Origin of the sequence: Sutcliffiella rhizosphaerae (assembly GCF_917563925.1) — a bacterium.
GTDB lineage: Bacteria > Bacillota > Bacilli > Bacillales > Bacillaceae_I > Sutcliffiella_A > Sutcliffiella_A rhizosphaerae.
On record NZ_CAKJTJ010000013.1, the window covers coordinates 57,672 to 98,246 of the forward strand.

Genomic DNA, 40,575 nt, shown 5'->3' on the forward strand with positions numbered 1-40,575 from the left:
TATATTTTATTTCATACACATCCCTGCGGCGGTCTTTAAGCTGACGTACCGTTCCTGATTGACGTTGGCGGCGGAGGATTTCCAGATCTACGTCACCAATAATCACCATTTCGATATTTGGGTTACATTCCCCTACAATCCCGTCTCTGGCAAATTCAAAGTCAGACGGGGCAAATATTGCCGATTGTGCGTATTGAATATCCATGTTTTCTACTTGTGACAGGTTCCCACACGTACCTGCAATGACAGTATAAATTTGGTTTTCTACAGCGCGTGCCTGAGCACAGTAGCGGACACGTAAGTAGCCTTGTCGATCTTCAGTATTGAATGGGCAGAAGATAATGTTTGCTCCTTTTTCGGTTGCTATTCGCGCTAACTCAGGGAATTCAATGTCATAACATATTTGAATTGCTATTTTTCCACAATCTGTATCGAAGACTCTTACACTTTCTCCTCTACTAATCCCCCACCATTTCCGTTCATTTGGTGTGATATGAATTTTATATTGTTTCTCAATCGTCCCATCACGGCGGAATAAATATGCAATATTAAAGACTTTTTCATCTTCCTCTACAAAATGTGATCCACCAATGATATTGACATTGTATTTTACTGCAAGATCTGTAAACAATTGAATATACTGTTCGGTAAATTCGGTTAATCGTTGAACTGCTTTGCTAGGTACTTTTTCATGTAGGAAACTCATCAATTGTGTTGTGAATATCTCTGGGAATACCGCAAAGTCTGCCCCTGCATCTGAGGCAACATCCGTATAATACTCCACCTGGTTTGCAAACTCATCAAAAGAGTTGATTGATTTCATCATGTATTGAACAACACAAATTCGAACTGGGAACGACGTTTTAAAATGGCGCTTTGTCTGTGGAATGTATTCAACATTATTCCATTCCATTAACGTTGCATATTTATTGGAAGCAACATCATCCGGCAAATAACCTGGATTAATACGCATTAGTGTAAATTCATTCAGTAATTGAAAGGAAAGAACTGGATCATAAATCTTATGCCGCATAACATGACGAACATATTCACGCGGGGACATTTCATCTGCATATTTATGATAAAATGGGATCCTTCCCCCAATAATAATACTCTTTAAATTCAGTCTTCTTGCTAAGTCTTTTCGCGCCTCATACAAACGATGGCCAACCTTCATTCTGCGGTATTCAGGATGCACCATTACTTCAATTCCATATAAATTATAGCCATCTGGATTATGGTTTGTAATATATCCCTCATCGGTAATATCGTCCCATGTATGGCGATCATCATACTCATCAAAATTAATAAGTAAGCTTGAGCAAGAGCCGATAATTTGCCCATCATACTCCGCACATAATTGACCGTCAGGGAACATATTCAAATGACTTTCCAAATGTTCTCTTTTCCATGGTTCCATCCCAGGAAAACACAAATGTTGAAGAGCTATGATATCATCTATATCTTTCATTTCTATATTTCGGATAATCATTCTTTTTTCAAATTTAGATAAATCAATCTTTGACATGCCCTCAACTCCTGAACTTATGTAGACTTTCTAGTGTAACTGATCAGTTTAATGATTAGTCCAATATTACTTATTCCCCAATATTATCATACCAAAACTTGTGACTTTTCATGATTGAAGTAAGCATTGAAAGACAAAAAATGTTCACAATATCTATAAAGGAATAACTTTGCAAAGCAAGTAAGTTAGGACTATAATTTTAAGGAAAGTATCTTGAATTCAAGAGAGGTGAATATGAGTGGATAATTCCAAAAAAGTCGAGAATCTTTTACTGTTAGCGACAATAGTTGCACTTGTCGCCACACTTGGAAGCCTATTTTTCTCTGAAGTTATGCTGTTTATACCATGTAATTTATGCTGGTATCAACGAATATTAATGTATCCGCTTGTAGTGATACTTGGAATTGCAGCCATCAAGAAAGATGCATCTATTTCCACGTACGTATTGCCTCTTTCCATTATCGGTGGAACGATTTCTTTTTACCATTATCTCGTACAAAAGGTTAACTTTTTTGGAGAAGCATCCATAGGTTGTGGAGTTGTTCCATGTAATGGCCAATATATTAATTGGCTAGGGTTTATTACCATCCCGTTTTTAGCACTTATTGCCTTTACTCTAATCACTATCATTATGTTTTATGTAAGAAAAATTGAAAAGAAAGCAGGGAAATAACGATGAAAAAGCTCTTAGTCATAGTCGGAGTCATTACAGCAATCTTTATTGCATTAGTTGTCGTCACAAATATACAACAAACACAAAATGCTGAAGGTAATCCTTTCGGCAAAAGCAAACTTCATCCTGAAACAGTAAAGCAACTAGAAGACCCTCTATATCAAAACGTTATTACTCCTGACCAATTAGAAGAAGAACTGGATGCAGGAGAAACAAAAACCATTTATTTCTACAGCTCTACATGTCCAGCATGTAAACAAACGAGTCCAGTAGTTGTACCAATGGCAGAAGATATGGGAATTGATCTTCAAATGTACAACCTGCAAGAGTTTCAAGAGGGCTGGGATGTCTATAATATTGAATCGACACCTACCTTCATCCATTTCGAAAATGGACAGGAAGTGGATCGTTTAGTAAATTACCATAAAGACCATACAGTTTTTTCTGACTGGTTTGAAAGTGTAAATGAATAACTAGGTTCTTTAGACTTTTAGCAGTGTATGGCGATTTTCTTAAATAAGCTAAGCCTATTGCGGAGATAAACAGCGTCGTTTTATTAAGGAATCTTCCGAAAAATAAAAGGGACTGCCAGATGAAAGTATTCACTTTCTGGTCAGACCCTTTTTTTGTTACACTAGGTATTGATTAGAAGCACGCATAAACTTACTAAAAAAGCTTCCAGTCATGTCTCTTTGCTTAAATTGATTCAGTGCATATGGAAAGGTAAATCCAAAGTCTATTAACATGTTTACATTACGCTTAAATAACTCAATATGCTTATTTCTAATTTCTTCTTTTTGTACCGTTTCAATGACAGCTATAATTGTCTGCAAGCTAGAAATAATTTGAAATGCTTCTTTTAACGTTCCATTATAGTTGGAAAAGATATCATATACAGTGCCTGTGTGAAGGGTAACTTCTATCTCTTGATCTGTGAAATGAAATGGTAAAATATTTGTCAGGAGGTGCTGTATCAGTTCACAGATATGATCCTCCTGTTCTGGAGTTGATGCATGTACTACTTTCACGTATGAAACCCACCTTTTTATCTTCAATATATGAAAAGAGTAACATAAATAGCCCTATGATGGCGGAGGTAGTTAATGGAATCCTTAGACTAAATCCGACATAAAAAACCTTAAAAAATTTCTACATAAATAGGAGAAAAATATGACAAGTCAATCTATAGATATTACCGTTTCTGGAAATCACTTACCTACTCTCCAAGACTACTTGAGACAGGATATTCTAGTGTCCAAAAAGCTACTGCATGAAATTCGCATGTCAAAATTAGTTACAGTAAATAAAGAAATCCCTGTATGGACGCAACCACTTCAACAAGGAGACCTCATTTCTATTCCAATTTTTCCAGAGAATATCGAACCATCAGCCTCCAATCTCGCAATTCAGGTTTTATTTGAAAATGAGCATCTATTAATAATCAATAAATCTGCTGGAGTAGAAACCCACCCAAGTTCTGTAGAAGTACAGGAATCCCTTGCAAATGGAGTAGCTTACTATTTTAAAGAAAAAGGCATTCATGCAAAGGTACGCCACACGCATCGTCTAGATAAAGATACAAGCGGTGCCATCCTTTTTGCTAAGCATGCCATCAGCGGTGCCATACTGGATAAATTATTAGAAGAACGGAAGATAAAACGGACGTATATAGCCCTAGTGGAAGGTGTTATGAAGAAAAAAGAAGGAACGATAGATACTCCGATTGGAAAGGATCGACACCATGCCACAAGAAGAAGAGTATCTCCATCAGGTCAAAAAGCTTTGACACATTATAAAGTATTGAAGGAGTTCCCAAACGAAAAATGTTCTCTTTTGAAAATAACTCTTGATACTGGGAGAACTCATCAAATTCGGGTACATATGAGCAGTATTGGTCATCCACTTTTTGGAGACAAATTATATGGTGCCACAAGTAATCATCACCGCCATAGCCTCCATGCTTGGGAGCTAAGTGTCCCGCATCCATTTACGAATTCTATCATTACTACGGTTGCTCCCTTACCCGTAGATTTTGGCCCAAAGTTTGTACAATTAACAGACTATTATTAATTTGCATTCCAAACGCAATACTAAATAGGCTTTGTGGGGAAATCGCATTTCCATAGTAAACGTGCTCTTTACTTCCATTTTAAGAGCACGTTCTGTTTAAAGTAATTCTAAAAAAGAGACTGACAAAAAGTCATTAAGCATGACTTTTTTATCAGTCCCTTCTACTATTGAACAAGGCTTTTGCGAAAAACGTAACTTGCCTTCTCATAATTCATTTTCTCTTCATAGAAACGGTGTGCGTGAACTCGGACCAACCCTGACGATAAGGTCACTTTTTCACACCCTTGTTCTCTACCTAGCTCTTCTACGTATTGCAACAGCTTTTCCCCGTAACCTTTTGACCTACCCGTATTTTTTGTCACAAGATCATAAACATAAATATGTCTTCCATCATAAAAATTGGTGAGGGTAATAATACCTGTCACTGCCACTATTTCCTCACCATCGTAGTACGCATGAAGTTCATAGCCCTCTTCGGACATCTTTTCATACGTTTGAAAGAAAAAATCATTTGTAAGATGTGGCCTTAATTCTCTTAATACTTCTAGTCCTTGCAATAGCTCTTCACGAGTTTGAAGTCTTTTCATCATTCTTCTCCACTCCTTTTATGTATAGGCTTCCACTTTTATGGCTATTACCAATATTGTACTATTTTTGTTCACAGGATTGATCTTTTTTCAAAAAATTTCAGTAAGGATTCTAGTTATAATATAATCATTGATTGGAAGGAGTGTTTTGGTTGAAAAAGATAGGTCTTTTATTAAGTATGTTTTCATTTATGCTATTAGCAGCTTGTGGAAATGCTGATAATAAAGAGAACACAAATGGAACGAATAATGCTATACCGACTATGGTTGAGGTAGAAATCAAGCTTCCTGAAAATGTAGAGCTTAATAAAGAAGTAAAGATAGAAGCGTTAGTTACTCAAGGTGACGATAATGTAGATGACGCCAATGAAGTACTTTTTGAAATTTGGAGACAAGGTCATGAAGAAGACCATGAAAAAATAGAAGCAACGAATGATGGAGAAGGAGTCTACTCCATTTCGAAAACATTTGAAGAAGACGGATTTTATTATGTGGTTGCCCATACCACTGCAAGAGACATGCATGTAATGCCACGTGTAGAATTGACGGTCGGAAACCCGGAGCCAACAGAACATGATCATGATGATCATGAAGAAACAGAACACCATGATCATCATAGTCATGGAAGTGAGCATGACAATTCTTTATCCTTAACATTCTTGCCTGAGACTTCTGTAGTCGTAAACAAGGAGACTACATTACAGACTGAGCTATCTTTAGAAGATGTTGCATTTACAGGTGCTGATGTGCGTTTTGAGATATGGCATAAAGACTCAGAAAATCATACTTTCATAGATGCTGAAGAAGTAAATGATGGAATATACGAGGCAAAAACAACCTTTGATCAAAACGGCCTGCATTATGTACAGATTCATGTGGAAAAAGATGATTTACATGAACACCAAATAGAAGAATTAGAAGTACAATAAATTTTTTGAGGTTAAATCGGTTGCTTTCATAGAGGGATTAGGGGGATTGAGAAAGATACATCGACGAAACCGTACCACTTATCGACGGTTTTTCGATTTTATCGACGAAACGACTATGTTCACTAATTTCTGCACCGTGCATCAACACAATATATAAGGTGCTACTCTCCAAAAAGAGTGGCACCTTTTTTTAGTAATAGTATGAGGTCAAAACTAATCTAGAAGATTAAAACAACCTTCACGATGACTTCTTCTTTTGCTTAACGGAGATAAACATGGCAATTCCGATTATTAGAAGTTAAAATTATCAGGATCAGAACCAACACGCTTGTTTTCATTCAAGGAATTGATTTTTTCCATCTCTTCCGCAGATAGCTCAAAATTAAAGATGTCCGCATTTTCCTTGATTCGGTGTTCTTTAACTGATTTAGGAATGGTTACTACTCCGTTTTGAAGATCCCAACGAAGAATGACTTGTGCAACCGACTTTTGATGAGCATCAGCAATTTCTTGCAACACTTCATTATCCAGAAGCTGTCCTTGCATTAATGGGGACCAAGCTTCAAATTGGATTTCGTTTTCTTTACAGAATTTCACAAGCTCCACTTGAGACAATTTAGGATGATATTCCACCTGGTTGACCATCGGCTTCACTTCAGCTATTTCAAAAATATCTTTTAGATGGTGGATATGGAAATTACTAACCCCTATCGCACGTACCTTTCCGTCTTTATAAAGCTTCTCCAACGCTTTCCAAGTGTCTACATATTTTCCTTTTACAGGCCAATGGATCAGGTAAAGATCAAGATAATCCAGACCAAGTTTTTGCATACTCTCATCAAACGCTTTTAATGTGGATTCGTATCCCTGCTCAGAGTTCCATACTTTTGATGTAATAAAAAGCTCTTCACGTGGAACATCTGATTCTTTTATTGCTTTTCCCACACCTTCTTCATTTCTGTAAACTGCTGCAGTGTCAATGCTTTTGTAACCCGCATTGATTGCCATTCGAACAGAGTTCTCCACCTGTTCTCCTTCTTCTACTTTAAATACCCCTAAACCGAACCATGGCATCTTTACTCCATTATGTAAGGTTGTGGTTGATGCTAAATTTTCCACTTTTCTCACCATCCTAATTCTAGAATACTTTTATTATGCGTTAAATAAGAGAATATGCAAATATTTTAACTCGCCAATCACCTTTTCTATTGTCCTTCTATATAAATAAAAAAAGGCTGCTTTCTAAACCTATGAGAAAGTTAGCCAAATAAAGGAGTTATATAATGGAGATATACGATTACATGATGCTGCTAAATGTATTGGCTATTATTGCCTCGGTAATGGTTGGTTATTTATATGTCTCCCTAATGGTAATGAGAAAAGGTGCTTTTTTATTTCACGCCATCATCAGCCTTTCCTTTATTGTCTTTACCTGGTTTACGACCACTAGCATTTGGTATTTTATGACCATTCAAGTAGACAGTCTCCTTTATACTAGTGGAATGTTGTTTAATATGATTACTACCATTTTTTGCACCACAGTTTATCTTGCTTACTTATCTGTGCAACGATCATATATGATAAATAAGTTCAGTAAAAAACACCAACCCCGCTAACGAGTTTACTCGGGTGGGTGTTTTTCTCTCATTATTGAAGGCTGTTTTTTATGGCAGATGCAACCTGAAGGGTTCTTTTTGTTTGATGTTTTACAGCTGATGAAACATCCTCTTTCCAATTCCCCTCCTGATCTACCGTAACACTCGTCCCATAAGGATTACCACCAGCCTCGAAAAGCGACGAATCCGTATATCCTGGAGCTGCTACTATTACCCCCCAATGGTAAAGCGTCGTATAGAGATTTAATATTGTCTGTTCTTGCCCCCCATGAGGATTACTTGCGGAAGTCATGGCACTCGCTACTTTATTAACAAGCTTACCTTCCGCCCATAACCCACCTGTTGTATCAAGAAATTGCCTCATTTGAGCAGGTACTGCCCCATATCTTGTCGGCATACTGAAAATATAGGCATCCGCCCATAATAAATCCTCTAAGTCTACTTCTGGAATATCCTTTGTTTCTTCATAGTGCTTCTTCCATTCAGGATTCGAATTAATTGCTTCTTCTGGAGCAAGCTCTTTTACTTTGAGAAGTTTTACTTCTGATCCAGCTTCTTTCGCTGCTTCTTCCGCTTTTTTCGCAAGTTTATAGTTTGTACCAGTAGAGCTGTAATAAATGATTGCCACTTTAACATCTTTAGACATAATATTTATCTCTCCTCTTTGTAAGTTTTTGAAATCGAAAGCCTTTAAAATGCATGAAGTATAATTAGCAAACATTCTCCTCATACCCTTATATGTATTCAGATACCCATTTACTTTGAAATCAAACTATCTCTATCACTTTTCACATGACGTTGGATGAGATGATTATCCTCAGATTTTGTTAAATGTGATTGCTAAAAAAAGAACCCACCAGATAACTGATGGGTAAAAAATCTACTATTCTGTTAGTTAATCGTCAATACCTGGATGTTCATCCTTATCGGGTGAGAATACCTCTCCATAATGTTTAGAAGCTTCAGCCTTCTTTACTTCACTATCACCGCCATACAAAAACAGTACAACAAACGACACGAGAACTAATAACTTTTTCATCTAACCCATCTCCTCACCTAAGAAATGTTTGTTTTTTTATTTCTCTATAGCATATTGAATAATACTGGCTGGCTTTTTTATACTTGAAAGTTTTCTCAAAGTATTGAGCCAATCTTTCTGCATAAAGGATTAAAGGCTCTTGATGCTCTTTTTCAAGAAAATAAGGCATTGCTTGCTCCTGAAAAATCTCATCGAACCTTTCAAAATCACCAGCCAATATGGATTCATGCATGGAAAAATAATATTGGTATTCGAGAGCACCTTGATGATGTTCTAAAATCTGTTTTCCTACTTGAAGCCATTTTTTACATTGTGCAACTTCACCTAATTTATCGTATTCTAAAAGGATACAATATATGGAATTTAATTTTCTTAACGGCTTATTTTCATCTTTCAATTCATAACTGTTTTTGAATTGAATGATAGCCTCCGTGTGCAGACCTTGTATGGAATAAAGCTTTCCTAAATTATGATGAATCAGTGATTTTAAATAGGTATTATTTAAAGACTCTGAAACCTTTTGGGCCAATAGGTAGCTTTCTTCTGAACGATCATATTCTCCAATCCTTCTGTAGGAAATCCCAAGAAGAATTTGGCATTCTGCACTTCTTTTAAATTCATAGGTTGCTTGAAATTCATGTAATGCTTTCGTTGTATATGTAATACTTAGAGGTACAATCATTAATTGGCTGTATGTAAGGCCAAACATGTAGTACAGATCTGCTTCCTCCGACTTTTCGAAATTGGAGTTGCGTTGTAAAAGCTTTTCAGCAGTTTTCAAATGCTTTAAGGCTTGAACAAAGTTAGTTAAACGATACTCATAGATCGAATAGAATTTTTGAAAATAATAATGCATTTGAATATCAAAGATGTCCATGAATTGCTCAAGCTTTTCAATGAGTACTTTTGCCTGATTTGTATTACGAAAATACAAGTGATAACGTAATTCAAACAAGACAAAATACATATATGTTTTCGTATTTGCTGATTGGATCCTTTTAGAAAGCTCCTCATATTTGTATTCAATTTCTTCTTTCTTATTCGAAACCATCAATTTGTACCAATCCATTATTTCTTGAAAAATAAGGTCATCCTGCTGCTCAATTAAACTAACATCTAAGCGCTCACATAATAACTTTAATACTTCCTCACTAGGAGAGGTTTGGTTATTTTCTATTTTTGATAAATAGGAGACCGATATAATTCCCTTTGCAAGCTCATCTTGTTTGAGATTTTTTTGGATGCGAAAAAATTTGATTTTACTACCGATATCCATGTTTGTTGTCTTCGCAGATGGCTGATCTAAATTTAGCATATGGACCATTCCTTCGCCGTATTCTATTTTAAAAATTCAGATTACTACAAATAGATATATTAGTCAAAAGGACTATTACTCTCGTACTCCTATTATAAAAGCTTTATCTTCCTTTGGTAACCCTTATTAGTAGTTATCTAGGCATATTTAATTAGTATTATATTCCTTTTTTTTCATTTCTACAGGAGGATTTGTTTAAACATCACTAGTTTTGACGAACGATAACTAGTTTTGTCTTTCATGAAGGGATTATTATAAGAATGTTTAATTACATTAAGAAAAGGAGGGATATGGAATGCTATTAAAAACACATGAAGTTGCAAAAGAGTTGGGTATGGCTCCTAGAACCGTCCGGAAGTGGGTCAAGGAACACGATATTCCTTGTACAAAAAATGATTATGGTCATTATGTTTATAACGCTGAAGCGATTGCCCTTCTTGAAACCTTAAAAGGAAATACCGAGACAGCGGGAACTTTAGATTTATTTGCGAATGGAAGTATGGAAAAAAACAGAGAAGTATCCTCCCCCTATAACCAACAGGATAAAAAAATAAAGATATTAACAGAAAGAATTATGAGAACGGAACAACTACTACAACAAAAAGCAGATGAAGTAGTATCCTACCAGCTCCTACAGCAGCGAAAAGAGATTGAAGAGTTGACTCAAAAAGTAGAGATTTTAGAAGAGATGCTAAATGATGTTCAAGTAAAACCAACTACCAAACAAGAAACCTCTCATTTTTTCAATCAAGAGCCTCCATTTAAAAACAAACGCAAAAATGTGTTCCGAGCTATTTTTGGATTATAAGAAAAGCTCAAGCTCCTCTTTCAAATACGACAAGCTATTGCGAGGAAGCGAGAAGGAGGGTTTCTTTTCTTTTTTGCGTATTAGCTTATGACCAATGCATAACACCAATATTAGCAAAGCTGACCATTATTCGTACTGGTCAGCTTTCTTTTTTTAATAGATCTAGGACCATTGTATATTCATTTATTAACAGGATTTGATCCTTTTCGCTTAGAGAGGAAAGGAGAATTCGTTTAATAGCCAGTATATATTTTTCATGAGGCTGTTTTCTAATGCGAGGATGTGTCATTTCATCCTTTAATTCCTTTTGGATTGCCATCTGAAGGACATCTGTACCCACACTGTCTTCATTTAATGATCGATTGTTCCAGAGCTGCTTATATAAGGTGGTTAAATGGTCTTGCATCAAAGAACCTCCCATTTACTGTATTTTTTCAAATTTTGTAGAATTTTCTTTTTATTTGTGATAATTTGTTAATATCAACCAAATATTTCACATCATGATAAGGGGTCAAGTAATGAACGTGCTGAAAGATATTTTACTTCAATTATTCTTTTTCATCGTCCCTTCCATACTATACTATATAATAGTTCATAAGCATCATTCCACACATTCATTATTTAAACGCCAAATCCTAGCTTTTTTGTTTTGTACAACATCTGCTATTTTCAGTATTCATTTTCCAATAGTAACTCCAGACGGATATTCTATACATTTCGCCTTCATTCCCCTCATAATAGCATTTATTTATAGTGGCTATTTAGCAGGTTTATTGACAATTGGTGCATTTTTTATGTATCCATTTTTTCTATCTGAACCTGTCAATATTCTTCATACATATGTATTAACTCCTTTGATGATAGTAGTTCCACTTTACATTCACTCCACATGGAAGTATCTTTCATCCAGACAAAAGTACACTGTTGCTTTTGTTATTTCTTGTATCATTTACTCCCTTCACACTATTGAATATCTCATTTTTAATGTGAACAGAAGTAATACAATTGGTGATACTCTTTTTCAAATACTATGGACATGTACCATTATCGTTTGCTTTACCATGCTTATTATATATTTAGTAGAATTTTTATGTGGCTTTGAAGAAATGCAGATTCAGTTAAAGAAACTGAGAAAGCTATCCCACCTAAATGAACTCGCAAATGAGGTAACACTAGAGGTAAATAAACCATTAACGATTGTAAAAGGGTTTGCGCAGTTACTAGGTATTCAACCCAATCAAGTAAATAAAGAGTATGTTCCTATTATTTTGACTGAATTGAGCCGTGCAGAAAGGATTTTCAATTCTTATTTGAAACTTGCCCAGGTAGAAGCACCTCCTTCTGGATACATATCCTCGAGTAAATTGTTGGAGAATGTAATCGATGAATTATATATTTATGCCAAGAATAATAATGTAACGATACATGTAAACAGTAAGCGAAGTTGGGGTGTTAAGGGGAATATGCAGATACTATCTGAATCAATTATTACAATACTTAAATATTGTATTGATTTCCATTCCGGAGAAATGAGAAATTTATCTATTAACCATTACCTTTATCATAACGAAGTAACATACGAAGTAAACTTTCCTAAAGGAGTTAAGATGAAAGAGAATTTTCTAACCCTACGTCACTTATCTACTTTAATAGGCAGTAAAACAGATCAATCTCTATATTCTGCTTACACTTTAGTGTTAGCACATGGAGGAGATGTCACACTCAAAAGAAAAATATGGAGAAAATCCATGATAATTTCACTGCCTGCACATAGTTTGAAATCGTAATTTACTGCATGGCAACCTGTCAACTTGAACTAACATGAAGCTCGTGACAATCTCTTTATCAACATTAGGTTTTCAACCAATATGTTAGTTCAAAGTTCAGAATCCGGCTTTTTAACGGTTTAATAGCAACAATCTTTTGGTAATAAGCCGTAATAGTAAAGGAACAACTTAGATTACGTAATAAAAGAAAATTATACGCTTAGTAAATAGCCTAAATAAAATCCCAAAATAGAACCGGCAATGCTTAAAACAATATAGAATGATGCAATTTTGTATTGTTTGTCCAACATTAATTGAACTGCTTCAACACTGAAAGTAGAGAAAGTCGTAAATGCACCCAACATGCCAATCCCAAAGATTTTATAAGTTGGATTTTGATACAAACTAGTTTCTTGTGGCAAAATTGCTATAAGAAAACCTAAAAGAAAAGAACCGATAATATTAACAAATAAAATGGCTATTGGAAGAGTTTGATTCGGGAATTTTTTCATAATAACGAGTCCAATCAGATATCTAAAGCATGAACCAAAGCCACCCCCAATCGCCAATAATAGGGTCATATACATTAGTCACTCTCCATACGCCGTATCATATTACTAGTGCATAAAAGCAAATTTCCTTCCAATTATGACACCAACTACCGCACATAATATCCCACTAGCAATTGAACTAATAATATAGATAAACCCACTAAGTTTACTACTACCAAATAAATGGAATGATTCGAAAGCAAATGTAGACATTGTAGTGAAGCCTCCACAAAACCCCACCCCTAGCCCTGTTTTGAGCCAATGTATTGGTTTTTTTAGAAGAGCCCAACCTGTAAGTACACCTAGTAAAAAACTGCCTATTATATTTACAAGTAAGGTCCCAACTGGATAGCTATAACCACTTATCATTAAGTTGATACCGTAACGGAAAAGTGTTCCAATTGTCCCACCAACAAAAACCGCAAAAATGTTACCCCACATAAAACCACCTACCTGTTCATCCAAGCATGTTAAAGTAACTATAACATTGTCATACCCATTACTAAAAAAAGAGTGGATTCTAAAATGAATCCACTCCCAGTGTGTAGACAAAGGTACATTTTTATTTAAATCCATGCAATTCCCTTGTTGATCGTAGTGGAAGACGCGCAGACTCCTGCGGGAGGAAGGGACATGGGAAACCCCACAGGGCGCAGCCCGAGGAGGTTCCCGGACCGCCCGCGGAAAGCGAAGCGTCTGCAACGAAGATCAACAGTTATATACAAATCTAAAAATAATTTGGGTTTGTCAACAGTCTGAGAGTGGATTCTAAAATGAATCCACTCCTCTTTATGCGTGTAAAGCCTCTTTCTTTTGAAGAAAATATGCTCGAACAATAATTTCCACTATTTCATTCGTCATGTTTAAGTGAGCAATTGGACTGCCAGCAAGAAGCGCTTGTGTATTATTGTCTTCAAAATTGATACTTCTATCCAAGTAAGGACCGAAAACATCTATCATCCTGTTTAATTGTTCTTCCACTGGACTTAGAGTAAAACTAGTCCCTTTTTCATAGATTCCCAATGAATCAAAACCAAGATGCTGTTTTATAGTCTCCAATACCTCTCTGTTAGTAGGTGGTGAAGGATTAGTAATATTATAGATTCTATTTCTTTCCGCTTTCTTTGCTGCTAGTGTTAAAATATCTGCCACATAGTCAACAGGAACAAGGTTAGATGTTCCCTCTTTTGAACCAACCAGATGAACTTTGTCTTGATATTTCTTTCTGTCTAACCTTTTTTTAAACAATTCGAGCCCTCTCATGAAACCATATAAAGTAAAACTCGAGTCCGCTTCTCCAGTTTTGGAATCCCCAACAATAATTGCTGGCCTAAAAATAGAAATATCCATGGATTCATTAAATTTCATGACTTCATGCTCTGCAAACGCTTTGCTTTCTTCGTAAGGATTATTAAATGCTTGATTTAAATCATACAGTTTTTCCTTACCTTCATTTGAAACACCAACTGTATATGCAGTGCTTATATGAAGAAACTTTGGTACTTTAATAGTATTTGCAAAATTAATGGCATTTTTCGTTCCTTCATAATTTAATGACATTAAAGTGTCTTTAAGATCTTGATCAAATTTAACAAGTGCTGCTAAATGATAAAAAATATCAATTTTATTTGTAAGCTCTTCCATTAAATCATGTGACAGACCAAGATTAGGTTTAACAATATCCCCTTTTAGTATATGGACATTTTTTCTAAAGACTTGTGGTAAGGATGCCTTTAAAGCTTCTGCTTTGTCCAAGTTTCTTGCTAATATATAGACGGCATGCTCTTGCTCTAAGAGGTTGCAAATTAATCTTCCTCCTAGAAAACCAGTAGCACCAGTTAAAAATATATTCATTTGGGTCCTCCATTGTTGTACAGGTTTTATCATTCTACTCTGTTACAATCTTAATATAGAAATGGGTATAAATCAAAGCATGGAAGATGTGGAATCTTTTCCATGCACAAGCGAATTTACTGTTCTATACCCCAAAAGAGATGAATTACATCAAAAAACCAGCACCATTTTTTCAAAAATTGGCACTGGTTTTAGTTAGGAACCTTTTAACGCCTTTGACTTTACTGTGCAGGCTTCCATTGCCATCATAACTGCTGAACGCAAGCCATGCTTTTCAAGTATAGTTACTGCTTCAATGGTTGCCCCACCGGGAGTGCACACATTATCTTTTAATACACCTGGATGCATACCCGTTTCGAGTACCATTTTAGCTGCACCAAGAACAGCCTGTGCGGCCAGGATGTATGCCTGATCTCGGTTCATACCCTGCTTAACTGCACCATCTGCCAATGCCTCAATAAACATGTATACATACGCAGGAGAAGAACCACTTACTGCTGGAATAGTATCCATTAATTTTTCTGGGAACACTTCTGCTTTTCCAAAGCTTTCAAAAAGAACCTTAACTTCGTTCAATTCTTCTTCTTTTACGCTTTCATTGGCACAAATAGCGCTCATTCCTTCCCCAACAAGAGAAGGTGTATTTGGCATTACTCGTATTGCTTTTATTTTTTTACCAAATGCTTGTTCTAGATAATCTAAGGTAATCCCTGCAGCAATCGTAATAATGACAGTATCGATTTTTATACTATTACTCACTTCTTCAATAACCGTTTGATGCAGATCAGGCTTTACTGCCAAAATTAATATATCCGCATTCGCTGCTACTTCAACATTATTGGTAGTAGCATTAATATGAAACATATCCATTACTTTATTAACAGTTGCATCTGATTTTGCACTGGCAAATAGCTCCTCTTTTGCAACAAGACCTGATTGAATTAGTCCCCCAATAATAGCCTGGGCCATCTTTCCACAACCGATAAAACCAATTTTTTTATTTATCATCTTTGTATCACTTCCTATTCGTTCTTGTTTGATTATATAAAAAGTGTACTGGCAACGCCACTATTTGTAATACGCTCACTTTTAAAGTAATTGTGTTCACACTTTTTTATACAACCGAAAAGCCCCAATTAGTTCGAAATGAACCGATTGGGGCTTCTATCATTATGCTGAATAGACCATATCAATATTTTTTTCTATCAGCACTTTTTGAATACGATGCTTTTTCACTTCTTCAATATGAATAATGAAGCTTTCGCACTCGACCCTTTCTCCTTTTTCCGGTAAATATCCAATCATTTCGGAGATCCAACCACTTAACGTATTAGCTGTAGTTTCACCTACTGGCAGCTTTAAAAGTTCTAAAAATTCTATAACAGACAGCCTGCCATCCAACCTGAATTTTTGTTCATCTATTATTTCCACTAAATTTTCATTTTTATCATGTTCATCCCATATTTCACCAACAATTTCCTCAATGATATCTTCTATTGTAATAATCCCAGCAGTTCCACCATACTCATCTAACACGATTGCCAAATGGTTTTGTGATGTTTGCAGTTCCTTTAATAAATTGGATACCTTGGCGGAACCGTAAACAAAAAATGGATTTCTGGCAATGTCTATTGGAGAAAAATGGGGACTAATGACATATTGAGCAAAAAAGTTCCGATATGAAATAACACCAGTAATATTATCTATGGACTCTTCATATAAAGGCAATCTTGAAAATTGCTCTTTTATAAATATCTCTTTGATTTCTTCTATAGGCGTTTCCTTAGAAATCGCCACGACATCAGTTCTAGGCGTCAGTATATCTTTTACGACGATATCATCAAACGCTATGGCATTATGCAACAATTCTTTTTCCTGAGTGAGAAAAGTCCCTTCTTCTTCCCCGATCTCCACCAATGCCATTACATCTTCTTCCGTAACAGTTGGTTCCACTTTTTTAGTGACGAATAACCAAGTAATCGGATAAAAAAGTTTCATGACTGCCTTTAAAGAAGCAGAGTTTATAAATAGATACTTTTCTGCATTTTTATTTGCTATTGCTTTTGGCAAGAATTCTCCAAAGACAAGGGTCAATACAGTAATAATAGTAGCAGTTATTGCAATGGTACTGGAATTAGCCCCATATACCTGAATGGCCATGCTTGTAGCAATGGTCGCGAAAGCTATTTTGGCAATATTATTACCAATAATAATGGTGGAAACACTATGATCTAAATTTTCCGCCATATTCAACGACATCCTCGCTTTTGCATTGTTAGTTGCCAAACTACGCAACCGTACTTTATTAACGCTTGTAATAGCTGCTTCTGATGCTGAAAAATATGCTGTTAATATAAACAACGCCCCCAATAAAATAATCGAGTCATAGGGTATACTATCCAATTTCTCATCACTCTCCTACATATTTATACTATTAATATATTTTGTAATATGTAATTTAGCAATAAAAAAGACAGAAATAGTTGAGAATTTTTTCACTTTTCAAAAAAATGACTGTTATTGAATATTTTCCTTTTACGTGATATAATTATCTCGAATTCAAGATATTTTTTCGGATTCAACCCCATGGCCATAACTGGGAAGCACAAGCAATCTGCGTGAAGTTGGTTTATTCTCATTCAGAAATTACACTTGGCTCTGGAAAACTTAATCTTTAAAAAGGAGCGATGCCATCATGAAACTATTAGGTTTGCACCACGTCTCACTATTAACTGGGAAAGCAGAAACGAATTTCTATTTCTTCACGAATATTCTTGGCATGCGCTTAGTAAAAAAGACAGTTAATCAAGATAATACTTCTTCATATCACTTATTTTATGGAGATGCAAATGGTAGCCCTGGAACAGAAATTACTTTTTTTGATATACCAGGACTAGGCAGGAACTATGAGGGCTCTTCCAGTATTTCATCAACCTCGCTTCGGGTACCAACTACTGAGTCCCTTCATTTTTGGAAAGAACGTTTTGAAAAATATGAAATTAAACACGGAACTATCGAAAAAAGAGGAAATAGAGATTCTATAGCATTTGAAGACTTTGAAGGAACTAAGTTGGTTCTTTTTGCTGAGAACAATGAAAAAGGTGTTACAGCAGGGGTCCCATGGGATAAGCCTGATATTCCTATCGAAAATGCCATAGTCGGTCTCGGTCCAGTTACGTTAACTGTTAAATCTTCATTGCCGACTACCAGCATATTAACTAATGTTCTTGGTTTTCATTATGTTGAGTCCTACCCTTCTCTTAAAGATGATTTTCCTGAAATTGAAGTGTATGCAACAGGTGAGGGAGGTTTAGGTGCTGAGGTTCATATAGAAACTAGACCAGACCTTCCAAAGGAAAAATTGGGACGTGGTGGTGTACATCATGTGGCATTCCGAATCCCTGATCAGGAAGAGTTCAAACATTGGGTAAAGAGAGTGAAAGAAACACGCTTACCAAACTCAGGTGAGGTGGAAAGATACTATTTTAAGGCTTTGTACTTTAGAGAGCCAAATGGTATTTTATTCGAATTATCTACTGATACACCGGGATTCAGTGCAGATGAACCTTTGGAAGAGTTAGGAGAACGACTAGCATTACCACCATTTTTAGAACCAAAAAGAGCTGAAATAGAAGCAAGTTTGAGACCTCTTAATATGGATGAAGAATAGCCTGCTGTTGTTTAGCAGGCTATTTTACTATTTTCAACAATTGTATTGAAAGCGCAAACAAAAATGTGCTAATACACATATAATAATTAAAAGGGAAAGGAGGGTGTCACATGGAAAGAATTTTATTATTCTTAGCAGCGATGTTAGCCGGTTTCGGACTTCTTAGAGTGCCTATGACAGGAACTTTTGCAGCTTTGGAACCGATCACAAACATTGTTGGCGTTATTTCCGTATTAATATTCTCACTTGCCTTAATTTATCTTGGGTTAAAAAATATTATTAAGAGATAAAGTATTTATGTTATAATTGTTAATTATCTGTAAATTCCGGGTAAGCATACTACCCGGTTTTTGTTTGGAGGTCAGAACATGATACAGCAAACTATTAAAAAACCATCAAGAGATACCATTAACATGGTGGCTGAATTTATTGCCATAAAAAATAATATGGCAGAACAGCATATTGGATTTTGTGGAAAAAACCATGAAGAAATTGCTGCTACATTAAAAGAGAACTTAACAGACATACCCTATGAGCAATCTTTTTTATTGGCATTACATGATAATAAACTTATAGGTGTTATTGGCTTTGACGCTGATTTACATAATAACTCTGCTGAAATTATCGGCCCTTTTATGGAAGAAGCGATTTCTCCAGAGGCCCTTTATACTGAGTTAACAAAATTATTACCAGAAAATATAGTCAGTGTCGCTATGTTTCCTGATAAGAATAATAAAAAAGTGAAGGATTTAGCTTCTTTATTAAACTTTGAAAAAAAGAGTGAACAAGCTATTTTAAGTATGAATTCGAAAACAACTAAAATGGAAAAATTCAGTCTAACAGAGTTGACTCCACCACTGTATGATGAAATGAAGTCTCTCCATGACAGTTCATTTCCGAATACTTACTACAGTGGGCAAGAAATTATAGATCGAATGAATGATAATCGGAAGGTATTTATTTTTGAAAAGGATCAGAAACTCGCAGGATATATCTATGCAGAAACAGAACCTGCATTTGGAGAAGCTAGCATTGAATTCTTTGCTGTTAATCCCTCATTTCAAAATAAGGGGATTGGAGCGACCCTTTTAAAAGGGGCTGTCCAATGGATTTTTTCCTTCCCTTCCATTGATTCTTTACAATTATGTGTGAACGCATCTAATAAGAAAGCACTGAAACTTTATCAAAAAATTGGATTTTCTTTGGATCATGAACTCGATTACTATATAAAAAATAAGAATCCAGAATAGCTCACTTCTCTATGGGAGTCGTTGGGAAGTATTGCTACAACATCCTGCAGGAAAAACATAGATTGTAAATGTTGGAATGGCAATGAGCTGGAACCAGAAATGGAATTCCAGCTTTATTCTTGCACCTTTTCACGATCAAATGCTTGTGGGGGTTGTTTCATCCACCCTCTTTTTAGGATAAGGAATTTTCGGTGGTCTATCATAAACTCCTTTTGAAAGCATTAACTGTAACGCATGACGATATTGCTTAGAAGAGGAATTTAACCATTCACTAAAATTTTTTACAACATCACTGCGCGCTATTTTAGTTAAGACTGTCGCATAATAAGGCACTGTCATCTGCCCTACTCGATAAGCAAAGCTAAGTGCAAATAAATCAGTAAATAGCGCTGGAGCAGATAGATTTACATCTTTATCAGAATAACCATCAGAAATTGGTAAACCCTCACTATTGAAAAGCTTTTTTATTTCCTCATTAATGCCCTGTTTTAATAATAGTGCTCCCCTTACTATTTTCTCAATTTCTTTATCTTTCATATTCTGAAGAAAGTGTTTGTAAAAACAAATTGTTGCACTGTTTTGTATGTAAGTCATCCAGAGAGCTGCAATTTCCGGTGTTGTCAGCTGTATGTTATGTTCTTCTTCATATATAACTCCCATCAGACTATTATTTCTTATTAAATTGTGTAATTACAATAGATATTTTGCAAAGAAAGTTATGACGGTCATATATGGATGGTCGTTTTTGGGGAGGTAATATCTTCAACACTATTGTAATTTTGAAAGTGGAGTATCACTGCCAAAGTGAACGATTTTCTTCTTTCGTTCGTGTTGGCAAAATTATAAAAGAAAAGAAAGTTGTTTTTATCAAAAAAAACAGACTTCATGAAGAAGTCCCAGACTGTTGACATACCCAAATTATTTGTAGACTTGCATTTAACTGTTGATCTTCGTTTCAGACGCTTCGCTTTCCGCGGGCGGTCCGGGAACCTCCTCGGGCTGCGCCCCGTGGGGTTCCCATGTCCCTTCCTCCCGCAGGAGTCTTCGCGTCTTTCACTACGATCAACATAGGAATCGCGTTAACATAAGAAAGTACCTTTGTCTACACACTGAGACTTCATGAAGAAGTCCTAGACTGTTGACATACCCAAATTATTTTTAGATTTACATTTAACTGTTGATCTTCGTTTCAGACGCTTCGCTTTCCGCGGGCGGTCCGGGAACCTCCTCGGGCTGCGCCCCGTGGGGTTCCCATGTCCCTTCCTCCCGCAAGACAAGGAAGGCTTCGACAGCAATTCATCGCACGAAGAAAATGTGGTAGCATTTTCGAGGAGTCTGCGCGTCTTCCACTACAATCAACAAGGGAATTGCATTTATTTAATTAAAAATGTACCTTTGTTTACACACTGAGACTTCATGAAGAAGTCCGTTTCTATACTAACTTAAGTCTATTACCTGACGGATCTTGCGTAAAATAAGCTTCATTTATTTTCTCTAAAGGTGCATGATGAGCTTGCAAAGCTTCAACTGCTGCAATTCTCTTTTTATCTGTTGGATATACTAAGGTATACCACTCTAACCCTACAGAATTTGGAGCTGGTATAGGCGCTCCTATCCCATTCCAAGTATTTAACCCAATATGATGATGATAACGCTCAGTAGAAATAAATAATGCTTGCCCTCCATAGCGTGTGACGACATCAAATCCAAGTACTTTAGTATAAAACTCTTCTGCCTCTTTTAAATCAGAGACATGAAGATGAATATGCCCCATTTTTGTATCGTTCGGTAGTTTAGTCCACTGTTTCCCGGCTGCCTCTTCTAAGATAGATTCAGCATCCAGAGCAACTGAAGCCATTTCCACTTCTGTTCCATGCCACTTCCAATCCGATGCAGAGCGGTCGCTGTATATTTCAATTCCATTGCCGTCTGGATCTGCAAGATATAGAGCTTCACTTACAAGATGATCAGAAGCACCCTGTAATCTTACTTTTTTATCGATGAAATGCTTGAGTATACTTCCCAAGTCTGCCCTCGATGGGAGTAAAAGTGCAAAATGATATAAGCCGGTTGCACGTACTTGCTTTGGAGCTACATCATTTGGTTGTTGTACCGTAAGAATTGGCGTTTTCCCATCTACAGTAAAGGAAGCTTTATAAGCAGTTTGCTCCAAGACTTGAAACCCTATTACTTCTTTATAAAAATCAACGGAGCGAGGCAAATTTTGTACATTTAATAATACTTCCCCAACATAAGTCGCTGGGGCTTTATGAAAATTAGTCATAATAAAATCCTCCATTACCTATTTAAAAATATCTTGAATTAAAGATATATTAACACAAACTATCTATTATTCCTACAAAAACATAATAAACCACCCTCAACTATAAGCTGAGAGTGGTTTTTGAATTAATAATTCATTTTTAGTTGAGAAAAGTCTACTTCTCCGTCTTCTACTAAATGACACGCAGATTGTTGGTTTTTCCCTGGAATAGCATGAAGCTGTGGCTCTTCCGTTCTGCAACGATCAAATGCAAATGGACAGCGCGTATGGAAGCGGCAACCTTGTGGCGGATCAATTGGAGAAGGAACATCTCCTTTAAGAATGATTCGTTCTTTTTTCTGCTCTAGGTTTGTGCTCGGAATCGCTGATAGCAATGCTTTCGTATAAGGATGTTGAGGGTTTGCAAAAAGAGCATCTTTATCTGCTATCTCAACAATTTTTCCTAAATACATAACAATAATTCTATCTGAAATATGGCGAACAACTCCCAAGTCATGGGAAATAAAGAGATACGTTAATTTAAACTCACGTTGAAGCTTTTTCAATAAGTTTAAAACCTGTGCCTGGATGGACACATCAAGGGCAGATACCGCTTCATCACATACGATTAATTTAGGATCTACAGACAACGCACGAGCAATACCGATACGCTGGCGTTGACCTCCACTAAATTCATGTGGATGGCGGTCTATTTGATGGGCACCAATTCCAACTGTTTCTAAAAGCTCTACAATTTTTTTACGTCGATCCTTACGAGGAACAACATTTTGAATCTCCAATGCTTCCTCTAAGATCTGACTAACGGTTTGACGAGGGTTAAGAGATGCATACGGATCTTGGAAAATAATTTGCAAATCTTTACGCTTTTTTCTCATTTGAGATTTGTTTAATGAAAGTAAATCTTCTCCCTGGAATGTTACTTCGCCTGAATAAGGATTATCTAAACGAAGGATTGCACGTCCAGTTGTTGATTTTCCACAGCCGGACTCACCAACTATACTAACCGTTTCCCCTTCCTTTACTGTGAAACTGATATCATCCACAGCTTTTACATGGTTAACGGTTCTCCCAAAAAATCCACCTTTAATAGGAAAGTATTGTTTTAAATTTTTAACTTCTAACAATGTTTCATTACTCATGGCTTGCAGCAACCTCCTCATCTTCCCACTTGTCAGAGTAAATCCAGCAACGTACTTGGTCGCCATCTTCCGCTTCTATTAAATCAGGTAGATTGTTGCGGCAAATGTCCTTCGCATGTGGACAACGTGGTGCAAAACGGCACCCTGTTGGAAGGTTAAAAGGACTAGGAACAGAACCATGTATTACAGATAATTCACCTTCTACATCTTCATCATGCTTTGGTACTGAGTTTAATAGACCAACTGTATATGGGTGCTTAGGATCGGAGAAAATAGTCTTAACGTCTGCATACTCCACTACTTTTCCACAATACATAACCGCTACCTTATCACACATTTCGGCAACTACACCGAGGTCATGGGTAATTAGCATCAACGAAGTTCCTAGCTCCTCTTGTAGATTTTTCATTAAATCTAGTATTTGAGCTTGAATCGTTACATCTAGTGCGGTAGTAGGTTCATCGGCAATTAATAGCTCTGGATTACATGCAAGTGCAATTGCAATCATGACACGCTGGCGCATTCCTCCAGATAGTTCAAAAGGATATTGCTTTGCACGCTTTTCTGGTGAAGGAATACCTACAAGTCGTAGCATATCTACTGCTTTTACCCATGCTGCATTCTTTCCTAACTTTTGGTGAATGCGAACTGACTCTGCAATTTGCTCCCCACAAGTCAATGTTGGATTCAAAGAGGTCATCGGTTCTTGGAAAATCATTGAAATGTTATTTCCACGAAGATTCCTCATTTCCTTTTTCGTTTTATCAATGAGATTTTCACCTTTGAAAATAATTTCTCCACCAACTATTTTTCCAACTCCATCTTGAAGAAGTCGCATAATAGAAAGGGATGTAATACTTTTTCCCGACCCAGATTCACCTACGATTCCAAGGGTCTTCCCCTTCTCAATAGAAAAATCCACGCCATCAACTGCCTTTACTTCTCCACTATCTGTGAAAAAGGAAGTTTTTAGGCCTTTCACTTCTAATATTTTATCGCTTTTAGCTGTAGTCATTTTTTTCACCGTCCTTTAGTTAAGGTCTATACGTTTGTTAATTAAACGGTATGAGATATCCACTAGGAAGTTTACTAATACGAACATCAGCGTACATACAAGAATTGTTCCTTGTACCATAGGGAAGTCACGCATAGTAATCGACTGTATGATAAGACGTCCTAATCCATTAATCGCAAAAACCGTTTCTGTAATTACTGCACCGCCTAGCAAACCACCAAATTGTATACCTACAACTGTCACTACTGGAATAAGTGCATTACGTAAGGCATGCTTATATATTACTAATTTATCACTAACACCTTTAGCATACGCTGTTCTGATATAGTCCTGATCAATAACATCCAGCATACTGGAACGAGTCATACGAGCAATAATTGCTGCCCCACCAGTACCTAACGTAATGATAGGAAGAATCATCTGTTTCCAATCATTTCCCCATCCCGCAACAGGAAGCCATCCAAGATTTACCGAGAATAGATAAATCAACATAATTCCTAACCAAAAGTTTGGCATGGATACTCCAAACAAAGCTACGATCATAAGGGAAGTATCTGCAAATGTGTATTTTCTTGTCGCAGAAATAATACCGGCAATTAGACCCATAAACACGGATAGGACTGTCCCCCATAAAGCAAGTTCTACTGTAATCCAAAACCTACTGCTAAAGATTTCTGAAGTAACATCACGATTAGTACGAACCGAAGTACCTAAGTCACCTTGGATCGCATTACCTATATAACTAAAATACTGAACATGTAAAGGTTCATTTAATCCGAGTTTTTCACGCATTGCTTCAATCTGTTCAGGGTTTGCTTGTTCCCCTGCCATAATCTGAGCTGCATCCCCAGGTATCAGATGCACCATCATAAATACTGCTAGTGTAACTCCAAACAGAACTGGAATCGTTTGGAAAAGTCTTCGTATGATAAAAATAAGCATATTAATTCACCTTCTTTTCCATTATTTTCTCGATTTTGGATCTAACGCGTCACGCAGTCCATCACCCATTAAGTTAAATCCAATAACGACCAGCAAGATAACAAGTCCAGGGAATAAAGTGATATGTGGTGCCTGTGCTAAATAAGCACGACCTTGACTCAGCATTGCACCCCACTCAGCAGTCGGCGGTCTTGTTCCCATTCCCAGGAAAGATAAGGCACTTGCTGTAATAATGGCAGAAGCAATATATAATGTTGCTTGTACAATAATTGGAGACATAATATTCGGTAAAATGTGACGGAAGATAATTCTCCCATCTCTAGAGCCCATAGCTCTTATTGCATCTACATATTCAAGTTTTTTCACGCTAAGAGTTGATCCACGTACAATCCTCGCAAAAGATGGAATCGCATAAAACGCAACTGCAATAATTACGTTTCTTGTGCTTGCACCTAATACACTTACAATTGCCAAAGCAAGTAGAATACCTGGGAAAGCAAGTAAAATATCACAAATTCGCATTATCAAACTATCTACCCATCTCCCATAATAACCAGCAACGATTCCTAACGTTACTCCTACTATAGCACCTAATAATGTAGAGACAAATCCAATCCCTAATGAGACTCTAGTCCCAAATAGAAGACGACTGAAAATATCCCTTCCCATTTCATCTGTACCTAAATAGTGTTCTGCAGACGGGCCTTGAAGCTTATTCATGACATTTGGAGTATTTGGGTCATGAGTAGCAAGCAATGGGGCAAATATCCCCAAGATAATGACTAATATAATAATAAAGGTCCCCGCAAGGGCTGCTTTATTTTTAGCCAGTCTTTTGTAGAAAGTCCGCCAACGGAGCGCCTTTGTATTATCAAATGTAACCGGAACTCCTGTTGTCGTTTGTGGTTGTGGTTGACTCATAGGTTCTTCTCATCCCTTCATCTCTTTGTAACAAAGTTAATAATTCTAAATTTTCCACATAACTAGTTCTATAATATCTACTATTTTGTAATATTACAATAGTTTTAAAGAGTCATAGGATACATAATTTTTAGAAACCTTATTTCTACATATAAATTAACCTTCATTATATACAAGAAAAAATTAATAAAAACGTAATATTTTGGAAAAAATAGGACTTTATTATTACAAAAATAATAAATTTGTTAAAATTCTTGTAAAAGAACTCTTGTGAATTTTCAGTTTTTAGATTATTATAAATATCAATCGTGGCAAAACCACTGATTACATTTTCGTAAAAAACAATTTCTTCAAGGGGGTAATTTTACATGAAAGCGAAAAAGAATGTATTTATCTTGCTTCTTCTTTCACTTATGCTAGTACTTTCAGCATGTAGTGGTGGAAATGGCAGCAGCACACCTACTAACGGAAACGGCAATGGTAATAGCGGTTCCGAAGATGGTGAAGAAGTAGTAGGCCAAGAAGGCGGAGAGTTAGTATATGTAGTGTCTTCTGACGCACCAACACTTGATCCACACGGAATGAACGATACTGCAACAACAAACGTAACAACCCAAATTTTTGATCGTTTAACTGAATATGCAGAAGACGGAAGCGTTATTCCATCTTTAGCAGAATCTTTTGAGCCTATCGACGAGTTAACTTGGGAGTTCAAATTACGTGAAGGCGTTAAATTCCACGATGGCACTGATTTCAATGCTGATGCAGTAAAAATGTCCATTGAGCGTATTATTGATCCTGAATTTGCTTCTCCACGTGCAGTTGTACTTAACATGATTACAGAAGTAATTGCAGTAGATGAGCACACTGTTCAATTCAAAACAGAAAAGCCATTTGCTCCACTTCCAGCTCACTTAGCACATAACGCTGGATCTATCATTGCTCCATCTGCAATCGAAGCAGAAAACAATGAAGAGTCTACTGTTGATGAAAACCCAATCGGAACTGGTCCATTCGCATTCGAATCTTGGAACCGTGGTTCTGAAATCGTATTAAAGAAAAATGCAGATTACTGGAATGGTGCTCCAAGTCTTGAAACAATTAAATTTGTAAACGTACCAGAACAAGCAACTCGTGTATCTATGCTTGAAACTGGTGAAGCTCAAGTAATGCAAGTTGGTTCTTCTGACGTTGATCGTGTAGAAGGAATGGCTGATATCGAACTGCTAACGATTCGTGGTACTCGTATGGATTATGTAGGATTCAATATGAACAAAGAGCCATTTAACATTAAAGAAGTTCGTCAAGCAATCTCTATGGCAATCAACAAAACAGATATCGTTGACGGTATCTTAGACGGTCAAGGTGTACCTGCAGTAGGTCCTCTTGCACCTACAGTAGTTGGTAACTACCAAGATCTTAAACCACTTGATTACGATATAGAAGCTGCTAAAGCACTACTTGCTGAAGCTGGTTTCGATAATGGTTTTGAAACAACACTTTATGTAAACACAGGTTCTGCTGAGCGTGAGCAAATTGCAACACTTGTTCAAGCACAGTTGAAAGAAATCGGAATCACTGTTAATATTGAACCAATCGAGTGGGGTGCTTTCCTTGACGCAACAGGAAATGGGGAGCACGAAATGTTCATCCTTGGTTGGACTACTGTAACTGGTGATGCTGATTACGGTTTATATGCTTTATTCCACTCTTCTCAGTTCGGTACGCCTGGTAACCGTTCATTCTACAAGAACGATCGTGTAGATGAATTACTTGATGCAGCTCGTTCTGAAACAGATCAAGCTCAACGTGATGTAGCTTACAAAGAAATCTCTGAAATCCTTGTTGATGAAGCACCAATGGTTTACTTACAGCACCCAGACTTTGTTTATGGTACTAACAAAGCATCTGGATTATTTGTAAACTTCAGTGGAACTCCTTACTTCCACGGTGTGAAGCTTCAATAATTTCCAAAAGGAAACCCCTGACCATAAAAGTCAGGGGTTTTTATATGTTTAATTCTTTTTGTTTCGGAAGTTTAATAAAGAAAGTTGTACCTTTTCCATTCTCACTTTTAACATCAATTTTACCTTGAAGCAATTCTATTATTTGATAGGTTATCGTCAGTCCGATTCCAGTACCTTTATCTTTTGTTGAATAAAATGGAGTTCCTAAACGTTCGAGTTGTTCACTGGACATGCCTATTCCATCATCTACTATCTCTATTAAAACGTCATCTTCTTTACTAGTAAGGTAAATTGCTATATTTCCGCCATTTTCCACTGCTTCGACGCCATTTTTTATTAAATTAATTAATACCTGTTTGATTTCATCCTTATTTGCCTTTATGTACAAATCTTGTTCAACACTAGTATAAATTTTTATGTTTTTAATACTCGTATAGCTGGACATGAGCTGTATTACATTTTCTACTTGTTGTGACAAATTAATAATACTAATTCCCTGTTTATTAGGTTTTGCAAGTGACAGATAATCTTGAATAATTACCTGTGCACGGTCTAATTCTTCAATGGATATGTCCATAAACCTTCGTTGTGCAGCATTTAAATTTTCATCCTCCTTCATTAACTGCAAAAATCCTCTTGTGGCAGTCATTGGATTCCTAACCTCATGCGCAACTGAAGCAGCAAGTTCACTCACTACTTTTAGCTTTTCTGCTCTTTGTACTTCATACTGTAAAATAGTTTGCGTTTTTAGGTTTTCAATAATTAAAATTGCTGTACATAATGACACCCAGGTTATGCTAGAAACGATCAGTGTAACCAACATATCAGAGTGACCCCCGATAAAGGATTGCCTAATTAATCTTGTAACCGTAACGATTAAAAAGATAGATGAAATGATTACTATTTTTTTCCTCACTGGAATTGCTGAATAAATTCCTTTAGCTATCCCTAGTAACACTCCAACTACTAAATAATTCACTATCGTATATAAAAATAGGTTGCTCGAATAAAAGAAGAGGTACAGAAACATAGTGACAACTACAACGTACCCAGAAAGCCATCCACCATATAAAAATGCTAAAATGACAGGGATTAATTTTTGATCATAAAAAGTCCCTTCTGTTACTTCAATCGGAAAGGACATAGTACAATACAACATGACTAGTAGCGTTACGAGAAAACGGAAATTTACTTCCGTATCTTTCCCATCAGCTTTCTTGTTTAAAAACTGATAATAAAAAAGGATTGGAAATAGGATAATTAATACATGGTATAAAACAAATTTAATATCTTCAAACATTCCAATCTCCTCTACAATTTTTTCAATCTATTCATTGATTTCGACTAACTACTTCCAAACTCCTTTATTAATTTAATTGCAGTAGTGTATTCAACTTGCACGGAAAAATGAAAAAACGCATGAAATCAAGAGAGTTACTTTCTTGGTTTCATGCATTTATTCATATCAAAAGGGCTTTGCTATGCAAATTTCTTCCTCTCTTCCTTTTTAAAAAATTCTTTCATTGCGTGAAATACATCTGGTTTTTGTTTTAGTATATAGTGACGAAATTTTTCATCGTTTACATTTTTATAGGCCGACATTAAGGTGGAGTGACGATTATATTGATTTACTTCTCCATATCCAAACATATTGGATACTTTCATTAATTCACCGACTAGTTTGACACATCGTTGGTTATCCGATGTGAGATTATCTCCATCTGAAAAATGAAAAGGATAAATATTGAATCTTGCCGGATTATATTTATTTTCAATCAATTCCAATGCTTTACGGTATGCTGAAGAGCAGATAGTACCCCCACTCTCTCCTTTTGAGAAGAAATCTTCTTCACTAACGACTCTTGCCTCTGTATGATGCGCAATAAATTCAATATCCACTGTTTCATATTTCGTTCTCAAGAACCTGGTCATCCAAAAATAGAAGCTTCTAGCCATATATTTTTCCCACATTCCCATTGATCCGCTCGTATCCATCATCATCAAAACGACCGCTTTCGAATCTGGCTTAACGACTTCGTTCCATGTTTTGAATTTCAAATCCTCTTTAAATATTGGATGAAAACTAGCTTTGCCTTTCATTGCATTCCGTTTGTAAGCAGACATCATTGTCCTTTTTTTATCTATATTTCCCATAAGACCTGTTCGCCTAATATCGTTAAATTCATAATGTTCAATGATATTCTCAGCTCGTTCTTTCTGCTTTAGGTTTGGAAGTTCCAATTGATTAAAAAGAGCTGTTTCAAGATCCATTAACGAAACCTCTGCTTCGTAATAATCCTCCCCAGCTTGATCTCCCGCTCCTTCTCCCTTACCTGGACCTTTTTGCTGACCTGACCCGTCTCTGGCAACAACATCACCGACTTGACTGTCTCCATCTCCCTGGCCAACATGCTTGTTTTTGTCATAATTATAACGAATTCTGTATTCATCTAGAGACCTAATTGGAATTTTTACGACCTCTCTACCATTAGACATGACTATATTCTCTTCAGTAATAAGATCTGGCAAGTTATTTTTAATAGCCTCCTGGACCTTTTCCTGATGGCGTTTTTGGTCGTCGTGGCCTTTTCGATGGAGGGACCAATCCTCTTTGGACACTATAAAATTCGTATCATCTGACATAGTCATCGATATCCCTCCCTATTTAATTAATTTTACGTTTCCAGGAACCTTTTCATAACTTTTTTCATAAACTATCTTGGTGAAATTTTAAAATCCAACCGTTCAATACGATGGGGTTGGTTACTCTATCCTATGCACGTTCGATAAATAATTGACAGATTATTAAGAAAATTAGGCTCGTATTTTCATATTTAGACAAGCCTATCTACCAATACTGTAATAATAGATTTATGCACAAACAAGATTGTACTATACAAAAAATCCAAAATAAAAACCCTCCTCAACGTGCAGAAGGGTAACATTTACTCTTTTTCATTTTTGCTATTATTTTTATGCTGCTTTGGACTTCGTTCTTTGTTTGTTTTATTTTCCTTTAACTGTTCCATTTCTTTGGCCAGTTTCTCCATTTCTGCTTCATTTGGTGCCATTGTATTCTCATAAGCATCTTCTCTCTTCATAGGAATCACCTCTTACATTTATTTTTCCCTTTTTAGATAGGAAACAAACCTACAAAGAAAAAGTCAATATCTTAATGTAAGACAAGCTCAGAGCGATACAAACACTCTGAGCCTTGATCGAGCTTGTAAATTCTATTGCTTATCTATTCAAAAGGCTACCGACATATCTTAGTAAATCATTTGCAGAAGTAGAGTTATAACCATGCTCATCAATAAGACGAGCTACAACTTCATTTATCTTCTTAAGTTGTGTTTCATCTGGTGTTTTCGAGGAAGTCGTTATTTTTACAACATCCTTTAGATCCGCAAAGAGCTTTTTCTGGATTGCTTCCCGGAGGCGTTCATGGGAATTATAATCAAACCGTTTACCTTTACGAGCATATGCAGAAATTCGGATGAGAATTTCTTCACGGAATGCTTTTTTGGCGTTCTCGGAAATTCCAATCTGTTCTTCAATTGATCGCATTAATTTTTCATCTGCACTCATTTCTTCACCTGTCAGAGGATCCCTAAGTTTAGATTTATTGCAATATGCTTCAACATTGTCTAGATAATTATCCATTAGCGTCTTTGCCGACTCTTCATAAGAATACACAAAGGCTTTCTGAACTTCTTTTTTAGCAATGTTGTCATATTCTTTTCTAGCAACTGAAATGAAATTCAAGAATCTCTCTCTATCCTCATTTGAAATGGAAGCATGTTGATCTAATCCTTCCTTAAGAGAACGAAGAACGTCTAGTGAATTGATAGATGGTATTTCCTTACGGATAATAGTAGATGAGATGCGGTTTATGACATACCTCGGATCAATCCCGCTCATTCCTTCATCTGGATATTCCTTTTTTAATTCATCCACATCAACAGAATTGAATCCCTCTACAGATTCGCCATCATACAAGCGCATCTTTTTAACGAGGTCAATATCTCCCCGCTTTGCTTCTTTTAACCTGGTGAGGATCGTAAACATCGCGGCAACTCTTAGAGTATGTGGAGCAATGTGGACATTTGCCACATCACTTTCTCTAATCATTTTTTCATAAATTCTTTCTTCTTCTGATAAACGTAAATTATAAGGAACAGGCATTACGATTATCCGAGAATGCAACGCTTCATTCTTTTTATTGGAAATAAAGGAACGGTACTCCGTTTCATTTGTATGAGCTACAATTAATTCATCAGCACTTATTAAAGCAAACCTTCCTGCCTTAAAATTTCCTTCCTGAGTCAATGAAAGTAAATGCCACAGGAATTTCTCATCACATTTAAGCATTTCCTGGAACTCCATCATACCCCGGTTTGCTTTATTTAGTTCTCCATCAAAACGATAAGCACGTGGATCTGATTCAGAACCAAATTCAGCAATTGTGGAAAAGTCAATACTTCCGGTCAAATCTGCAATATCCTGTGATTTTGGATCAGATGGACTAAAGGTCCCCACCCCGACTCGCTGATTCTCTGATAGGAATATCCGTTCAATCAAGACATCTTCAATCCGTCCCTCATATTCTTTTTCCAAGCGCATCATATTTAAAGGCGATAAATTCCCTTCCACCCTTACACCGTACTCAACATAAAAATCATCCCGTAAATGATGTGGTATTAAATGAAGTGGATCTTCATGCATCGGGCATCCTTTTATCGCATAAACAGCCCCTCTATCTGTAAGGCTGTATTGCTCAAGCCCACGTTTTAAAATAGTGACCAAAGTGGATTTCCCCCCACTTACTGGTCCCATCAAAAGCAATATCCTCTTTCTCACATCAAGGCGTTTAGCAGCCGGATGGAAATATTCCTCTACAAGCCGCTCCAATGCCTCCTCTAACCCAAAAAGGGCATTGCTAAAGAAATTATACTTTCGCTGCCCATTAACTTCCTCTACCCCAGCATCTTTAATCATATTGTAAACCCGTGAATGCGCGGATTGTGCCACCCATGGTTCATTTTTCAAAATCTCCAAATACTGCCCAAAGGTTCCTTCCCACTTCAGCCTTTGTTCTTCTTGCCGGTACTTTTCAATTTTACGTAAAATATCCATTAGGACCTCCCCTTTTTTTACAGCTTCAAGAGTCGTGATTGTTGATTAATATACTCTATGCAATGCCAAAGTGAAACATGTATTATTTAATTAAGGGAGGACTATCACCTTGTCAAAAATTCTCCATACATATGATTCACATAACTTGTTCATTGGGTTATACTATAAATAGTATGCTTACATGAACTAACTTTACATAAGGAGGAACAAATCCATGGGTATTTCCGGATTTTTAATTCTTGGCGTATGTATTACCTTTTTAATATCAATTTTCACTGCTGGATATGATACACGCCCAGGTACACGTAAAAGGTAAAAGGCTTGTCTGTCCAATAAATGAAAAGAAGCCCTTCCATATTTCGGAGGGCTTCTTTTTTAAGCTTCTGGAAATTCTAAAGAAAGAGTAGGATAATCTTGCTGGCGCAAAGCTTCATAAACAAGAATTGCAGCTGTATTTGAAAGGTTTAATGACCTAACATTAGTTGTCATAGGAAGTCGTAAGCACTGATCCAAATTATTTTGAATTAAGTCTTTAGGCAATCCTGTTGTTTCCCTACCAAATACGAAGAAATAATCCTTCTCAAGATTGCTGTAATCAAAAGAAGTATGCGGCTTCATCCCGAACTTAGTAATATAGAAAAACTCCGCTTCTCTATTTTTCTCAAACAATTCATCTAATGAATCATAATACACCACATTCACAAACTCCCAATAATCAAGACCCGCACGTTTTAACATCTTATCATCTGTTGAAAACCCAAGCGGTCTGATTAAGTGTAATGTCGTATTAGTCGCTGCACACGTTCTTGCAATATTTCCTGTATTAGCTGGAATCTCTGGTTGATATAATACCACATGTATTCCCACAATCGTCACCTCATATTTCTATCATTCCTCTACAACAATACCGTTTTCTTCTATTGGAATCAAGTACTTAATTACGGTCATGAATGTGAAAAAACTTATACTTAATATTTGGTGTGTAAGCGGTAGAATCCTCATACTTCCAATATCTCATCCTACAGTTATATGTGTTAGCATTTACCAACGGCTCACCATTTTCATCCTTCGCTACCACAATCGTGTTATGATCAAAGCGTCCATCACCCTCAAAGTCATAACAAATAACGTCCCCTGGCATAAGCTGAGAGACACTCTTGACCTCCTTTGCCTTTAACCCCTGCTTAGCACTTGGCAAATACCACCTCAAGGCATGCGCCACTGTCCACGTATAACTCCAATCATTATTTCTCATCCACCAGCCACCAGACTTTTTAGGATACCCAACCATCGGTGCCCCACCTGCATACAAACACTGCGAAATATAATTCGTACAGTTCACATCAAAATTTTTAAATTGCGGGTTATACGCATTCCAATACTGTTCAGCATACCTAACAGCTTCTGTCCGGCTGAATTTAAAGCGCACTCCCTCTGAAGAATGATTCAGAATTTGCTCCTCCTCCATTGATGGAATAAACTTCGGCAAGTTACTCTCCCCCTCATCCAAGATTGAAATATCCTGAATGAGCGTTTCATTAATCCACTGTGCAAAGCGCTGATCTACTTCTTCTTCCAAATAAAGTTTATTCTTCTGTTTAATAAGATAACGGGTGTGTATCTCGTATATAACATTTGTCTCTGATTCGTGTTGTTCCTCAAGAATAGAATGAATCTTTGCATTTGCCGAGCATTTCACAATTTCGGCAGCCCTTCTTTTATGTGCCGCTTGCTTTTGTTTGATGATATCCTCGTTAAGAATGGATCGTCCACTTATCTTTGATTTTAAGACATAGCTATCCAGTTTACTTTGTATGTGGTTTTGAAGTTTCTCCCTTATGCTGCTCATCCTTCCGTTCCCCTCTCTTGGGTAAGTAGCCCTTGTAATTATACTTATGAGGAGGGCTTGGGGAAGTTGAATTAAAAGAATTGCTAGAAATCCTAATTATTAATAATGCTAAGGTATTTTTGTATTTGCACCAACCTGATTGTGGACACTAATTATAGTATTCCTCTTTTTTCGCGTTGCAAAGGCAGTGAATGTGGACACTAATTATGGTTTTCCTCTTTTTTCGCGTTGCAAAGGCAGTGAATGTGGACACTAATTATGGTTTTCCTCTTTTTTCGTGTTGCAAAGGCAGTGGATGTGGACACTAATTGTGGTTTTCCTCTTTTTTCGCGTTGCAAAGGCAGTGGATGTGGACACTAATTATGGTTTTCCTCTTTTTTCGTGTTGCAAAGGCAGTGGATGTGGACACTAATTGTGGTTTTCCTCTTTTTTCGTGTTGCAAAGGCAGTGGATATGGACATTATTTCAGGTTTACCACTTTTTTTTGCAAAGATTTAAAAAAATATAGGCAAACCCCAAGTCATTCATCTCTTCCAATATTCACTTGTATAGTGGGAGTATTTAAACTGTACATTGTACCTTTTGCGTGGCCAATTGAATGACAATATTTTTTTAATACTCTTTGAACTGTTCTTTTAGAAACAACTTTTCCTATCCACTCTTGAATCAAGTTTGTGGTAATATGCATATTAGGAAATAACTTGTTAAATTCAATTATTGAATTGTAAATTGCTATTTCCGTATTTTCTATAAAACTGCAATTCTTGCATCCTAATTTCCTGTTAATGCTAGTTCTAATCATTCCGCCACATCCTAAACAAACTAGACCCTTTTGAAGCTCTTCAAACGTATAATCGGGGATTCTCTTAAATGGGGAATCAGGTATATGTAATTCCATCAACTTTTTAGCCAATTGTATATGCCTTGTAGTACATTTTCCTTTGGTATTTTCTTTGAGTTTATTTAAGTATCGTTTAATTTGAGAAGCATAAACAACTGGGAACTTTGGGGTACTGTTATATAGATGAAATTTGCTATTAATTAATATGAGGTTAAATTCAACGGGGATAAGATATCCAAGATCTTTTAGAATCTTTCTTAGCATGGTTTCACTACGGGAAATTTGTAACAACGGGTTTTTGATTTCTGTTCTTCCTAGTGTATACCATCGATCACCTTCAACAATAAAGTCACCTTCGTAATTTTTCACTTCAAAAATATAAATTTTTTCAGAAGTTATTAAAACAGAATCTAATTGAAAAAATGTACTCGCATGGTTTAGTAACAAATCATTTAATACTATCCAGTCTTCTGAAAGATAATCTTCCAAGATACAATCAAATAATTGTTCACCTTGGTAACCTTTAAGAAGATTGCGAAGATAACTATCATCCACTTTATCTACTCTTGTCTTAAGCATTCTCAAAAATCTTAGTTCTTCAGACTCTTCTCTTCTTTTCAATATCATCCACACACCCCCAATTTTTTATAAAAGCAGGTAGTAAATTACCTGCTTTTGACTAACTGACATTCACTACTTCCACCATGAACTTGTAGAAACATATCACTAATAGCTGTCAGCATTTCCCCACATTCTGAATCATCCATTGAAGGTTTAAAGTAAACAACATGTAGTGCAGCAGTAGTATCCAAAGAAACAGCAGTACGAATACTATCTACGAACGGACTTCCAAATGGTCCTGCATCATCAGCAGTATGGATCATATGGTCGAGCTTAATTTCACGCCCATTTAATCCCTGATAACTCCCTCCTTTTTCTCCTGCATGAATTATTACGTTGCCTTCTATTTTTCTTAAATCATAAATACCTAAAGGAATTTCATACTTTAATGAAAAGAAATTATTCAAATCAACTGCTGAATGAAAAGGTTCCAAAAATTGTCCTTTTTTTATTCTTCGATATAATGCTTCTACAGATGGACGATATCTGGAAGGATCAGTACCTACCTCTTTAAAATAAGAACGCCATACTGCAACACCTTCAATATCCTTCATATCTTTCTCTTCTAAGTCCAAATGAAGAGATTCCTGAAAGAGTCTAATTCTTCCCTTTAACATTTGAGGTGAGTCGCCTACTGTAATATCTTTATAAACAATTATTCCGAAATTGCTTGAGGGAACATTTGAACTAATGATTATGTGCATAAAAGACCAACCTTTCCATCATTACTTATCGCAATTGTATCATATTAGTTGGGTAATTTTGCTATCAAAACAATTCTAATAAAATATGATACAATAAGTTTTGGCTAATGTATAACAAAGGAGGTGTTCACTTTGATTAAGGCAAATCAGCAGCTAAAAGAAGAAATTATTAAATTCAGTAAAGAAATTGGCATTGATAAAATTGGATTTGCAAGTGCAGGTGTTTTTACTGGGTTAAAAGAAAGATTAATTACTCAACAACAACTCGGATACCAATCTGGTTTTGAGGAACCTGACATTAACAAACGTACGAATCCAGAGCAAGTATTACCGAAAGCAAAAAGTATTATAGCTATTGCCCTTGCCTATCCTTCAAAATTGAAAAATGCACCACGAAGCACCAAAGAAGAGCGTAGAGGAGTCTTTTGTCGTGCTTCTTGGGGAAATGATTATCATGACATATTAAGAGAGAAATTAAGACAATTAGAAGCTTTTATAATAGAAAAAGAACCAACTGCTATTACAAAGTCTATGGTTGATACGGGCGAACTAAGTGACCGAGCAGTCGCTGAAAGAGCAGGAATCGGTTGGAGCGGAAAAAACTGTGCCATTATCACACCTGAATATGGTTCTTATGTTTATTTAGGTGAAATGATTACGACCATTCCATTTGAGCCAGATACACCGTTAGAGGATAATTGTGGAACATGTAATAAATGTGTCGATGTTTGCCCTACTGGTGCGCTTGTTCAAGGTGGACAACTCGATTCAAATAAATGTATTGCATTTCTCACTCAAACAAAAGGCTTTCTAGCTGAAGAATACAGACTAAAACTTGGGAACCGCTTATATGGATGTGATACGTGTCAAACAGTCTGTCCCGAAAATAAAGGCAAAGACTTTCACCTTCATCCCGAAATGGAACCAGATCCTGAGATTGTAAAACCAGTACTGAAACCATTGCTTCATATCTCCAATCGCGAGTTCCGGGACAAGTTTGGCAGCATCTCTGGATCTTGGAGAGGAAAGAAACCAATACAGCGAAATGCTATTATTGCACTTGCTCATTTTAAGGACGATTCTGCAATTCCAGATTTACTTCAATTAATTAAAAATGATCCACGACCTGTTATTCGTGGGACTGCTGCTTGGGCTGTAGGGAGAATTGGTAATCCAAACTACCAAGAAGCACTTGAGACATTCAAACATTCAGAAAAAGACGAACAAGTATTAGAGGAACTTGATAAAGGAATATCTATGCTACAAAACGAGAGGTGATTTCACCTCTCGTTTGCGGGTTAAATTACTATAATTTGCTGCGTAGGAATACATTTGACTTTTCCTGTCTTATGCGTTCCTACATCTAAATAATTGTAAAAACACTTAAATGGCACGAGAACTAGATAGTGCATTAATTTCAAAATACAAAAAAGACCTCTTCCTTTATTAGGTCGAGGTCTTGAACTGTTATGTATGGAGCGGGTGATGGGAATCGAACCCACGACATCAGCTTGGAAGGCTGAGGTTTTACCATTAAACTACACCCGCTAGTGGTACCGGTGGCCGGGGTCGAACCGGCACTCCAGAGGAACACGATTTTGAGTCGTGCGCGTCTGCCAATTCCGCCACACCGGCATAACTCAAACAATTATTCATATGGTGCCGAGGACCGGAATCGAACCGGTACGGTAGTCACCTACCGCAGGATTTTAAGTCCTGTGCGTCTGCCAGTTCCGCCACCCCGGCTGGGCAACGTTAAATGAAAAAATAAACAAAATTGGAGGTGGCAACCGGATTTGAACCGGTGATAAAGGTTTTGCAGACCTTGGCCTTACCACTTGGCTATGCCACCTACTTGCTGGAGCGGAAGACGGGATTCGAACCCGCGACCCCCACCTTGGCAAGGTGGTGTTCTACCACTGAACTACTTCCGCAATTGGCTGGGCTAGCTGGATTCGAACCAACGCATGTCGCAGTCAAAGTGCGATGCCTTACCGCTTGGCTATAGCCCAATAAAAAAATGGGGCGACTGATGGGAATCGAACCCACGAATGTCGGAACCACAATCCGATGCGTTAACCACTTCGCCACAACCGCCATTTTAATAATATAATTGGCAGGGGCAGTAGGAATCGAACCCACACCGGAGGTTTTGGAGACCTCTGTTCTACCGTTAAACTATGCCCCTATTAACTTAAGTGTTACAATTTACAAAGAAATGGTGGAGGGGGGCAGATTCGAACTGCCGAACCCTAAGGAGCGGATTTACAGTCCGCCGCGTTTAGCCACTTCGCTACCCCTCCATATATGTGGTGCCGGCGATAGGAGTCGAACCCACGACCTACTGATTACAAGTCAGTTGCTCTACCAACTGAGCTACACCGGCAATTTCACTAATGTGAAAAGTTAAAGGTGGCTCGGGACGGAATCGAACCGCCGACACATGGATTTTCAGTCCATTGCTCTACCAACTGAGCTACCGAGCCTATTTAAAATGGCGGTCCCGACGGGGATCGAACCCGCGATCTCCTGCGTGACAGGCAGGCATGTTAACCGCTACACCACGGGACCATTTTGGTTGCGGGGACAGGATTTGAACCTGCGACCTTCGGGTTATGAGCCCGACGAGCTACCAGACTGCTCCACCCCGCGATAGTAATAATTAATTCTTGTTACTGATGCACATTAGTTACTGACTGTCCCGACCTCTAATTGATTTTTCAGTGATGTTAATCGATCGGTACAACTCGAAGTGTTTCAAGAAGCATACGCTCGTTGCTCCACCCCGCGATAATAATGTTATGTTAAAAACAATGGTGGAGGATGACGGGATCGAACCGCCGACCCCCTGCTTGTAAGGCAGGTGCTCTCCCAGCTGAGCTAATCCTCCTATGTAATGGACATTTTAATTACTTTCTTAAAAAACTATGGTGACCCATACGGGATTCGAACCCGTGTTACCGCCGTGAAAGGGCGGTGTCTTAACCGCTTGACCAATGGGCCAGTTATAATGGCGGAGAGCAAGGGATTTGAACCCTTGAGACGGCGGTAACCGTCTACACGATTTCCAATCGTGCTCCTTCGGCCACTCGGACAGCTCTCCATATTGGCTCCACCAGTAGGATTCGAACCTACGACCCTTCGGTTAACAGCCGAATGCTCTACCGCTGAGCTATGGTGGATCAATACTAGCCTGGCAACGTCCTACTCTCACAGGGGGACAGCCCCCAACTACCATCGGCGCTGAAGAGCTTAACTTCCGTGTTCGGTATGGGAACGGGTGTGACCTCTTCGCTATCGCCACCAGACAAATTATATTATACGTTGTTCAGAAAGAATTTCAAGATGTTTTTTCCATCTTGGTTGTTCCTTCAAAACTAGATAATGTGTTCTATCAAGAAATTCACGATCCATTCATCAAATTTTTGGGTTAAGTCCTCGATCGATTAGTATTCGTCAGCTCCACGTGTCGCCACGCTTCCACCTCGAACCTATCTACC

The 40,575-nt window shown here is 37.1% G+C and carries 40 protein-coding genes, 17 tRNA genes and 1 rRNA gene (1 of these 58 cut by a window edge); 13 read left to right on the forward strand and 45 right to left on the reverse strand.

The features are described 5' to 3' along the window. On the reverse strand, positions 1 to 1,528 hold the 5' portion of the coding sequence (locus LRP81_RS12715) for a carbon-nitrogen hydrolase family protein (protein WP_230501664.1). 8 nt of this gene lie to the left of the window's left edge; only the first 1,528 of its 1,536 coding nucleotides appear in the window; the start codon lies at positions 1,526 to 1,528; its stop codon lies beyond the left edge, outside the window. A gap of 238 nt (positions 1,529 to 1,766) precedes the next feature. Here LRP81_RS12715 and LRP81_RS12720 point away from each other — a divergent pair, with 238 nt between their 5' ends. Together LRP81_RS12720 and LRP81_RS12725 are read left to right on the forward strand one after the other, a co-directional pair. Further along, positions 1,767 to 2,201, forward strand: coding sequence for a disulfide oxidoreductase (locus LRP81_RS12720; RefSeq protein ID WP_230501666.1), 435 nt, complete (start codon positions 1,767 to 1,769; stop codon positions 2,199 to 2,201). 2 nt (positions 2,202 to 2,203) lie between these two features. Beyond that, positions 2,204 to 2,674: a thioredoxin family protein gene (locus LRP81_RS12725; protein WP_230501668.1), complete on the forward strand. Its 471-nt coding sequence runs from the start codon at positions 2,204 to 2,206 to the stop codon at positions 2,672 to 2,674. Between the two features lie 156 nt (positions 2,675 to 2,830). Here the strand turns inward: LRP81_RS12725 and LRP81_RS12730 are convergent, their stop codons facing one another. Next, complete coding sequence (locus LRP81_RS12730; RefSeq protein ID WP_230501670.1) at positions 2,831 to 3,229, reverse strand: DUF5365 family protein; 399 nt, start codon at positions 3,227 to 3,229, stop codon at positions 2,831 to 2,833. A gap of 142 nt (positions 3,230 to 3,371) precedes the next feature. On the opposite strand from LRP81_RS12730, the gene LRP81_RS12735 reads away from it, so the two are divergent. After that, a complete protein-coding gene (locus LRP81_RS12735; RefSeq protein ID WP_230501672.1) occupies positions 3,372 to 4,271 on the forward strand; it encodes an RluA family pseudouridine synthase in 900 nt (299 codons plus the stop codon). Between the two features lie 164 nt (positions 4,272 to 4,435). On the opposite strand, the gene LRP81_RS12740 is transcribed toward LRP81_RS12735, so the two are convergent. Continuing rightward, positions 4,436 to 4,858: a GNAT family N-acetyltransferase gene (locus LRP81_RS12740; RefSeq protein WP_317987071.1), complete on the reverse strand. Its 423-nt coding sequence runs from the start codon at positions 4,856 to 4,858 to the stop codon at positions 4,436 to 4,438. A 152-nt stretch (positions 4,859 to 5,010) separates the two neighbouring features. Here LRP81_RS12740 and LRP81_RS12745 point away from each other — a divergent pair, with 152 nt between their 5' ends. Next, the gene (locus tag LRP81_RS12745) at positions 5,011 to 5,787 is read left to right on the forward strand and encodes a FixH family protein (RefSeq protein WP_230501676.1); all 777 of its coding nucleotides are present in this window, start codon (positions 5,011 to 5,013) and stop codon (positions 5,785 to 5,787) included. Positions 5,788 to 6,078: 291 nt separating this feature from the next. On the opposite strand, the gene LRP81_RS12750 is transcribed toward LRP81_RS12745, so the two are convergent. Continuing rightward, positions 6,079 to 6,861, reverse strand: a complete 783-nt coding sequence (locus LRP81_RS12750) for an aldo/keto reductase (protein WP_230501744.1) — start codon at positions 6,859 to 6,861, stop codon at positions 6,079 to 6,081. A 209-nt stretch (positions 6,862 to 7,070) separates the two neighbouring features. Here LRP81_RS12750 and LRP81_RS12755 point away from each other — a divergent pair, with 209 nt between their 5' ends. Then, positions 7,071 to 7,403: a hypothetical protein gene (locus LRP81_RS12755; protein WP_230501677.1), complete on the forward strand. Its 333-nt coding sequence runs from the start codon at positions 7,071 to 7,073 to the stop codon at positions 7,401 to 7,403. 31 nt (positions 7,404 to 7,434) lie between these two features. Here LRP81_RS12755 and wrbA read toward each other — a convergent pair whose 3' ends face one another. The 3 genes from wrbA to LRP81_RS12770 form a co-directional block, all read right to left on the reverse strand. Continuing rightward, positions 7,435 to 8,049, reverse strand: a complete 615-nt coding sequence (wrbA, locus tag LRP81_RS12760) for an NAD(P)H:quinone oxidoreductase (protein WP_230501679.1) — start codon at positions 8,047 to 8,049, stop codon at positions 7,435 to 7,437. 249 nt (positions 8,050 to 8,298) lie between these two features. Further along, on the reverse strand, positions 8,299 to 8,442 hold the full coding sequence (locus LRP81_RS12765) for a hypothetical protein (protein ID WP_230501681.1): 144 nt from the start codon (positions 8,440 to 8,442) through the stop codon (positions 8,299 to 8,301). Between the two features lie 13 nt (positions 8,443 to 8,455). Continuing rightward, entirely contained in the window at positions 8,456 to 9,757 is a 1,302-nt protein-coding gene (locus tag LRP81_RS12770) for a helix-turn-helix transcriptional regulator (protein ID WP_230501683.1), read from the reverse strand. A 295-nt stretch (positions 9,758 to 10,052) separates the two neighbouring features. On the opposite strand from LRP81_RS12770, the gene LRP81_RS12775 reads away from it, so the two are divergent. Then, the gene (locus tag LRP81_RS12775; protein WP_230501685.1) at positions 10,053 to 10,565 is read left to right on the forward strand and encodes a MerR family transcriptional regulator; all 513 of its coding nucleotides are present in this window, start codon (positions 10,053 to 10,055) and stop codon (positions 10,563 to 10,565) included. Positions 10,566 to 10,704: 139 nt separating this feature from the next. Here LRP81_RS12775 and LRP81_RS12780 read toward each other — a convergent pair whose 3' ends face one another. Continuing rightward, positions 10,705 to 10,971, reverse strand: coding sequence for a hypothetical protein (locus tag LRP81_RS12780; protein ID WP_230501687.1), 267 nt, complete (start codon positions 10,969 to 10,971; stop codon positions 10,705 to 10,707). 112 nt (positions 10,972 to 11,083) lie between these two features. Between LRP81_RS12780 and LRP81_RS12785 the strand changes: the two genes are divergently transcribed. Beyond that, positions 11,084 to 12,352: a histidine kinase dimerization/phospho-acceptor domain-containing protein gene (locus tag LRP81_RS12785; RefSeq protein WP_230501689.1), complete on the forward strand. Its 1,269-nt coding sequence runs from the start codon at positions 11,084 to 11,086 to the stop codon at positions 12,350 to 12,352. Between the two features lie 191 nt (positions 12,353 to 12,543). Here the strand turns inward: LRP81_RS12785 and crcB are convergent, their stop codons facing one another. The 5 genes from crcB to LRP81_RS12810 form a co-directional block, all read right to left on the reverse strand. Beyond that, positions 12,544 to 12,918, reverse strand: a complete 375-nt coding sequence (gene crcB, locus LRP81_RS12790) for a fluoride efflux transporter CrcB (protein ID WP_230501692.1) — start codon at positions 12,916 to 12,918, stop codon at positions 12,544 to 12,546. Between the two features lie 30 nt (positions 12,919 to 12,948). Further along, positions 12,949 to 13,458 carry a fluoride efflux transporter FluC gene (locus LRP81_RS12795; protein ID WP_230501694.1) on the reverse strand — a complete coding sequence of 170 codons (510 nt, stop codon included), beginning with the start codon at positions 13,456 to 13,458 and terminating at the stop codon, positions 12,949 to 12,951. 213 nt (positions 13,459 to 13,671) lie between these two features. Next, complete coding sequence (locus tag LRP81_RS12800; protein WP_230501696.1) at positions 13,672 to 14,736, reverse strand: SDR family oxidoreductase; 1,065 nt, start codon at positions 14,734 to 14,736, stop codon at positions 13,672 to 13,674. A gap of 195 nt (positions 14,737 to 14,931) precedes the next feature. Further along, positions 14,932 to 15,744 carry a pyrroline-5-carboxylate reductase gene (proC, locus tag LRP81_RS12805; RefSeq protein WP_399207663.1) on the reverse strand — a complete coding sequence of 271 codons (813 nt, stop codon included), beginning with the start codon at positions 15,742 to 15,744 and terminating at the stop codon, positions 14,932 to 14,934. Positions 15,745 to 15,906: 162 nt separating this feature from the next. Then, positions 15,907 to 17,139, reverse strand: a complete 1,233-nt coding sequence (locus LRP81_RS12810) for a hemolysin family protein (RefSeq protein WP_230501698.1) — start codon at positions 17,137 to 17,139, stop codon at positions 15,907 to 15,909. Between the two features lie 292 nt (positions 17,140 to 17,431). Here LRP81_RS12810 and LRP81_RS12815 point away from each other — a divergent pair, with 292 nt between their 5' ends. The 3 genes from LRP81_RS12815 to LRP81_RS12825 all read left to right on the forward strand — a co-directional run bounded on the left by LRP81_RS12815 (position 17,432) and on the right by LRP81_RS12825 (position 19,656). Then, complete coding sequence (locus LRP81_RS12815; protein ID WP_230501700.1) at positions 17,432 to 18,406, forward strand: ring-cleaving dioxygenase; 975 nt, start codon at positions 17,432 to 17,434, stop codon at positions 18,404 to 18,406. A 110-nt stretch (positions 18,407 to 18,516) separates the two neighbouring features. Next, entirely contained in the window at positions 18,517 to 18,696 is a 180-nt protein-coding gene (locus LRP81_RS12820) for a hypothetical protein (RefSeq protein ID WP_230501702.1), read from the forward strand. 78 nt (positions 18,697 to 18,774) lie between these two features. Continuing rightward, positions 18,775 to 19,656 (forward strand): GNAT family N-acetyltransferase, encoded by an 882-nt coding sequence (locus tag LRP81_RS12825; protein WP_230501704.1) that lies wholly within the window; start codon positions 18,775 to 18,777, stop codon positions 19,654 to 19,656. 135 nt (positions 19,657 to 19,791) lie between these two features. Here LRP81_RS12825 and LRP81_RS12830 read toward each other — a convergent pair whose 3' ends face one another. Next, positions 19,792 to 20,316, reverse strand: coding sequence for a DUF3231 family protein (locus LRP81_RS12830; RefSeq protein WP_230501706.1), 525 nt, complete (start codon positions 20,314 to 20,316; stop codon positions 19,792 to 19,794). Between the two features lie 71 nt (positions 20,317 to 20,387). Here LRP81_RS12830 and LRP81_RS12835 point away from each other — a divergent pair, with 71 nt between their 5' ends. Beyond that, positions 20,388 to 20,564 (forward strand): hypothetical protein, encoded by a 177-nt coding sequence (locus LRP81_RS12835; RefSeq protein ID WP_230501708.1) that lies wholly within the window; start codon positions 20,388 to 20,390, stop codon positions 20,562 to 20,564. A 524-nt stretch (positions 20,565 to 21,088) separates the two neighbouring features. Here the strand turns inward: LRP81_RS12835 and LRP81_RS12840 are convergent. The 5 genes from LRP81_RS12840 to LRP81_RS12860 all read right to left on the reverse strand — a co-directional run bounded on the left by LRP81_RS12840 (position 21,089) and on the right by LRP81_RS12860 (position 25,957). Further along, positions 21,089 to 21,940, reverse strand: a complete 852-nt coding sequence (locus LRP81_RS12840; protein ID WP_230501710.1) for a VOC family protein — start codon at positions 21,938 to 21,940, stop codon at positions 21,089 to 21,091. A 125-nt stretch (positions 21,941 to 22,065) separates the two neighbouring features. After that, positions 22,066 to 23,079, reverse strand: coding sequence for an ABC transporter ATP-binding protein (locus tag LRP81_RS12845; RefSeq protein ID WP_317987072.1), 1,014 nt, complete (start codon positions 23,077 to 23,079; stop codon positions 22,066 to 22,068). Then, the gene (locus LRP81_RS12850; protein WP_230501712.1) at positions 23,072 to 24,094 is read right to left on the reverse strand and encodes an ABC transporter ATP-binding protein; all 1,023 of its coding nucleotides are present in this window, start codon (positions 24,092 to 24,094) and stop codon (positions 23,072 to 23,074) included. The genes LRP81_RS12845 and LRP81_RS12850 overlap by 8 nt, the downstream gene beginning before the upstream one ends. Positions 24,095 to 24,109: 15 nt before the next feature. After that, on the reverse strand, positions 24,110 to 25,036 hold the full coding sequence (locus LRP81_RS12855) for an ABC transporter permease (protein WP_230501714.1): 927 nt from the start codon (positions 25,034 to 25,036) through the stop codon (positions 24,110 to 24,112). 21 nt (positions 25,037 to 25,057) lie between these two features. Further along, positions 25,058 to 25,957, reverse strand: coding sequence for an ABC transporter permease (locus tag LRP81_RS12860; protein ID WP_230501716.1), 900 nt, complete (start codon positions 25,955 to 25,957; stop codon positions 25,058 to 25,060). Positions 25,958 to 26,325: 368 nt separating this feature from the next. Here LRP81_RS12860 and LRP81_RS12865 point away from each other — a divergent pair, with 368 nt between their 5' ends. Then, positions 26,326 to 27,924 carry a glutathione ABC transporter substrate-binding protein gene (locus LRP81_RS12865; RefSeq protein WP_230501718.1) on the forward strand — a complete coding sequence of 533 codons (1,599 nt, stop codon included), beginning with the start codon at positions 26,326 to 26,328 and terminating at the stop codon, positions 27,922 to 27,924. Positions 27,925 to 27,964: 40 nt separating this feature from the next. On the opposite strand, the gene LRP81_RS12870 is transcribed toward LRP81_RS12865, so the two are convergent. From LRP81_RS12870 to LRP81_RS12905, 8 genes are all read right to left on the reverse strand, one after another. Beyond that, the gene (locus LRP81_RS12870) at positions 27,965 to 29,224 is read right to left on the reverse strand and encodes an ATP-binding protein (RefSeq protein WP_230501720.1); all 1,260 of its coding nucleotides are present in this window, start codon (positions 29,222 to 29,224) and stop codon (positions 27,965 to 27,967) included. Positions 29,225 to 29,403: 179 nt separating this feature from the next. After that, positions 29,404 to 30,573, reverse strand: coding sequence for a sporulation protein YhbH (gene yhbH / locus LRP81_RS12875; RefSeq protein WP_230501722.1), 1,170 nt, complete (start codon positions 30,571 to 30,573; stop codon positions 29,404 to 29,406). Between the two features lie 296 nt (positions 30,574 to 30,869). Then, positions 30,870 to 31,025, reverse strand: coding sequence for a hypothetical protein (locus LRP81_RS12880; protein WP_230501724.1), 156 nt, complete (start codon positions 31,023 to 31,025; stop codon positions 30,870 to 30,872). Between the two features lie 139 nt (positions 31,026 to 31,164). Further along, positions 31,165 to 33,060: a PrkA family serine protein kinase gene (locus LRP81_RS12885; protein WP_230501726.1), complete on the reverse strand. Its 1,896-nt coding sequence runs from the start codon at positions 33,058 to 33,060 to the stop codon at positions 31,165 to 31,167. A 375-nt stretch (positions 33,061 to 33,435) separates the two neighbouring features. Next, positions 33,436 to 33,936: a tRNA (uridine(34)/cytosine(34)/5-carboxymethylaminomethyluridine(34)-2'-O)-methyltransferase TrmL gene (trmL, locus tag LRP81_RS12890; RefSeq protein ID WP_230501728.1), complete on the reverse strand. Its 501-nt coding sequence runs from the start codon at positions 33,934 to 33,936 to the stop codon at positions 33,436 to 33,438. A 58-nt stretch (positions 33,937 to 33,994) separates the two neighbouring features. Further along, positions 33,995 to 34,900: an amidase domain-containing protein gene (locus tag LRP81_RS12895; RefSeq protein ID WP_230501750.1), complete on the reverse strand. Its 906-nt coding sequence runs from the start codon at positions 34,898 to 34,900 to the stop codon at positions 33,995 to 33,997. Positions 34,901 to 35,429: 529 nt separating this feature from the next. Continuing rightward, a complete protein-coding gene (locus LRP81_RS12900) occupies positions 35,430 to 36,377 on the reverse strand; it encodes a nuclease-related domain-containing protein (RefSeq protein WP_230501730.1) in 948 nt (315 codons plus the stop codon). A gap of 38 nt (positions 36,378 to 36,415) precedes the next feature. Then, entirely contained in the window at positions 36,416 to 37,075 is a 660-nt protein-coding gene (locus tag LRP81_RS12905; protein ID WP_230501732.1) for a B3/B4 domain-containing protein, read from the reverse strand. Between the two features lie 132 nt (positions 37,076 to 37,207). On the opposite strand from LRP81_RS12905, the gene queG reads away from it, so the two are divergent. After that, positions 37,208 to 38,353: a tRNA epoxyqueuosine(34) reductase QueG gene (queG, locus tag LRP81_RS12910; RefSeq protein ID WP_230501734.1), complete on the forward strand. Its 1,146-nt coding sequence runs from the start codon at positions 37,208 to 37,210 to the stop codon at positions 38,351 to 38,353. Between the two features lie 196 nt (positions 38,354 to 38,549). Here queG and LRP81_RS12915 read toward each other — a convergent pair. From LRP81_RS12915 to rrf, 18 genes are all read right to left on the reverse strand, one after another. Beyond that, a tRNA-Gly gene (locus tag LRP81_RS12915) sits at positions 38,550 to 38,623 on the reverse strand. A 3-nt stretch (positions 38,624 to 38,626) separates the two neighbouring features. Next, positions 38,627 to 38,710: transfer RNA gene (locus LRP81_RS12920), tRNA-Leu, on the reverse strand. Between the two features lie 22 nt (positions 38,711 to 38,732). Next, positions 38,733 to 38,821 (reverse strand) — tRNA-Leu (locus LRP81_RS12925). 32 nt (positions 38,822 to 38,853) lie between these two features. Next, a tRNA-Cys gene (locus LRP81_RS12930) sits at positions 38,854 to 38,927 on the reverse strand. Positions 38,928 to 38,934: 7 nt separating this feature from the next. After that, positions 38,935 to 39,009: transfer RNA gene (locus LRP81_RS12935), tRNA-Gly, on the reverse strand. A 3-nt stretch (positions 39,010 to 39,012) separates the two neighbouring features. Further along, positions 39,013 to 39,087, reverse strand: a tRNA-Gln gene (locus tag LRP81_RS12940). 9 nt (positions 39,088 to 39,096) lie between these two features. After that, positions 39,097 to 39,172: transfer RNA gene (locus tag LRP81_RS12945), tRNA-His, on the reverse strand. A gap of 17 nt (positions 39,173 to 39,189) precedes the next feature. Next, positions 39,190 to 39,263: transfer RNA gene (locus LRP81_RS12950), tRNA-Trp, on the reverse strand. Positions 39,264 to 39,294: 31 nt separating this feature from the next. Further along, positions 39,295 to 39,378: transfer RNA gene (locus LRP81_RS12955), tRNA-Tyr, on the reverse strand. Between the two features lie 7 nt (positions 39,379 to 39,385). After that, a tRNA-Thr gene (locus tag LRP81_RS12960) sits at positions 39,386 to 39,461 on the reverse strand. A 27-nt stretch (positions 39,462 to 39,488) separates the two neighbouring features. Further along, a tRNA-Phe gene (locus LRP81_RS12965) sits at positions 39,489 to 39,561 on the reverse strand. A gap of 9 nt (positions 39,562 to 39,570) precedes the next feature. Beyond that, positions 39,571 to 39,646, reverse strand: a tRNA-Asp gene (locus tag LRP81_RS12970). Between the two features lie 4 nt (positions 39,647 to 39,650). Continuing rightward, positions 39,651 to 39,727: transfer RNA gene (locus LRP81_RS12975), tRNA-Met, on the reverse strand. 162 nt (positions 39,728 to 39,889) lie between these two features. Continuing rightward, a tRNA-Val gene (locus LRP81_RS12980) sits at positions 39,890 to 39,965 on the reverse strand. 38 nt (positions 39,966 to 40,003) lie between these two features. Then, a tRNA-Glu gene (locus LRP81_RS12985) sits at positions 40,004 to 40,078 on the reverse strand. 8 nt (positions 40,079 to 40,086) lie between these two features. Then, positions 40,087 to 40,178, reverse strand: a tRNA-Ser gene (locus LRP81_RS12990). Positions 40,179 to 40,182: 4 nt separating this feature from the next. Continuing rightward, a tRNA-Asn gene (locus LRP81_RS12995) sits at positions 40,183 to 40,257 on the reverse strand. Positions 40,258 to 40,266: 9 nt separating this feature from the next. Beyond that, positions 40,267 to 40,383 (reverse strand): 5S ribosomal RNA (rrf, locus tag LRP81_RS13000). Positions 40,384 to 40,575 lie beyond the last annotated feature (192 nt).

Coding starts and splice junctions, on each gene's coding strand:
- LRP81_RS12725 (WP_230501668.1), top strand. CDS start 2,204: ATGAAAAAGCTCTTAGTCATAGTCGGAGTCATTACAGCAATCTTTATT.
- LRP81_RS12735 (WP_230501672.1), top strand. CDS start 3,372: ATGACAAGTCAATCTATAGATATTACCGTTTCTGGAAATCACTTACCT.
- LRP81_RS12740 (WP_317987071.1), bottom strand. CDS start 4,858: ATGAAAAGACTTCAAACTCGTGAAGAGCTATTGCAAGGACTAGAAGTA.
- LRP81_RS12750 (WP_230501744.1), bottom strand. CDS start 6,861: ATGCCATGGTTCGGTTTAGGGGTATTTAAAGTAGAAGAAGGAGAACAG.
- LRP81_RS12755 (WP_230501677.1), top strand. CDS start 7,071: ATGGAGATATACGATTACATGATGCTGCTAAATGTATTGGCTATTATT.
- wrbA (WP_230501679.1), bottom strand. CDS start 8,049: ATGTCTAAAGATGTTAAAGTGGCAATCATTTATTACAGCTCTACTGGT.
- LRP81_RS12765 (WP_230501681.1), bottom strand. CDS start 8,442: ATGAAAAAGTTATTAGTTCTCGTGTCGTTTGTTGTACTGTTTTTGTAT.
- LRP81_RS12770 (WP_230501683.1), bottom strand. CDS start 9,757: ATGCTAAATTTAGATCAGCCATCTGCGAAGACAACAAACATGGATATC.
- LRP81_RS12775 (WP_230501685.1), top strand. CDS start 10,053: ATGCTATTAAAAACACATGAAGTTGCAAAAGAGTTGGGTATGGCTCCT.
- LRP81_RS12780 (WP_230501687.1), bottom strand. CDS start 10,971: ATGCAAGACCATTTAACCACCTTATATAAGCAGCTCTGGAACAATCGA.
- LRP81_RS12785 (WP_230501689.1), top strand. CDS start 11,084: ATGAACGTGCTGAAAGATATTTTACTTCAATTATTCTTTTTCATCGTC.
- crcB (WP_230501692.1), bottom strand. CDS start 12,918: ATGTATATGACCCTATTATTGGCGATTGGGGGTGGCTTTGGTTCATGC.
- LRP81_RS12795 (WP_230501694.1), bottom strand. CDS start 13,458: ATGGATTTAAATAAAAATGTACCTTTGTCTACACACTGGGAGTGGATT.
- LRP81_RS12800 (WP_230501696.1), bottom strand. CDS start 14,736: ATGAATATATTTTTAACTGGTGCTACTGGTTTTCTAGGAGGAAGATTA.
- proC (WP_399207663.1), bottom strand. CDS start 15,744: ATGATAAATAAAAAAATTGGTTTTATCGGTTGTGGAAAGATGGCCCAG.
- LRP81_RS12815 (WP_230501700.1), top strand. CDS start 17,432: ATGAAACTATTAGGTTTGCACCACGTCTCACTATTAACTGGGAAAGCA.
- LRP81_RS12820 (WP_230501702.1), top strand. CDS start 18,517: ATGGAAAGAATTTTATTATTCTTAGCAGCGATGTTAGCCGGTTTCGGA.
- LRP81_RS12825 (WP_230501704.1), top strand. CDS start 18,775: ATGATACAGCAAACTATTAAAAAACCATCAAGAGATACCATTAACATG.
- LRP81_RS12830 (WP_230501706.1), bottom strand. CDS start 20,316: ATGGGAGTTATATATGAAGAAGAACATAACATACAGCTGACAACACCG.
- LRP81_RS12835 (WP_230501708.1), top strand. CDS start 20,388: ATGGATGGTCGTTTTTGGGGAGGTAATATCTTCAACACTATTGTAATT.
- LRP81_RS12840 (WP_230501710.1), bottom strand. CDS start 21,940: ATGACTAATTTTCATAAAGCCCCAGCGACTTATGTTGGGGAAGTATTA.
- LRP81_RS12845 (WP_317987072.1), bottom strand. CDS start 23,079: ATGAGTAATGAAACATTGTTAGAAGTTAAAAATTTAAAACAATACTTT.
- LRP81_RS12850 (WP_230501712.1), bottom strand. CDS start 24,094: ATGACTACAGCTAAAAGCGATAAAATATTAGAAGTGAAAGGCCTAAAA.
- LRP81_RS12855 (WP_230501714.1), bottom strand. CDS start 25,036: ATGCTTATTTTTATCATACGAAGACTTTTCCAAACGATTCCAGTTCTG.
- LRP81_RS12860 (WP_230501716.1), bottom strand. CDS start 25,957: ATGAGTCAACCACAACCACAAACGACAACAGGAGTTCCGGTTACATTT.
- LRP81_RS12865 (WP_230501718.1), top strand. CDS start 26,326: ATGAAAGCGAAAAAGAATGTATTTATCTTGCTTCTTCTTTCACTTATG.
- LRP81_RS12870 (WP_230501720.1), bottom strand. CDS start 29,224: ATGTTTGAAGATATTAAATTTGTTTTATACCATGTATTAATTATCCTA.
- yhbH (WP_230501722.1), bottom strand. CDS start 30,573: ATGACTATGTCAGATGATACGAATTTTATAGTGTCCAAAGAGGATTGG.
- LRP81_RS12880 (WP_230501724.1), bottom strand. CDS start 31,025: ATGAAGAGAGAAGATGCTTATGAGAATACAATGGCACCAAATGAAGCA.
- LRP81_RS12885 (WP_230501726.1), bottom strand. CDS start 33,060: ATGGATATTTTACGTAAAATTGAAAAGTACCGGCAAGAAGAACAAAGG.
- LRP81_RS12900 (WP_230501730.1), bottom strand. CDS start 36,377: ATGATATTGAAAAGAAGAGAAGAGTCTGAAGAACTAAGATTTTTGAGA.
- LRP81_RS12905 (WP_230501732.1), bottom strand. CDS start 37,075: ATGCACATAATCATTAGTTCAAATGTTCCCTCAAGCAATTTCGGAATA.